The 57,671-nt window shown below is 35.9% G+C and carries 55 protein-coding genes (2 of these 55 cut by a window edge); 26 read left to right on the plus strand and 29 right to left on the minus strand.

What is annotated here, in order from left to right; genetic code table 11:
- On the minus strand, window positions 1-599 hold the 5' portion of the coding sequence (locus BXY58_RS11000; RefSeq protein ID WP_120213910.1) for a hypothetical protein. Its footprint begins 493 nt before the window's first position; 599 of the gene's 1,092 nt are visible here — the first part of the coding sequence; the start codon lies at window positions 597-599; its stop codon lies off the left edge, out of view.
- Window positions 600-766: 167 nt separating this feature from the next.
- Between BXY58_RS11000 and BXY58_RS11005 the strand changes: the two genes are divergently transcribed.
- Window positions 767-997: a PG1828 family lipoprotein gene (locus tag BXY58_RS11005; protein WP_120213911.1), complete on the plus strand. Its 231-nt coding sequence runs from the start codon at window positions 767-769 to the stop codon at window positions 995-997.
- A gap of 50 nt (window positions 998-1,047) precedes the next feature.
- Here the strand turns inward: BXY58_RS11005 and BXY58_RS11010 are convergent, their stop codons facing one another.
- Complete coding sequence (locus BXY58_RS11010; protein ID WP_120213912.1) at window positions 1,048-1,818, minus strand: TrmH family RNA methyltransferase; 771 nt, start codon at window positions 1,816-1,818, stop codon at window positions 1,048-1,050.
- 242 nt (window positions 1,819-2,060) lie between these two features.
- On the opposite strand from BXY58_RS11010, the gene lptB reads away from it, so the two are divergent.
- Complete coding sequence (lptB, locus tag BXY58_RS11015) at window positions 2,061-2,789, plus strand: LPS export ABC transporter ATP-binding protein (RefSeq protein WP_120213913.1); 729 nt, start codon at window positions 2,061-2,063, stop codon at window positions 2,787-2,789.
- 195 nt (window positions 2,790-2,984) lie between these two features.
- Window positions 2,985-3,464, plus strand: a complete 480-nt coding sequence (locus BXY58_RS11020) for a DinB family protein (protein WP_120213914.1) — start codon at window positions 2,985-2,987, stop codon at window positions 3,462-3,464.
- 41 nt (window positions 3,465-3,505) lie between these two features.
- On the opposite strand, the gene BXY58_RS11025 is transcribed toward BXY58_RS11020, so the two are convergent.
- Both BXY58_RS11025 and BXY58_RS11030 read right to left on the minus strand, forming a co-directional pair.
- On the minus strand, window positions 3,506-4,468 hold the full coding sequence (locus BXY58_RS11025) for a helix-turn-helix transcriptional regulator (protein ID WP_120213915.1): 963 nt from the start codon (window positions 4,466-4,468) through the stop codon (window positions 3,506-3,508).
- 135 nt (window positions 4,469-4,603) lie between these two features.
- A complete protein-coding gene (locus BXY58_RS11030; RefSeq protein WP_120214006.1) occupies window positions 4,604-6,331 on the minus strand; it encodes an ABC transporter ATP-binding protein in 1,728 nt (575 codons plus the stop codon).
- 306 nt (window positions 6,332-6,637) lie between these two features.
- Here BXY58_RS11030 and BXY58_RS11035 point away from each other — a divergent pair, with 306 nt between their 5' ends.
- From BXY58_RS11035 to BXY58_RS11045, 4 genes are all read left to right on the plus strand, one after another.
- The gene (locus tag BXY58_RS11035; protein WP_120213916.1) at window positions 6,638-7,210 is read left to right on the plus strand and encodes a cob(I)yrinic acid a,c-diamide adenosyltransferase; all 573 of its coding nucleotides are present in this window, start codon (window positions 6,638-6,640) and stop codon (window positions 7,208-7,210) included.
- A gap of 210 nt (window positions 7,211-7,420) precedes the next feature.
- Window positions 7,421-7,549 (plus strand): hypothetical protein, encoded by a 129-nt coding sequence (locus tag BXY58_RS17150; RefSeq protein ID WP_262891354.1) that lies wholly within the window; start codon window positions 7,421-7,423, stop codon window positions 7,547-7,549.
- Complete coding sequence (locus BXY58_RS11040) at window positions 7,539-8,174, plus strand: thiamine diphosphokinase (protein WP_120213917.1); 636 nt, start codon at window positions 7,539-7,541, stop codon at window positions 8,172-8,174. The genes BXY58_RS17150 and BXY58_RS11040 overlap by 11 nt, the downstream gene beginning before the upstream one ends.
- A gap of 90 nt (window positions 8,175-8,264) precedes the next feature.
- Window positions 8,265-9,656 (plus strand): type III PLP-dependent enzyme domain-containing protein, encoded by a 1,392-nt coding sequence (locus BXY58_RS11045; protein WP_120213918.1) that lies wholly within the window; start codon window positions 8,265-8,267, stop codon window positions 9,654-9,656.
- Window positions 9,657-9,806: 150 nt separating this feature from the next.
- Here BXY58_RS11045 and BXY58_RS11050 read toward each other — a convergent pair whose 3' ends face one another.
- Window positions 9,807-10,439, minus strand: a complete 633-nt coding sequence (locus BXY58_RS11050; RefSeq protein WP_120213919.1) for a nitroreductase family protein — start codon at window positions 10,437-10,439, stop codon at window positions 9,807-9,809.
- 171 nt (window positions 10,440-10,610) lie between these two features.
- On the opposite strand from BXY58_RS11050, the gene BXY58_RS11055 reads away from it, so the two are divergent.
- From BXY58_RS11055 to BXY58_RS11080, 6 genes are all read left to right on the plus strand, one after another.
- Window positions 10,611-10,958, plus strand: coding sequence for a winged helix-turn-helix transcriptional regulator (locus BXY58_RS11055; RefSeq protein ID WP_120213920.1), 348 nt, complete (start codon window positions 10,611-10,613; stop codon window positions 10,956-10,958).
- Window positions 10,959-11,045: 87 nt separating this feature from the next.
- Window positions 11,046-12,527, plus strand: coding sequence for a helix-turn-helix domain-containing protein (locus tag BXY58_RS11060; protein ID WP_147366839.1), 1,482 nt, complete (start codon window positions 11,046-11,048; stop codon window positions 12,525-12,527).
- A gap of 2 nt (window positions 12,528-12,529) precedes the next feature.
- Window positions 12,530-13,615, plus strand: a complete 1,086-nt coding sequence (locus tag BXY58_RS11065; RefSeq protein ID WP_120213922.1) for a tetratricopeptide repeat protein — start codon at window positions 12,530-12,532, stop codon at window positions 13,613-13,615.
- A 157-nt stretch (window positions 13,616-13,772) separates the two neighbouring features.
- A complete protein-coding gene (locus BXY58_RS11070) occupies window positions 13,773-15,203 on the plus strand; it encodes a GEVED domain-containing protein (RefSeq protein WP_120213923.1) in 1,431 nt (476 codons plus the stop codon).
- A 109-nt stretch (window positions 15,204-15,312) separates the two neighbouring features.
- A complete protein-coding gene (locus BXY58_RS11075; protein ID WP_120213924.1) occupies window positions 15,313-17,292 on the plus strand; it encodes a T9SS type A sorting domain-containing protein in 1,980 nt (659 codons plus the stop codon).
- 101 nt (window positions 17,293-17,393) lie between these two features.
- The gene (locus BXY58_RS11080; protein WP_120213925.1) at window positions 17,394-20,297 is read left to right on the plus strand and encodes a reprolysin-like metallopeptidase; all 2,904 of its coding nucleotides are present in this window, start codon (window positions 17,394-17,396) and stop codon (window positions 20,295-20,297) included.
- Window positions 20,298-20,495: 198 nt separating this feature from the next.
- Here BXY58_RS11080 and BXY58_RS11085 read toward each other — a convergent pair whose 3' ends face one another.
- From BXY58_RS11085 to BXY58_RS11105, 5 genes are all read right to left on the minus strand, one after another.
- The gene (locus BXY58_RS11085) at window positions 20,496-22,142 is read right to left on the minus strand and encodes a serine hydrolase domain-containing protein (protein WP_120213926.1); all 1,647 of its coding nucleotides are present in this window, start codon (window positions 22,140-22,142) and stop codon (window positions 20,496-20,498) included.
- Between the two features lie 13 nt (window positions 22,143-22,155).
- A complete protein-coding gene (locus tag BXY58_RS11090; protein ID WP_170144223.1) occupies window positions 22,156-22,725 on the minus strand; it encodes a YIP1 family protein in 570 nt (189 codons plus the stop codon).
- 4 nt (window positions 22,726-22,729) lie between these two features.
- Window positions 22,730-22,996 carry a DUF2089 family protein gene (locus tag BXY58_RS11095; protein ID WP_074236890.1) on the minus strand — a complete coding sequence of 89 codons (267 nt, stop codon included), beginning with the start codon at window positions 22,994-22,996 and terminating at the stop codon, window positions 22,730-22,732.
- Window positions 22,997-23,139: 143 nt separating this feature from the next.
- The gene (locus tag BXY58_RS11100; RefSeq protein ID WP_120213928.1) at window positions 23,140-23,844 is read right to left on the minus strand and encodes a hypothetical protein; all 705 of its coding nucleotides are present in this window, start codon (window positions 23,842-23,844) and stop codon (window positions 23,140-23,142) included.
- A 35-nt stretch (window positions 23,845-23,879) separates the two neighbouring features.
- Window positions 23,880-25,508: an acyl-CoA carboxylase subunit beta gene (locus tag BXY58_RS11105; RefSeq protein WP_120213929.1), complete on the minus strand. Its 1,629-nt coding sequence runs from the start codon at window positions 25,506-25,508 to the stop codon at window positions 23,880-23,882.
- 304 nt (window positions 25,509-25,812) lie between these two features.
- Between BXY58_RS11105 and BXY58_RS11110 the strand changes: the two genes are divergently transcribed.
- Genes BXY58_RS11110 through BXY58_RS11120 form a run of 3 tightly spaced genes read left to right on the plus strand, consistent with a single transcriptional unit; the run spans window position 25,813 to window position 28,578 of the window.
- Window positions 25,813-26,712, plus strand: a complete 900-nt coding sequence (locus BXY58_RS11110) for a DMT family transporter (protein ID WP_120213930.1) — start codon at window positions 25,813-25,815, stop codon at window positions 26,710-26,712.
- Between the two features lie 10 nt (window positions 26,713-26,722).
- Complete coding sequence (locus tag BXY58_RS11115; protein ID WP_185140472.1) at window positions 26,723-27,805, plus strand: putative type IX sorting system protein PorV2; 1,083 nt, start codon at window positions 26,723-26,725, stop codon at window positions 27,803-27,805.
- 14 nt (window positions 27,806-27,819) lie between these two features.
- Window positions 27,820-28,578 (plus strand): hypothetical protein, encoded by a 759-nt coding sequence (locus BXY58_RS11120; RefSeq protein ID WP_120213931.1) that lies wholly within the window; start codon window positions 27,820-27,822, stop codon window positions 28,576-28,578.
- Window positions 28,579-28,646: 68 nt separating this feature from the next.
- Here BXY58_RS11120 and BXY58_RS11125 read toward each other — a convergent pair whose 3' ends face one another.
- Together BXY58_RS11125 and BXY58_RS11130 are read right to left on the minus strand one after the other, a co-directional pair.
- Complete coding sequence (locus BXY58_RS11125) at window positions 28,647-29,282, minus strand: peroxiredoxin (RefSeq protein WP_120213932.1); 636 nt, start codon at window positions 29,280-29,282, stop codon at window positions 28,647-28,649.
- Window positions 29,283-29,418: 136 nt separating this feature from the next.
- Window positions 29,419-29,922 (minus strand): hypothetical protein, encoded by a 504-nt coding sequence (locus BXY58_RS11130; protein ID WP_147366840.1) that lies wholly within the window; start codon window positions 29,920-29,922, stop codon window positions 29,419-29,421.
- A gap of 127 nt (window positions 29,923-30,049) precedes the next feature.
- Between BXY58_RS11130 and BXY58_RS11135 the strand changes: the two genes are divergently transcribed.
- The 6 genes from BXY58_RS11135 (at window position 30,050) to BXY58_RS11160 (ending at window position 36,264) form a co-directional block, all read left to right on the plus strand.
- Window positions 30,050-31,798 (plus strand): glycoside hydrolase family 3 protein, encoded by a 1,749-nt coding sequence (locus BXY58_RS11135; protein ID WP_120213934.1) that lies wholly within the window; start codon window positions 30,050-30,052, stop codon window positions 31,796-31,798.
- A 68-nt stretch (window positions 31,799-31,866) separates the two neighbouring features.
- On the plus strand, window positions 31,867-32,274 hold the full coding sequence (locus BXY58_RS11140) for a GxxExxY protein (RefSeq protein WP_120213935.1): 408 nt from the start codon (window positions 31,867-31,869) through the stop codon (window positions 32,272-32,274).
- 89 nt (window positions 32,275-32,363) lie between these two features.
- On the plus strand, window positions 32,364-33,518 hold the full coding sequence (gene bshA, locus BXY58_RS11145) for an N-acetyl-alpha-D-glucosaminyl L-malate synthase BshA (protein WP_120213936.1): 1,155 nt from the start codon (window positions 32,364-32,366) through the stop codon (window positions 33,516-33,518).
- 228 nt (window positions 33,519-33,746) lie between these two features.
- Window positions 33,747-34,547 carry a hypothetical protein gene (locus BXY58_RS11150; protein WP_120213937.1) on the plus strand — a complete coding sequence of 267 codons (801 nt, stop codon included), beginning with the start codon at window positions 33,747-33,749 and terminating at the stop codon, window positions 34,545-34,547.
- A 206-nt stretch (window positions 34,548-34,753) separates the two neighbouring features.
- The gene (locus BXY58_RS11155; protein ID WP_120213938.1) at window positions 34,754-36,022 is read left to right on the plus strand and encodes a DUF2851 family protein; all 1,269 of its coding nucleotides are present in this window, start codon (window positions 34,754-34,756) and stop codon (window positions 36,020-36,022) included.
- Between the two features lie 5 nt (window positions 36,023-36,027).
- Window positions 36,028-36,264, plus strand: coding sequence for a PspC family transcriptional regulator (locus BXY58_RS11160; protein ID WP_120213939.1), 237 nt, complete (start codon window positions 36,028-36,030; stop codon window positions 36,262-36,264).
- A gap of 275 nt (window positions 36,265-36,539) precedes the next feature.
- Here the strand turns inward: BXY58_RS11160 and BXY58_RS11165 are convergent, their stop codons facing one another.
- From BXY58_RS11165 to BXY58_RS11210, 10 genes are all read right to left on the minus strand, one after another.
- Window positions 36,540-37,313 (minus strand): succinate dehydrogenase/fumarate reductase iron-sulfur subunit, encoded by a 774-nt coding sequence (locus BXY58_RS11165; RefSeq protein WP_120213940.1) that lies wholly within the window; start codon window positions 37,311-37,313, stop codon window positions 36,540-36,542.
- 23 nt (window positions 37,314-37,336) lie between these two features.
- Window positions 37,337-39,349 carry a fumarate reductase/succinate dehydrogenase flavoprotein subunit gene (locus BXY58_RS11170; RefSeq protein ID WP_120213941.1) on the minus strand — a complete coding sequence of 671 codons (2,013 nt, stop codon included), beginning with the start codon at window positions 39,347-39,349 and terminating at the stop codon, window positions 37,337-37,339.
- A gap of 10 nt (window positions 39,350-39,359) precedes the next feature.
- A complete protein-coding gene (locus BXY58_RS11175; RefSeq protein WP_120213942.1) occupies window positions 39,360-40,019 on the minus strand; it encodes a succinate dehydrogenase cytochrome b subunit in 660 nt (219 codons plus the stop codon).
- Between the two features lie 189 nt (window positions 40,020-40,208).
- Window positions 40,209-41,672: an RNA polymerase factor sigma-54 gene (gene rpoN, locus BXY58_RS11180; RefSeq protein ID WP_120213943.1), complete on the minus strand. Its 1,464-nt coding sequence runs from the start codon at window positions 41,670-41,672 to the stop codon at window positions 40,209-40,211.
- 154 nt (window positions 41,673-41,826) lie between these two features.
- On the minus strand, window positions 41,827-43,899 hold the full coding sequence (locus tag BXY58_RS11185; RefSeq protein ID WP_120213944.1) for a M13 family metallopeptidase: 2,073 nt from the start codon (window positions 43,897-43,899) through the stop codon (window positions 41,827-41,829).
- 86 nt (window positions 43,900-43,985) lie between these two features.
- Window positions 43,986-44,279: a type II toxin-antitoxin system RelE/ParE family toxin gene (locus BXY58_RS11190; protein WP_120213945.1), complete on the minus strand. Its 294-nt coding sequence runs from the start codon at window positions 44,277-44,279 to the stop codon at window positions 43,986-43,988.
- A complete protein-coding gene (locus BXY58_RS11195) occupies window positions 44,267-44,485 on the minus strand; it encodes a DUF2683 family protein (protein WP_120213946.1) in 219 nt (72 codons plus the stop codon). The genes BXY58_RS11190 and BXY58_RS11195 overlap by 13 nt, the downstream gene beginning before the upstream one ends.
- Before the next feature lie 82 nt (window positions 44,486-44,567).
- Window positions 44,568-46,016, minus strand: coding sequence for an asparagine--tRNA ligase (gene asnS / locus BXY58_RS11200; protein ID WP_120213947.1), 1,449 nt, complete (start codon window positions 46,014-46,016; stop codon window positions 44,568-44,570).
- A gap of 110 nt (window positions 46,017-46,126) precedes the next feature.
- A complete protein-coding gene (locus tag BXY58_RS11205) occupies window positions 46,127-46,726 on the minus strand; it encodes a CDP-alcohol phosphatidyltransferase family protein (RefSeq protein WP_120213948.1) in 600 nt (199 codons plus the stop codon).
- A complete protein-coding gene (locus BXY58_RS11210; protein ID WP_120213949.1) occupies window positions 46,723-47,409 on the minus strand; it encodes an LA_2272 family surface repeat-containing protein in 687 nt (228 codons plus the stop codon). The genes BXY58_RS11205 and BXY58_RS11210 overlap by 4 nt, the downstream gene beginning before the upstream one ends.
- Window positions 47,410-47,514: 105 nt before the next feature.
- Here BXY58_RS11210 and BXY58_RS11215 point away from each other — a divergent pair, with 105 nt between their 5' ends.
- The 4 genes from BXY58_RS11215 (at window position 47,515) to BXY58_RS11230 (ending at window position 52,024) form a co-directional block, all read left to right on the plus strand.
- Window positions 47,515-48,450 carry an XRE family transcriptional regulator gene (locus BXY58_RS11215; protein ID WP_120213950.1) on the plus strand — a complete coding sequence of 312 codons (936 nt, stop codon included), beginning with the start codon at window positions 47,515-47,517 and terminating at the stop codon, window positions 48,448-48,450.
- 23 nt (window positions 48,451-48,473) lie between these two features.
- A complete protein-coding gene (locus BXY58_RS11220) occupies window positions 48,474-49,172 on the plus strand; it encodes a hypothetical protein (protein ID WP_147366841.1) in 699 nt (232 codons plus the stop codon).
- A gap of 237 nt (window positions 49,173-49,409) precedes the next feature.
- Window positions 49,410-50,210 carry a helix-turn-helix domain-containing protein gene (locus tag BXY58_RS11225; protein ID WP_120213952.1) on the plus strand — a complete coding sequence of 267 codons (801 nt, stop codon included), beginning with the start codon at window positions 49,410-49,412 and terminating at the stop codon, window positions 50,208-50,210.
- A 170-nt stretch (window positions 50,211-50,380) separates the two neighbouring features.
- Complete coding sequence (locus tag BXY58_RS11230) at window positions 50,381-52,024, plus strand: serine hydrolase domain-containing protein (protein ID WP_120213953.1); 1,644 nt, start codon at window positions 50,381-50,383, stop codon at window positions 52,022-52,024.
- A gap of 7 nt (window positions 52,025-52,031) precedes the next feature.
- On the opposite strand, the gene rimM is transcribed toward BXY58_RS11230, so the two are convergent.
- The 7 genes from rimM to BXY58_RS11265 all read right to left on the minus strand — a co-directional run.
- Window positions 52,032-52,574 (minus strand): ribosome maturation factor RimM, encoded by a 543-nt coding sequence (rimM, locus tag BXY58_RS11235; protein ID WP_120213954.1) that lies wholly within the window; start codon window positions 52,572-52,574, stop codon window positions 52,032-52,034.
- 78 nt (window positions 52,575-52,652) lie between these two features.
- Window positions 52,653-53,225, minus strand: a complete 573-nt coding sequence (locus BXY58_RS11240; protein WP_120213955.1) for a 30S ribosomal protein S16 — start codon at window positions 53,223-53,225, stop codon at window positions 52,653-52,655.
- 408 nt (window positions 53,226-53,633) lie between these two features.
- On the minus strand, window positions 53,634-54,926 hold the full coding sequence (locus BXY58_RS11245; RefSeq protein WP_120213956.1) for a cryptochrome/photolyase family protein: 1,293 nt from the start codon (window positions 54,924-54,926) through the stop codon (window positions 53,634-53,636).
- Window positions 54,927-54,955: 29 nt separating this feature from the next.
- A complete protein-coding gene (locus BXY58_RS11250) occupies window positions 54,956-55,468 on the minus strand; it encodes a nitroreductase family protein (RefSeq protein ID WP_120213957.1) in 513 nt (170 codons plus the stop codon).
- 112 nt (window positions 55,469-55,580) lie between these two features.
- Entirely contained in the window at window positions 55,581-56,030 is a 450-nt protein-coding gene (locus BXY58_RS11255; protein ID WP_120213958.1) for a GreA/GreB family elongation factor, read from the minus strand.
- A 90-nt stretch (window positions 56,031-56,120) separates the two neighbouring features.
- Entirely contained in the window at window positions 56,121-56,795 is a 675-nt protein-coding gene (trmD, locus tag BXY58_RS11260; protein ID WP_120213959.1) for a tRNA (guanosine(37)-N1)-methyltransferase TrmD, read from the minus strand.
- A 76-nt stretch (window positions 56,796-56,871) separates the two neighbouring features.
- Window positions 56,872-57,671, minus strand: the 3' portion of a protein-coding gene (locus BXY58_RS11265) for an NAD(P)/FAD-dependent oxidoreductase (protein WP_120213960.1). The gene runs 460 nt beyond the window's last position; only the last 800 of its 1,260 coding nucleotides appear in the window; its start codon lies off the right edge, out of view — the gene reads right to left on this strand; its stop codon occupies window positions 56,872-56,874.

Genomic DNA, 57,671 nt, shown 5'->3' on the forward strand with positions numbered 1-57,671 from the left:
CTGTCCGCATCTGTAAAAGCATAAGTGTATTTTTTATAAAAAAGATTATCATAAAACACCAGAACCAAAACCACGGCAAATAAAAATGCTGAAATTCCTAACCATAGATAGGTTTTCAAGAAGTTTTGTTTAGGAGTTTTGAAATTGATATTCTGATTAATTTCGTCAAATGCCTGGTTGTCTATAGAAACCGGAGGTTTTTCGTTAATAACCGTAGGAAGCTGTTTAGTTTGAACTATCTCAGGAATCTTTCCCGTAGTAGTTTCTATAGGTAGCGAACTCTGAGCTTCTTCATTAATTACAGCAATTGGATTCTTCTTTTTATATTCAAACCAGGAATTATAACCAGCGTAGACAGAAAGGATATTCAGCATATCAATTCTTGGGATCTTTTCCTGAGCATTATTTTTAAAGTAAGTGTAAAAAGTTTTCTCGCTGATATTCCCTTTTGCTTTTTGTCTTAGATCTTCCTGAAAATATATAATATCAATGCCTTTCCATTTGGAAATGTCATCGTAAGACGGGGAATGCGTCTCAAGATATTTTTCCTGAACGGCCTTTTTTAAGGATTGAAAATATGCAAATTCTATATCGCTCAAAATTATATTTTATTCTTAATTTATTGATTTACAGTTGTTCTTATTTGTAAATCTTGTTTTACAAATATATTACAATTAATTTTCAAAAACAAAAATTATTTCTCGTCATAATTTTGTCCCGTTCAAATAAGAACAAATCTATTAACTAACAATTTAATTTAATTATTATGAAAAAGTCATTATTCGTAGCTGCTATCGCTGCTGTTGCTCTTGTAGCTTGTAAAAAAACTGAAACTGTTGATACTGCTGCTGCTGATTCTGCTGTAGTTGATTCTTCTGCTGCAACCCTTGATTCTGCTGCTGCTCACGTTGATTCTGCTGCTGTTAAAGTTGATTCTGCTGCTGCTAAAGTAGAAGGAGCTGCTGCTAAAGTTGATTCTGCAGCTGCTAAAAAATAATCTTAACCAAGTTAAGAATTTGAAACCGTTTCTTTCGAGAAACGGTTTTTTTATTGATCTAATTTTTGTCTCAGGATTTCGTAGCAAGTAATGGCAGCGGCATTACTCAGGTTAAGAGAATCAATAGTTCCGGACATTGGAATCAAAACATTTTCTCCTCTGTCTTTCCAGAAATCACTCAAACCAGAATGTTCTGTTCCGAACAAAACAGCAGATTTCTCTTTTAAATTTTTTGTCTGAATATGTTTTGCATCACCACTCATAAAGGTTGTGAAAATAGAATATTCGTAAGTATTTAAAAATGCTAAAGTTTCTTCGTTCGAAGCTTGAAAAATATTCATCCCGAAAAGGCAACCAACACTTGAGCGAATAACATTAGGATTATAAAAGTCCGTTCTTGGGTCGGTAACGATCAACGCATTGATGCCAAAAGCTTCACAACTTCTTAAGATTGCGCCAAGATTTCCAGGTTTTTCTACACTTTCTAAGATGATAATGGCTGAATTTTTTTTTGGACTAAAATCTTCTAATGTTCTTTCTTCTAATTTATAAATCCCGATGATTCCTTCGGTAGTACCTCGGTAAGCAATTTTTTCATAAAGCTTTTCTGAAACGTAATGGATTTTGGAATCTGGTAATTTCCCCTTGAAAATAGATTCGCAGATATAAAACTCTTCGGGTTGATTGCCGAAGTGCATTGCTCTTTCGTTTTCCTGCTGACCTTCTACGATGAAAATACCAGCTTTTCTTCTGTCCTGATTTTTGGTCAAAAGTCGGGTTAATCTTTTTATTTTTTCGTTTTGAAGGCTTTCTATGAGCATTTTGGAAATTTTTGCAAATGTACAAAGTAAAATGTACAAAGTAAAATGTACAAAGTAAAATGTGGAAACATAGATGATGGCGCAGCGCGTGAGGGATAGTAACGGAAATCCTTTTATGTTTTTTGCTAAAAACATGAAAGATTGCAGTGGATAGCCCGACCCAGGCGATGGATTTAGCTTTGGCGAGGGGCACGCCCAAATTTGTTGTAATGTGAAGATGAAAAATTGTATATCTTTGTTTTATGATTTTACGAGGAGAAAATTTGATCAAAGAATACGGACCGAAAAAGGTAGTAAAAGGTGTGTCACTGGAGGTTCAGCAAGGCGAAATTGTAGGACTTTTGGGACCAAACGGAGCAGGAAAAACAACGTCTTTTTATATGATTGTTGGATTGGTAAAGCCGACTTTGGGAAACGTATTCCTGGATAACCAAAATATCACGAAAGATGCGATGTATAAACGTGCGCAGAACGGCATTGGTTATCTGGCTCAGGAAGCTTCGGTTTTCAGAAAACTTTCTGTGGAGGATAATATTTTGGGCGTTTTGCAGCTGACGAAATTATCCAAAAAAGAGCAGCAAAAAAAATGCGATGAACTGATTGAAGAATTCCACCTGGAGCACGTTCGTAAAAATCGTGGCGATTTGCTTTCCGGAGGTGAAAGACGTAGAACGGAAATTGCACGTTGTCTGGCGACAAGCCCCAATTTTATCCTTTTGGATGAGCCTTTTGCCGGAGTTGACCCAATTGCGGTAGAAGATATCCAAAAAATCGTGAGGTCTCTCGTAGAGAAAAATATCGGAATTCTGATTACCGACCACAACGTTCAGCAGACTTTGGCGATTACCAACAAAACTTATATTATGTTTGAAGGGAAAATCCTGAAAGAAGGTTTGCCGGAAGATCTTGCCAATGATCCGGAAGTGAGACAGGCTTATCTTGGAGAGAACTTTAGGTTTGAGAAGTTTTAGATTGTATCGCAAAGGCGGACATTTTAAATTTGTTATAAATATATAAAGTCGCAAAGGAAAACTTGGCGACTTTTTTATTGCTCTGATCTAATATTTCTGCGCCTTTGCGAAAAAAAAAAAAATTATTCAAAAATCCTACTGACAAACTATTGTCACAACAGCGTTATAAATTTGTATCAAATAAAACAAACTATTATGAACGCAAACGCAAAAGTCTTAGACTCACAACAACTTTTAATCCATTGGCAAGGCCACAGAAATCTGACCAGAAGAGTGATTGAAGCTTTTCCGGAGAAAGATCTATTCGAATTCTCGATTGGCGGAATGAGACCTTTCGCAAAATTGGCTTTAGAATTATTGGCAATTGGCGGACCAGCTTTGAAATCAATTGTTGACGGAACAATTAATGCATTCGATGAATCTTTCAATCCAACAACTAAAGCAGAAATTCTTGCCAAATGGGATGAAGAAACGGAAACGATTAATGAATACTTTAGCCAAATTACAGAGGAAAGATTTCAGGAGACATTCAATTTATTTGGGCAATATGAATTTCCTGTTTATCAGAACATTCTTTATTTTGTGGACAACGAGATTCATCACCGCGGTCAGGGTTACGTTTACCTTAGAGCTTTGGGGATTGAACCGCCATTTTTCTGGGAAAGACAAAGATAATTTTCTACGCTTGATTTGATAAAGTCTGCTTTTAGCAGGCTTTATTTTTTATTCAATTGGTTAGAAATCTGAGCAATTAAATCATTCATCGTATCTTTGAGATATTCAGGTTCAAGGATTTCCGCAAAATCTGCAAACGTAATTAGCCAGCGCGGAAAACCTTCATCGATCCACTCAGTTTCAAAGGTCATCAGCATCCGGTTACCGTTTTCTTCTTCAGAAATCAATCCATAATATTTTTTAGAATTAACCAGAAAAGGCAGGATTTTTTTCTCAACCAAAAGTTTAACATTCACTTTTTGATTCTTTGATTTTTTTCGGTAATCTCCAACATTTCCATATTCTTGATGAAAGGAATTCTGAGTTTTCTCGATTTTCAAAATCCTATCAATCCGGAATTGTCTGAAATCCTTTCGCATTGTGCAAAACGCCATCATATACCAGTAATTGACTTCGTAGAAAATTCCAACCGCTTCGATAATTCTTTCGCTATTCTCGTCTTTTACATTTTTATAACTGATTTTTAACTGGTTCTTTTCGGCAATGCTTTCCAGAATTATTGGAATAATATTTTTGACATTGTCAGAATTTTTCGGGCGATAGGAATAGATGTCAATTTGATTCTCAATAGTCGTAACCAGATGTTTCTCCGAGTTTCTGATGACCGCTTTCACTTTTTCCATTGCAGAATTGTAATGAGCATCGATACTTTCGTGAGAAAATTTCTGCATCAGTTTTTCAGCCGTAATGAAGCTCAAAACCTCTTCTTTCGTAAACATCACAGGCGGAAGTTTGTAGCCATCCACCAAAGAATATCCGGAACCAGCTTCCCCAAAAATCGGAATCCCGGCATTTTCCAAAGTCTTAATATCTCTGTAAATCGTTCTGATACTGACATCAAATTTCTCCGCCAAATCCTGAGCACGAACAATCGATTTAGTTTGTAGTTGTGTCAGAATCGATGTGACTCGGTCTATTTTTTTAATGTAATGGTCTTCATTCATCTTTTGGGCTTTCAATGACTCATTAATAGTAACTGATTTTAGTAATTTTTTTGAATTTAATTTTCTCGCAGATTAATTAGATTTTGCTGATTTACAAAATAATCTGCTTAATTTGCTAAATCAGCGAGACTTTAATCATTCATCTTTGTAAGTTTTCACGAGTCTATCAAGATTTAAACTTCTTGCCGATGCATCAAAAATTTCTCGGTAAGTTCCATCTTTTTCGTATAACTCTTCGTGCGTTCCGTTTTCCACAACTTCGCCTTTTTTCATCACATAAATCATATCAGAATCCAAAATTTGCGACAACGAATGCGAAATAATAATCACAGTTCTGTCTTTTTTAATCGCATCCAGAGAGTTTTTGATTTGTTCCGTTGCAATCGCGTCCAGACTTGCGGTGGGTTCATCCAGAAAAATAATCGGTGGGTTTTTCAGGAATAATCTTGCAATGGCAATCCGTTGTTGCTGACCGCCGGAAAGTTGCGTAGCGTCGTGATTATAACCATCCGGCAAATCCAAAATCTGCTCGTGAAGATAAGCTTTTGTCGCTGCTTCTTTGATTTCGTCCAAAGTGGCTTCCAGATTTCCATAACGGATATTATCTTCAATACTTCCTTTGAAAATATGATTTTTCTGAAGCACCAGACCAAGGTCATCACGCAAATAATCATTGTCAAAATCATTCAGATTATTGCCGTCTAAAAGAATCTCTCCCGAATCCGGTTCATAAAACTTACAGAGCAAATTGATAACGGTTGATTTTCCAGCGCCACTCAATCCAACCAAAGCTGTTGTTTTTCCATTTTCGATTTTGAGAGAAACATTTTTCAAAGCTTTCATCCCGTTTGGATAAGTGAAATCCACGTTTTTAATTTCAAAGTTACCTTGAATTGGAATATTATCAATCGTTCCGTTAGGTTCGGTTTCGTCGTCGTCATTTAGGATTTCAAAATAACCTTCGGCATAGATAAAAGCATCATTCATATCATCATAAATCCTGTGAAGCTGACGAATCGGTGCAGAAACGTTATTGAACAACATAATGTGAAGCATAATCGCACCAATCGTCATTTGCTGATCAAGCACCAGATAAACCGTCAAAAGGATAATCAAAACGACACCAAATTGCTCGATAAAAGTTTTCAAACCATCGAAAATAAAACTCGTTCGGCGCGTGTACAACTGGCTTTCCATCAAATGCATCTGGAGATTGTACTGTTTTCTGCCTTCGAATTTTTCACGGACAAAACTCTTAATCACCATTATGGAATTGATGAGATTGAGAAGTCCGGAAGTTTTTTGTTCCCGTTGATTTCTTAAAGTCCGTCTTACATTTCCTAATTTTTTAGCTTGCCTCGAGGTTACATAAAAGTAAATCGGAATTACAAAAGTTGAAACCAAACCAACGTAAAGATTCTGCATATACATTACAATCAAAGCGATAATGGCAGTTGAAAATAACGGCAAAATATCAATGAAAAAATTCTGCACCAATTTTGTCAAGCTTTCAATTCCTCTGTCGATGCGGATTTGAAGTTTTCCTGACTCGTGCCGGTCATCATTATAATAAGCAATCCGGTAAGTCAAGATTTTGTCAATCGCTGCTTGCGCCAACTCTGAACTGACATTAATTCTGATTTTTTCACCATAAAATTTCTGTCCAAACTGAATGAAAATATTCGCTAATTCTTTTCCTAAAAGTATAACTGAAATCAGAATCAAAACGTGGATCCCTTCTGACATCGGATGAGGAAGTTGGGTTAACTTTGTTACTTCATCAACCGTATATTTCAAAACAATCGGGTTGACTTGAGCAAACAAAGCACCAATAAAAGTCAGGGCCAAAGTCCCGAAAACCATCCATTTGTAAGGTTTTATGAAACTTTTCAGTTGGGTGAAGATGTGGATAAGGTTGGTTGTTTTCTGAAAAGGTTTTTTCATCTAAGCAAGTTAAGAATTATTAGAGTTTAAACACAAAGGCACAAAAGTTTTTATTGTCATTGATTAGTTTTTAAGGCACAATGAAAATCAAAGATTTTTTGTTGACAAAGTCAAAGCTTGTACCTTAAAAAAATTCGAATATTTCAAATAATTCTTTGTGCCTTTGTGTTTAACCTCTTAATTCAAATAAAATAAGTTAATTTTAAACTTTCGTAAAAAATACCAATGAAAATATATACAAAAACCGGCGACAAAGGTGAAACCGGACTTTACGGCGGAAGCAGAATTTCCAAAGCCAGTGCAAGAGTAGAATCTTACGGAAACATTGATGAGCTTAATGCTTCGATTGGTGTTGCTAAATCTCATATTGATGATGAAGCTGCCATTGATCAACTCAAAAAAATCCAGTTTGATTTGTTTACAGTTGGTTCAGAAGCCTCGACGCCGATTGACAAATTGTTTTTAGCTAATGGAAAACCAAGACTTCCTCTCGTGATTTCCGATAAAGAAATTGAGGAGTTGGAAAACTGGATGGATGAGATGGAAACGAAAGTGGAACCTTTACAATACTTCATTTTGCCCGGCGGCGGAAAAGCGGCGACTTTTCTTCATGTGGCGAGAACGGTTTGCAGACGTGCGGAAAGAAGTTTGGTCTTCCTCAATCAATCCGAAGAAGTGCGGGCAGAATTAATAAAATATCTGAATCGGTTGTCGGATTATCTTTTTGTTTTGGCAAGATATGTTTCAAAACTTCACGGTGAGCCAGAGGAATATTGGAACCCGAATGACAGAAAGTGAGTTTAAAACAACAAAAGTCACAAAAGAAAGATTGATGTTTCAAATTATGAAATCAGTAGGAATGGGCTTTAGCCCATTTACAAAAAAAATAATTAGTTTGGCTTTAGCCAAAATTTCAACAAGATTTGGCTAAAGCCAATTTGAAATTTTGATTTTAACATCGGGCTAAAGCCCGACGCAATTGATAATCAGAGATTGAGAAATATTTAGATGAAGAAAATAATTTTAATAATATTAGCGGCAATTTTTACAAATTCTTGTACAGTTTCAAAACCAACAAACGAAACAGAGAAAGGCTTTTTCTTTAAAATGAAGCATAAAAAATCAGATGAAAAATAAAGCTCTTCTTTTCATCAACGGAGATTCTCCAAAAACAATTCCTGATTTGTCAGATTATGATTTGATAGCTTGTACAGACGGCGCATTTCATTATTTGAAACAGCTGAAATTTCCATTGGACAAACTGGATTTTATTTCCGGCGATTTCGATTCACATAAAATTGAAGAAGAAATTATTCAGCAAGGTCAGAATCATCAATTCGAAATCATAGAAACGCCTGACCAGAACAAAACGGATTTTCATAAAGCCTTAGAAATCATTATCGAAAAAGGATTTGATAAAATTGATGTTTACGGCGGAAGTGGAGGAGAACAGGACCATTTTCTTGGGAATCTGAGTGTAGCTTATGCTTTTAAGGATAAAGTGAATCTTCGTTTTTTTGATGAATATTCTTCATATTACTTTATTCCGAAAAAATTCGCAATTTCTGATGTTAAAGGGAAGATGATTTCTTTGATGCCTTTTCCTATAGCAAAAAATATCGAAACAAAAGGGTTGAAATGGCCTTTGTATAAAGAAGATTTGATTCTCGGAGAAAGAATCGGAACACGGAATATTGCTGAAAATAAAGATATTATAATTAATTATAAACAAGGTGACCTGCTGATTTTTGTTGGGAATTAATTCATTAATTTTTATGGAATTATTAACGTGAATATTCAGTTTATTTCATCATTTTTGCATCGTAAAACCAATTAACTTTTTTAGCCAGAAATGAAAATAAAATATTCTGAACTAATTGACCAAACGCTTTATTTTCCGACTGAGGAATTCAGTGTAGAAGAAAATAATCTGAAGTTCCACGACATCAATCTGATGGAAGTTGTGGAAAAATTCGGGACTCCTTTGAAGTTCAATTATTTACCAAAAATATCTCAGAATATAGAAAGGGCAAAATTCTGGTTCAAAGAAGCTTTTGAAAAGAACGATTATCAGAAAAATTACAGATATTGCTACTGCACAAAGTCCAGTCATTTTGCGTTTGTTGTAGAAGAAGCGTTGAAAAATGACATCAGTCTGGAGACGTCTTCGGCCTATGATATGGATATCGTGAAGTCGCTTTACGACAAAGGAAAAGTGACCAAAGATATCGAAGTCATTTGCAATGGTTTCAAAACTGATGATTATTTGGCGAAAATTTCGGAGCTGATTAATAATGGTTTCGAAAATATCACACCGATTCTTGACAACTACAGAGAGCTGGATAAATTGACGGAAAGTATCGACAGAACTTTTGACATCGGAATTAGAATTGCTTCTGAGGAAGAGCCGAAATTCGAATTTTATACCTCAAGATTAGGAATCGGATACAAAGACATTATTCCTTATTACAGTCAAAAAATTGCTGAACATCCGAATGCTAGGCTGAAAATGCTTCACTTTTTCATTAATACAGGAATCAAAGACACGGCTTATTATTGGAACGAATTGTACAAATGTCTTCGCGTTTATGCAAGACTGAAAAAAATCGCGCCGGAAGTTGATTCATTGAATATCGGTGGTGGTTTCCCAATCAAAACATCCTTGAATTTTGATTACGATTACGCTTATATGGTGAACGAGATCGTGTCTCAAATCAAAAAATTCTGCGAAGAAGAAGGTGTTGAAGAGCCAAATATCTATACAGAATTTGGAAGCTTTACAGTTGGAGAAAGTGGCGGTCATCTTTATAAAATTATTTCTCAGAAACGTCAGAACGACAGAGAAAAATGGAACATGATTGACTCGTCTTTTATGACAACTTTACCAGATACTTGGGCCATTTCCCGTCACTTCATTATGTTGCCATTGAACCGTTGGGATGATTCTTATGAGAGAGTTTTTCTTGGTGGATTGACTTGTGATTCAGATGATTATTATAATTCTGAGCAACACACGAATGCGATCTATCTTCCTGTTTTCAATGAAACAAAACCTTTGTACATTGGTTTTTTCCATACAGGCGCTTATCAGGAGACTATTGGTGGTTACGGCGGTGTTCATCACTGTCTGATGCCTCAGCCAAAACATATTCTGATTGATAAGGATGAAGACGGAAACTTCACGTACGAGTTATTCCGAGAAGAACAAAAACCGGAAGATGTCTTGAAACTTTTGGGATATTAATTAGAAAATAGACTTTTAGATAAAAGGTAATATACGAAAAAGCGTCACGATAATTTCGAGACGCTTTTTTATTAATTTTTCTCGCAGATTTGGATTAAGCCGATTTTTTACAATCAGCACAATCTGTCTAATCAGCGAGAGAAATAATTTTTATTTGATTTCAGTAACGAACTCGTCTTTTGGAGTTCTGTATTTTTTAAGATTCAAAAGCCAATCTCCGCTTTCTTCTCTGTAGCCCAAAGGCAGAATCACAACACTTTTCAATCCTTTCTCAGCGAAACCTAATAATTCATCCAGAGCTTGATTGTTAAATCCTTCCATCGGCGTTGCATCTACTTTTTGCTCAGCAGCTGCAGCAATTGCCAATCCGAAAGAGATATAGGCTTGTTTTGCTGCATGTGTAGCGTGCCATTCGTTCCCAAGCGGTTCGTACATTCCCCAAAGTCTGGTTTTGTAATCGTCCATCGTTTCTTTAGGAATTCCTCTTTCAGATGTTGTTTTTTCGAAAACCTCGGAGATGCTGTTGTGAGAATAGCCGTCCCAAGCAGCCCAAACCAAAAGATGAGAACCGTCCGTAATCTGCGCCTGGTCAAAAGCAATCGGTTGGATTTTTTCTAATAATTCTTTGTTCGAGATAACAAATAATCTGTAAGGTTGTAAACCAGATGAAGAAGGTGCTAATCTTGCCGCTTCTACAATATAATCTACTTTATCTTGAGGAACGGCTTGTCCGTTCATTTTTTTGGTTGCGTAACGCCAATTTAAGTCTTCTAATAAACTCATTTTTAGATGATTTTTGATTTGAAGTAGCAAAGTTATAAAAGAAAAGTTTATTTTTGTAATCAGGTTACAAAAAGTTACCGTTACTAAAAAGTAATTTATTTGATAATTAGTTAGTTATAAAATAATATTAATGATAATTTAATATTACAAATTTGAAAATAAAACATCAATATGAAAATTAAATGTTGTAAAACCAATCTTCTCGCCGTTCAGGATACGATGGATATTTTGAAAGGAAGATGGAAAGTCCAAATCATTGCGGCGCTTTGTTATGATAAAATGCGCTTCTCGGATTTGCAAAAGGAGATTGTAGGTGTTTCCGCAAAAATGCTAAGCAGTGAACTGAAGGATTTAGAAATCAATCAATTGGTAACGAGAACAGTTCTCAATACGCAACCGATAAGTGTAGAATACGCATTGACAGACTATGGAAGAACGTTGAAAAAAATCATTGAGAATCTTGCAGAATGGGGAGTTGAGCATAGAAAAAAGATTATCGGAAAAGTATTAGAGCATTAGTCAGATTTCTATCTTATTTTAAATTTAAAATTGATTTGAGCTTAGATTTTTTTATCTTTATTGTTTGGTTTTGGGATTAAACAGAATATGCTGAAAAAGGTCTTTTCATTGGTGTTTTTTTTGATGTTGGCAGTCAATGCGAACTCGCAGATTACTGATGCGCAGAACCTGACCAAAGATGTAGAAGCATTAATGTATTCTGACCCTGAAAAAGCGCTGAAAACGGCACACTATATTGTTGCCAATCAAAGTTTTGGAAGTGTAGATGATGTTTATAATGCTTGTCTTTTACAGGCAGAGATTTACATTAACCTTGAAAGATATAATGATGCTGTCGTAAAATTGATTTCTGCCGACAGACTTTCTCTCAATGTCAATAGCGATTTTTTCAAAGCTAAAAACGAGTATCTTATTGCCAAAATTTATCAGATAATAGGGTTTCAGAAATCTGTTTCTCATTCTATTTTGGAGCTTGATGATTTGTCAAAATCATTGAAAGATGAAGAGAAAAAAGTAGTGGAACTTTGGAAAACTGAGTTGGAGATTCGGACTCTAGTTTCAGCAAAAAATTATAAAGTAGCTCTGGCTTTGATTCAGAAAAATCAAAATCAGCAATCTGAATTGTATCCAACCTTTGCGATGCAAATTCATCAGATTCAGTCAGAAATAGAAAATCAGCCAAACAAAATTGATTTTAAAGACAATTCTTATTTTAAGTTTTTATCTGATATCAATCTCCTGAAATCAAAAATTAAAACTAAAGATTTTCAGGAATCAGATTTGCTGGCACTCAAAAAACAAAATCCCCAATACGGTGATGTTTTCTACAAAGATTTGTACAAATATTGGTCTCAGGAAGTTTGTAATGGAGCTAAAGCAGAAGACTGTTTTCGTGTAAGAAAGGAATATATCAAGCTGTTGAAACTATCGATTTCTGATTTGCAGAATGCGCGTGTCAATATCATCAACCTCATCGACCAAAAGGAAAAACAAATCAATAATTCTGAAAAAGATTTCCAAAACAAAATTCTATTTGCCTTATTTGTTATCGGATTTTTATCGGCTATTGGCTATTTAATCTACTTTTTAATTTTAAAAAATAGAATTAAAATGGTTAATTCTGAAATAGAAAAACGAAATATTTCTGATCAATATGAGCAGAAGTTGAGCGATCAACTGAAAGATTTTCAGGCAAGTAACGTATTTGTAATTCCGGAAAAAACAGAAAATCTCATTCTTTCCAAATTAGATGTTTTTGAAAAATCTAAGGAAGTGACCAATCCACAATTGTCTTTGGCAGTTTTGGCAAAACGCTTGGATACGAACTCAAAATATCTTTCGGAAATTATCAATAAACATAAACAGAAAAACTTTAGTAATTATCTTAATGAGTTGAGAGTTAAATATATAGTTGATAAGTTAGAAAATAATCCGGAATATCTTCAATATAAAACAAGCTATTTGGCGGAGGAAGCTGGTTTCGCATCCAGAACTACTTTTACGACGATTTTCAAAAATGTGATAGGAACGAGTCCGTCGCAGTTTATCGACCAACTGAAAAATAAATAGTTATGAAAACGTTATTATTTATTTTCTTTTTGATGAGTTCTCAGGTTGTTTTTGGACAATCGGAAAATAATGTGAAGCTGGAAGAGCAAATAACATCGGCAGACAGGATGGCTTTTGTAAACCCTGATTCTGCATTGATTACGTTGAAAAAGTTAGAGCCAAAAATCGATGGCGGAAGACTGAAAAGCAAATTGTTGTTGGCAAAAGGAAGTGCTTATTCGGTAAAACACCTTTCCTCGGATGCGCTCAAATGTGGCTTCGAATCTCTCAATAATTCACAGAAAGGAAAAGACTCTTTGATGATGATTAATGCGCTGGGATTTATTGGAAATCAGTATTATATCCTTAAGCTCAACAAAAAAGCGATTAATTACCTCAACAAAGCGGAAACGATTATCGATTACCTCAATGATGACTCTTTGCAGCAGGTTACAGCGAATATCTATTTTGTTAAAGCATTGATTTATAAAGATAATCTGGATTCTGAGTTTGCAATTCGGTATTTTGATAAAGCGATTAACGAATATAAGAAGAGCAAAGATAAAAGCACTTTGCTGAATGTCAATATCACTAAAATGCAAAAAGGCTATTCTCTGATTGATATTGGAAGAGCTGACGAGGCGGAAAGTATTTATTTGGAAGTAGTTAAAGAAACTGAATTTCACAAAATTTCAGAACTTTATCCATATGCTAAGATTGGGCTCGCTGCTGTTTACGAAAGTAAAAAGCAATTTGAGAAAGCTAATAAAATTTTGTTAGAAGCTGAAAAACAAATAAGGAATACTTCTAACATAGGAATGTTGACAGAAGTTTATGATGCATTGAGTCAAAATTATCTCGGGCAAAATGATAAAGAGAAGTATTTCTATTACAGCCAGAAACTAGAAAATCATCTGCTTCAAAATGATGAGATAGAAAAAAAATCTTTCTCAGATCTGTTAAATAAAAATATAGAATCTCGGGATTTGGAATTAGAAAATAATCAAAGATTATTCGGTATGTTTATTATTTTGATATTTTTAATTGTATTAGGAAGTTTATTTTACATCAAAAAAAGAATAAATCAACTGAAATCGGTAAATAATTGATTTTAATTGCTTCTTTGTTTTAATTGTTTGTTTTTCAATGCTTTGTGTTCCTGAAATATTGTCGTAATTCTTGTAAATTCTACGATTCTAAACAGTAAATATTTTCTTTTGTTCAATTTCACAACTACATTTGAAACATAATTTAAAATTGAATGATATGAAATTGAAAAACGCTTTTTTTGCTTCTTTACTTTTATCGGGAATGTTATCTGCACAAACAATCTCAATTAATACAGAAGTTCCGGGTTATCCTACTGCAGCAAATAGTATATATGAATATTGGTATTGGGCATATGGTATCCAAGTTACCGGAAGTGGTTTTGCTGCTAATTCTGCAATCAAATTTACATCGGTTGATCCGCAAGGTGGTTTAAGAAGTTTATCTTCTACAACAGATGCTAGCGGAAATGTGACGTTCCAGTTCAATGGATGGACTAATACTTCTCCATTAGGATATTATACTCTTAATGTTGAAGATGCATCCGGAAAAACAGCTTCTGGAAATTATACCGTTATCAAAGATCCTAAGCACGTTATTACTGGCGAAGTTGCTCCTGCAGAATTCAAAATGGGAGATTTTGTTTCGGGAACTAAAATTAAAGTGAAAAATTTGGTTCCTTATGGTCAGGTTAAAATTAACGTTGGTGATCCTGCATCTAATGGCTGGGAACTGAATAAAGATGAAGAAATGTATGCGGATGAAAATGGAGAATTGAGTATTGATTTCAATTCCAATTCCAGACTTTTCGCTCCTGCTGGAATGGTTCCGCTTCAGCCTGTAGAAGGAAACTGGATATTGAGCTACAATGACTGGTCCGGAGAAGGTTTAAAAGGAAGCACGAAGATAAGAGTATTGCCAAACAACCCAAGCACATCATCTTATTGCTCAGTTTCGGCAACTGTTTCTGAGCCGATAACTTCTGTTACTTTTGCGGATATCTCTAACGTTTCTGATCCTAATGCCAGTAGTTCTTACGAAAATTTCCTTTCTAAAGTTGGAAACCTTGAACGAGGTAAAGAATATAAAATCACAGTTAAAGGAAATACAGCTGGATCTTGGAAAGTAAGCACTTTTACTGCCTTTATCGATTGGAATCAGAATGGAACACTTGATAATGCAAACGAAATCTACAGAATCGGTTTTGTAAAAGGAAGCACTGGTATGGATGATGTGTCTGCTGAGCTGACTATCAAAGTTCCGGAAGATGCAGTAGTTGGAAATACAAGGTTGAGACTTCTAAAAGTCAATTCACCTTCCACTTTTGCAATGTTTTGGCCAACCGGCGCTTGCGGCAACTATAACAATGGACAAGTTGAAGATTATGCACTTAAAGTAACGGAAGCATTAGCAACCGGAGAAACTTCTTTCAACAAAGTTCAGTTGTATCCCAATCCGGTGAAAGATGTACTGACAGTTTCATCAAACAAAAAAGTGAATTCGATTTCAGTTTACAATACTGCAGGACAATTGGTAAAAACAGTTCAGAACGCCAACACGGTTAATATGAACAATCTATCTGCTGGCGTTTATGTTGTTAAAACTGATGTAGAAGGAAAAACAGAGACTTCTAAAGTCATCAAGAAATAATCAAATTTCTTTCAAATAATCTAAAATCTTCTCGGCTATTGTAAAACTATCTTTTATTGATAGTTGGGATTTTTTTTGCCAAAATTTAACCGAAATTCAAGAAATCTATATGAAAAAAACTATACTTTTTTTATCCAGTTTCATAGGAACTGTAGCAATGGCACAAGTAGACGTGGTTGCCTCTTCCGGAACTGAAACTGCTACTTATACCACAGTGAAAGGTGCTTTTGATGCTATCAATGCCGGAACACATCAAGGTGCAATCAATATCACGCTTACAGCAAACACTTCCGAAACTGCAACAGCGGTTTTGAACAGAAGTACAGGAACAACTTCAAACTTCACTTCGGTTTCATTGAAACCTGCGACTGGAACTACTGCTACAATTACCAACTCAACAACGGCTGGTCCGGTTCTGAGAATCTTGGGAAGTAATGTGACAATTGATGGAAGCAATAATGGTTCAAATTCCAGAGATCTTAGTATCATTAATGGCTTTGCAACAGGATCTGTTGTAATTGGAATGGGATCTTCTGATGCCGCTAATCCATTGAGTAATGTTACTATAAAAAATACCACAATCATTAACGGTGCAAAAACGACGGGAAGCGGAATCATCGTAAGTAATGCAGCAGGCGCTCAAACAGCAGGGTATTTCAATAATATCAGATTAGAAAACAATTCCATTCAAAAATCTTATCAAGGGATTTATATGATTGCAGTTTCTGCGGTTGGAAATGGCTCTGGCTCTGTGATTACAAAAAATGATCTTTCTACAAGCGGAGAGAATTGTAATCGATATATGGGAATTTATCTCGGTGGTACAGATGGTGTGGTTGTTTCTGAGAATAAAATCGGAAACTTCGAAAATACATCCAACGAAGGGAAAAGAGGAATTTGGTTGGCGGTTTCTACAATGAACTCCACCGTTTCTGATAATATCATTGATAACATCACTGTAAATAATGCAGGAGGAGGAAGTGCAACAGGAATCCAAATTTTTAACAATGCAGGAGCTGGTGGTGTACCTACAGCAAACAAGATTCTAAGAAACAAAATTTCCAATTTGTCCAGTAATGGATTCAACAGTTCTGTCGTGGGAATCAGCTTGGGAGGTTCCACGGTTGGTACGGTTATAAGTCAAAATGAAATCAAAAATCTGACAGGTTTAAGAACGGCAACTACGGTAGGTTATGGAGCAGAGGCAATTATCTTGTCTGCAGGAACCGCATCAAACACGTTAGTAAGTAACAATTTCATTTCAAAAATCTCTAGTTTTGCGGCTAATACTTCATCAGCAAATTATACTGGAGGCATCTTAATTAATGCAGGAACCGGCTACAAAGTTTATAATAATTCTGTTTACTTGACCGAAACTCAGAATGACGGAACCAATAAAGGTGTCCCGATCGCTTTCAGTGTGATTTCTAGTGTTTCTGGCGCTGGTGCAATTGATCTTAGAAATAATATTTTCGCTGTTAATCTGGCGGATACAACAATTCCTGCTTTTGCAATGTCAACACCGCCAGTTGCTTCGATTTATTCTAATATCGATAATAATATTGCCTACAGTTCTGGTCCGGCATTAGGTCAAACACTGGGCGGGCCGCCTGCTTATACGGATATTGCTGGTATGAAAGGTATCTTAGGAGGAAATGATAATTCTATCAAAGCTCTTCCAAAATTCGTTTCTGATTCAGATCTTCACATTGCGCTTAATACAGAGAATTCGCCAATCGATAACAAAGGGGTTGTTCTGGCAGATGTGACAACTGATTTTGATGGAGCTGCAAGAAGCGCAACAACGCCAGATATTGGAGCGGACGAATTTACAATCGAGACAATGGCTGTGAATGATGTGGCTAATAAGGCGAAAGTTCAGGTTTATCCTAATCCTGTGAATGATGTTCTGACCGTTTCATCAGACCAAAAGGTGAATCAAATCTCGGTTTACAATGTTAGCGGACAATTGATTCAGGAAATCAATAATTCTAATGTCATTAATCTTACTAAATTATCTTCCGGAGTTTACTTTGTGAAAACAGTTGTAGAAGGTAAAACTGAAATGACAAAAGTGATTAAAAAGTAAATCTAATTCATCATAATTATTAATTCAATACGAGGTTGATCTTATCAGAAAGGCCTCGTTTTCTTATTAGTTATTCATAATAATTTCATTAAATATATTTTATGAAGAAAATATTTACAGTTCTTTCTCTTTGTAATGGGATAATCTGGTCTTTTGCCCAATGGAGTCCAACAACAATGAAAGGGACAAAATCAAAAGAAACAAAAACTGCCAATTTCTATTCTCTTGATCTTAATTCTATCCGAGCAAAGCTGACGTCAGCACAACCAACAGGAAAAAATAACAAACCGATTATTGTTGATTTGCCAACCTTAGGTGGAAAGATTGAGCAATTTGAAGTTTACAGTTTACCGGTTGTAGAAAAATCTCTGGCAGATCGTTATCAACTTGGGTCATATGTGGGTGCCAAAGTAGGCGATCCTACCGTCTGGGTAAGATTCAGCGTGTCACCTTATGATTTACAATCGATGATGTTCAGAGATGGAAAATATGAATTCATTGAACCATTGAATGCAGAAAAAACAGTTTATGGTGTTTTCCCAAAAACCGAAAAACAAAACGGAGAACTTGCATTTTCTTGTTCTACTAATGAATCGCCAATCAGTAAAAATCAAATTAATCAATTAACAAAAAGTTCAGATTTTTCAAATTCGGTAACAGATTTTAGTAAAGCAAGCGATAAGAAATACAGAACTTACCGATTGGCAATCTCTGTGATTGGAGAGTATACACAATATTTCGGTGGCGTTCCACAGGCTTTTGCTGCGATTAATGCTACAGTAACAAGAGTCAATGGTGTCTTCGAGAAAGATTTTGCCATTCATCTGGACGTACAGGATTTTCCTCAGTTGATTTATACCAATCCTTCTACCGATCCTTATTCCAGCGCCAACGTCGGAATCGGAGGTGCTTGGAACCTGGAATTGCAACAGACTTTGACATCCGTTATTGGAAATGATGCTTATGACATCGGGCATCTTTTTGGAAGAGCTGGAGGTTCCGGCTCTGCGGGAGATGTTGGTAATGTTTGCCGAAACCCATCCAGCAGTACAGATGCCAAATCCAAAGGCGCCGCTTTCAGTACGCCAAGATCAGGCGGTCCGGAAGGTGAAAGCTTTGATATTGATTTGGTAGCGCACGAGATGGGACATCAGTTTGGAGCAGATCATACTTATTCTTTCGATATCCAGTCGGCGCCCAATGAGACTGCACACATGGAACCAGGTTCTGGATCAACTATTATGGGATATGCAGGGATTAGCAGCGGGACTTCGAATGTCCAGAATTACACGGATTCTTATTTCCATTCCAGAAGTGTAGAGCAGGTTCAGATTTATATTAATTCTCAAACTTGTGGAACGAGTAATTCAATTGATAATAATCCACCAGTTGTTACTGCGCTGGCAAATAAAACCATTCCAAAAGGAACTGCTTTTGTGCTGACAGCCGATGCAACAGATGCAGAAAATAATCCATTAACTTACAGTTGGGAAGAATATGACTTGGCAAAAACTCCGGTCACGACTGTTATCGGAAATAACACAACAGGTGCAAAGTTCAGATCTTTTCCTGCTTCTAATTTGCCATACAGATTTTTCCCCAAATTAAATACAGTAATCGGTGGTAGCTTATCCAATGCTGCGGACTGGGAATCGGTTTCCGATGTTGAAAGAACGATGGATTTCCGTGTTTTGGTTAGAGATAACAATCCTGATGTCACACAGCAACAGACAGCAGTCGGGTCTCAAACCATCACAGTTGGGAATGATGGACCTTTTAAAATGACAACGGCAAAAGTTTACAATAATGTTGCAAGTCCAGTTACTTGGGATGTGGTAAATACTAATGCTGCGCCTTACAATGTGTCGAATGTTAAGATTGATTATTCAACAGATCAGGGTCTAACCTGGAATGTTTTGACTAATTCGACACCAAACGATGGATCCGAATTATTTGATTTCTCAGCGGTCACCTCGAATTCGCAAATTGTCGTGAGAGTTTCTGCTGTTGATAATGTATTTTATGCTTTAGGGAAAGTGGCTGTGTCTCATGTAGCTGCTTGTGATGGCTCTGCACCGACTAATTTATTAGCTGTAAATGTTACACAAACTACGGCAACTATTGATTGGGATTTGGTTGCTGGAGCATCTTACACTTTAAGATACAAAAAAACTTCAGAAAATAATTGGACAGTTGTTAATAATATTAATACCAATCATTACGACCTATCTCAATTAGAAATCAATAAATCTTATGATGTGAATGTAGCAGCAGTTTGTAGTGGAACAACGGGAGAATTTGCTCAAAAAACATTCTTTACCAGCGCCTATAATTATTGTGCTGCAGCTTCAACGTACCTGTTTTCTGAGAAGATTTCTAATGTGAATTTTGCAGATATCAACAACAGTTCTACATCCAATGTGGGTTACGAAGATTTCTCGAACGTTGTTGGAAATGTAACACCAGGCAAAAGTTATAGTTTTACGGCGTCTTCATCTACCGGTTCCTCGGATTATGATCAGGTTCTTGTTTGGATAGATCTTAATCAGGATGGCGATTTTGATGATGCTGGCGAGAAGGTTTTAACTTCCAGTTACAAAACATCGCCTTGGACAGGTGTTATTACAATTCCTGCATCTGCATTAGCTGGCAGAACCAAAATGAGAGTCCGTCTTTACGGCGCAATCTCTAATCCGAATACTACACCGTGCGGAGATTCTTATTACGGGCAAGTCGAGGATTACACTTTGAATATCGGACAGTTAAGCGCTTCTGATGTTGATAAAATTGCTATCCAATATTACCCGAATCCGGTTGATGAGGTTTTAACCGTCTCATCTGATAGAAAGATTAATCAGATTTCAGTTTACAATGTAACAGGGCAATTGCTGCAGGAAGTTAATGATACTAATGTCATTAATTTGAGCAAATTATCTTCAGGCGTTTACTTTGTGAAAGCAATTGTGGAGGGTAAAACAGAGACGACAAAAATTATAAAGAAGTAAAGTTTATCATAATTGTGTTTTTATTAAACGAGGCTGATCCATTAAGGAAAAGCCTCGTTTTTTTATGATTCAAAGATATCATAGAATAAAGCTTCGCATCGGTCGAGTCTTCTCTGCGCAGAGACGAAGCGATGGGTGCGCAGTCATCGAGTGAAACCTGCGCAGTGATTGGTCAGTCTCTGCGCAGGTTTTTATGTATTACTTTTTGGTGTAGTTGTAAGTTTTTCCGTTTTGGATTAATTGTAACTGATTCGGTAAGAAAACTACTTCAATTTTTGCAGGAGCAAATTTGAACTGATCTTTATCAACATATTCTAATGGAAATGCAGATTGTCCTTTTCCCTGCGCCAATAATTGGTCACCTTCCGAATAGATTTTCAAATCCATAGCGATATCAGGCGAAGTGTAATCGCCAATATATTTTTGGAGTTTTTCAGGTATTTTAGTTTGAGTTCCAAATTTCGGATATTCATAATCTAAATCATAAATCAAGCTCAGGATACCGATCGCCAGATTATTATGTGGAAATTCTTCTCCATTAATAATCATCGAAACCGAATAATCGTCTTTCGTATTATAAGATGTAATCGAGTGGCTTCCGGCTGTATCGCCGCCGTGCCCAAAAGAAACCTGATTGTAAAACGGGACAGGCATTATTCCTAATCCGAATTTTAGATCTGAACTTGGTTTCGGCAGCATCTTTTCCAGCGTTTCTTTTTTCACAAATTTATTATCGAACAAGGCATTAATAAAAAGATTGAGGTCGTAAGATGTAGAAACAAGATCGCCCAAACCGATACAGTTATGGAAATCGAAATCCTCAATTTCTATCCAATCGCCATCTTTGTTTTCATAAGATTTGAAAACGTTTTTCGGATTATCAAGAACCGAAAAAGTATTCTTCATATTCGCTTTGCTTGTGATATTTTCTTTCAGAAGAACATTGTAAGGCTTCTTCGCCACTTTTTCCAAAATTCTGCTCAACAGATAATAGCCCGAATTGGAATATCTTGTCTTTTCTCCCGGCTCAAACTCAACACCTTGTGCTTTGATGGTGTCAAGAATTGCTTTGTCTCCCACAGGTTTTTTGAAAAGCCATTGGTAATGTTCTCCAGCATAATCGCCTAAACCGCTGGTGTGATTCATTAGTTTTTCGATGGTGATTTTGTCTGCATTTGGGATTTCAGGATAATATTTGGACAGCTTGTCGTTGATGTTTAGTTTTCCTTTTTCTACCTGTTGCATCAGCATCACAGCAGTAAACAATTTGCTGATAGATCCAACCTGATATTGTGTGTTGGGATTCCATTTGACATTTGGTAATTGATCTTGCCCAAAATTTCTTTGGTAAATTTCTTTCCCTTTCCTGAAAATCGAAATACTTCCAACAGACTGTTTGTTCGCTGTTAAGTAGTTTAAGAAATCATCAATTTTCTTTGTATTGATTTCCCTATTGCCGATGTCTTTAATCTTTTCATCATTTGTACTTGGTTTTTCCGTTCCGTCATTTCGATAAAGATTTAATGGAAACGATCTTGAATTCTGTTCGAATATTCCTTCAAAATGGTTGGTTTTGTATTGGCCTTTGTAAGACGCTTTCAGCTCATTCATTTCAAAAATCAATTCATTATTACTGAATTCGGTTTTATCAACCTTGATAATTTTGTCTCCCTGTTTTGGGCTTCTAGCAGTAGAAACGTAAGTGTTATTTTCTTTTTTAATATCAAGAATCAGTGGCAGTTTCATTGCTCCTAAATCGATTTCTCCTCTCCAGGAACCTGTTAATTCTTGGGCGTAAAAAGTCTGTGCTAATAAAATCAGCACCAATAAAAATTTGGTTTTCATAGAATTATTTTGTTTAAAGAATGGTTTGACTAACGATTATTACGATTAATGAGACAACTGCGAAGAAGACAATGTGTTGCCACTTTTTAAGATTGGTAGCCGTCTTGAATCCGTTATAATACAATACTAAGCTGTAAATCATAAATGGTAAAGTTGCTAATGCAAAAGCTGTAACCATGATCAAATTGATGGTTTCTACTTGATTCGGATCGCCAGCACTTTTTGTAATACTTTCGGTTGCGTTTTTCAAAAATGACATTCCCGAGATGGGCATTATTAAGATCAATGGAATGGCGGATATCAGAACAGTATTGATGATATCGATGATTCTTGTTTTATTATTAAAGAATTTGGCAATAATAAAGAGAACAATGATTGCGAAAATATAACTTAAAGAATTGATTTTCAAAACATCCCAAATCGTTTGAGTGCCTTCCAGCCGGGAAAGGTGAAAAATACTGTCATTCACATTTCCAGCATAGTAGCAGGCAAAAATATTGAGGATAAAAAATACAATTCCTACGATGAGAAGTTGGATATCATTAAATTTTCCAAAAGGATTAAAGATCGTTTTCCAGGTCATGGTTTTAGTTTTGAAGTTTTTTGACTTTTTCGATGAGGTCATCCATTTTATTTCTCATAGTAGGGTAAGACAATTCGGCTTGCTTTGCCATTTCCTTGATGCTTCCGCTGGAGAGGAAAAAGTTGAGAATAAAGTCCTGATCATCCCTGCTCAGTTTCAAAAGTGTAGGAAGTTCATAATCGCCATTGACTTGTGTAGCGCAAGAAGGACATTTCATCTGACTTACATTCAGAGTATGATCACAACTTGGACAGATAATGGGAAGTTTCATTTAGTTTAATTTTGTTTTACAAATGTAATAATAATTTTAATAAAGTTAAAAAATATTTTAATTTTATTAAAAATTAATTTGAAATAGAAAATAAAAAAACTTCCAGCAATGGAAGTTTAAGTGATTATAATCAAGTGTTATGTTTAATTTGATATTTTAGATTGGTCTTTAGGTTTCACATAATCGCTATAGCTTATTGGAGAATATACTTTCTGCTCCACGATATTCTTAGAAGCTTTCCAGTAATTGGCGTCAAATTTTTTGGATAATGTAATAGAGCACAAAAGTACTTTGTTACTAATTTTAAGTTTTACAGTAGTAATGTAATTATTTTCAGAATAAGTGAATTGCGGAATCTTCTCTGTGGATTCGCTGGTTTCACCATTGGCATAAGTTACAGTCCATTTGTAAAGATAATCTCCGGAATTAGCGTTTGGAAAGAACGAAATAATGGATTCGCTTACTTTCACATCTTTGAAATCATCGATATTGATGCCACAGCTATTATCGAGAAGATTCTGCTGAAGGCTTTGCTTCGGATCTACAATTTCAATATTTTTTTCGCATAGCACAACGCCATTATCCGTTAAGATAGAAACCGAGATGGTGCTTTTACCATAGCTTTTCCCCGCCAGATTTACACTTTTCAGTTTGTTATTGCCTTCAATCTTTACAACCTGTTCGTTGGACGATTTCCAGGAATAGCATTCATCACATTGTGCATTGGCACCAACCGTAATGGTTGTGATCTCGTTAAGCGTTGGAATTTTACTTGGAGTAATGGCACATTGACCGTGCAAGTTGGTGATTGCCAGGAAACCGGCAATCGGGATAAATAAATTTTTCATCTTTATAAGTGTGTCTTGCAAAGATAAAATAAATTTTATACTTGAATCACACCTAGATTAAATTTTTCTGTAATTGGAGAATGATTAGCCGCTTCTATTCCCATACTGATCCATTTTCTGGTATCGAGAGGGTTAATGATAGCATCTGTCCAAAGCCTTGCTGCGGCGTAAGTCGGCTGGATTTGTTTGTTGTAATCTTTCAGAATTTTGTCAAGAATTTCTTTTCGTTCTTCTTCCGAGATTTCCTTTCCTTGTTTTTTAAGTGAAGATTCCTGGATTTGTAATAAAACATTTCCTGCCTGCGAACCTCCCATCACGGCTAATTCTGCCCACGGCCAAGCAACAATCAATCTTGGGTCATAAGCTTTTCCGCACATCGCGTAATTTCCTGCGCCATAAGAATTTCCTGTAATCACAGTGAATTTCGGAACCACAGAATTAGAAACTGCGTTTACCATTTTGGCACCGTCTTTTATGATGCCGCCTTGTTCGGATTTTGATCCCACCATAAAGCCTGTAACATCCTGAAGAAAAACCAACGGAATTTTTCTTTGATTACAATTAGCAATAAAACGTGTTGCTTTATCAGCAGAATCAGAATAGATCACACCGCCGAATTGCATTTCACCTTTTCCGCTTTTTACGAGTTTTCTTTGGTTGGCAACAATTCCAACGCTCCAGCCATCGATTCTGGCAGTTGCACAAATGATGCTTTTACCATAATCTGGTTTATATTCTTCATATTCAGAATTATCTACAAGACATTTGATGATTTCAAAAGTGTCATATTGCTCAGATCTCACAGCTGGCATTATTCCAAAGATATTCTCCGGATTTTCTTTTGGAGGAAAACTTTCGGTTCTGTCAAAACCTGCTTTCTCAAAATCTCCAACAGATTTCATTATATTTTTAATTCGATCCAAAGCATCTTTGTCATCTTTGGCTTTATAATCTGTAACACCGGAAATTTCACAATGTGTTGTGGCGCCTCCAAGAGTTTCATTATCGATATTTTCGCCGATTGCTGCTTTTACGAGATAACTTCCTGCTAAGAAAATACTTCCGGTTTTGTCCACAATCATTGCTTCATCACTCATAATCGGGAGATAAGCGCCGCCAGCAACACAGCTTCCCATAATCGCAGAAATCTGAATAATCCCTGCAGAACTCATTTTCGCATTATTTCTGAAAATCCTGCCAAACATCTCTTTGTCTGGGAAAATTTCATCTTGCATTGGCAAATAAACACCGGCAGAATCCACCAAATAAATGATTGGTAAACGGTTTTCCATCGCAATTTCCTGAGCTCTTAGATTTTTCTTCCCTGTAATTGGGAACCAAGCTCCAGCTTTCACAGTCGCATCGTTGGCAACAACAATACACTGTTTGCCAGCAATGTATCCGATTTTTACAACCACGCCGCCAGCTGGACATCCGCCTTCTTTCTCATACATCTCGTAACCTGCAAATGCACCGATTTCTATGGTGTCAGAATTCTTATCAAAAAGATATTCTAAACGTTCTCTAGCCGTCATTTTTCCTTGATCACGTTGTTTTTGAAGCGCTTTTTCGCCGCCTCCCAATTTGATTTTGGACAAAATTTTCTTGGTATCAGAAAGTTTCAGTTTGTTGATATCTTCTCTTTTATTGAATTCTAAATCCATAGGGTTTTCTTTGGGTCTAAAGATAAAATTTTTTGATTGATGGCAAAACGAAAGAGTTTATTAATTGTATAATTGTATCGTGCTACTTTTAAAATTTAATATTACTTTTTGTAATATATCGCTGGATTTTCCGTTTGATTGATAAATGAAATAAATTTTTAGTTAGTTTATGTTTATTTTAATAAGTTTTCTTATTAGAGATCCGTATGATTTTTGTACGGATTTTTCATTCAGACATTCCAGATTATTGGCTTCAAAACAAGAAAATTATCCTAATTTTGCAAATTGAAAATCAATATTCCTAATGAAGAATTCTTATCTGCTGAGGTTACACTTTATCGTTTTTTTATGGGGCTTCACAGCTATTTTAGGAAAGTTGATTTCTACTGATGCACCGTTATTGGTTTTTTATAGAATGTCATTTGCTGCGGTTTTTCTTTATTTATATCTACGTATTGTAAAAAAAGAAAGTATTAAAGTTACAAAAGGCTTATTACTAAAATTGGTAGGAATAGGTAGTGTAATGGCTTTTCACTGGTTGTTCTTTTTTCAATCGATTAAGGTTTCCAATGTTTCAATCGCACTTTCCTGTTTGTCATTATCAACCTTATTTGCCTCTTTAATAGAACCATTAGTTTTTAAAAGAAAACCAGATTGGGTCGAGGTTATTATAGGAATCATTATTGTGATTTGTATTTCTTTGATTTTCAATGCGGAACTGAAATATAAGGAAGGTATATTTTATGGAATTCTGTGCGCACTTTTCGGAACTATTTTTTCGGTTTTCAACGGTAAAATTTTTGGAAAAACCAGTTCCGGAAATATTATTTTCTACGAGATTGCAGGTGGATGGTTGATCATTAGTTTGTTTTTTATTTTCACAGGACAAATTTCTTCTCTCAGCGAAATAAGTTATACCGATATTGCGTTAATAGTATTGTTGGCTTCTGTTTTTACGGCTTATCCAATGTTCGAAAGTGTAAGGCTTATGAAGTTTATTTCACCTTTCACATTGATTTTAACGGTAAATCTTGAGCCTGTTTATGGGATTATTCTGGCTTTTTTTATCTTTGGAGCTTCAGAGCATATGAGTCCCATTTTTTATATTGCTTCTTTGGTGATGATTATAGCAATTGTTATCAATGGAATTATAAAATCAAAACGAAAAAAAGAAGATACAATTGCAGAACACAACCATCTGTAAACAGCTTTTGATGAAAAGAATTTTATTTTTTTTACTGATTATTTTTTCACAAATCTTTGATGCCCAAATCATCAGAAAATATTCTAATGAATTTTTGAATATTGGAGCAGGAGCAAGAGGGCTTGCCATGGGTGGTGCTGTTATTTCTAATCAGGATGATGTTTATTCTCCGATGTGGAATCCGGCAGGATTGATGAAAATTGAAAGCGACTGGCAAGTGGCAGCAATGCACGCAGAATATTTTGAATCTATTGCTAAGTATGATTATATAGCCTATGCAAAACCTTTGGATTATGGAAATGGGGTTTTCGCCATTTCATTAGTAAGGTTAGGGGTTGATAATATACTTAATACAACGCAATTAATTGATTCTGAAGGCAATATTGATTATGATAAAATCAGCTCTTTCTCAACCTCAGATTATGCTGCATTATTTTCTTACGCTTTTCATCCCAACGGAAATCAAAAATTAGACGTAGGAGCAACAGCAAAAGTCGTTTACAGGAATGTGGGGAAGTTTGCCAGCGGTTATGGTTTTGGATTTGATATTGGCGCTGTTTATCGTACAGATACCGATTGGAATTATGGCGTCATGTTGAGAGATGCCACCACGACGGTGAATTTTTGGACCATTAATCAAAAAGAATTATCAACAGTTGTGAATGGTGAGGAATTCAACCCTGCTCCAACCGACAAAATGGAAATCACAATGCCCAAGTTGAACTTCGGAGTCAGTAAAACTTACGAATTCAATAGAGATTTAAAGTTATTGCCGGAAGCCGGCGTTAATATCGATTTTGCAAAAACCGCAGCTTTGATTTCGACAGATTTTGCAAGTATTACGCCTTATGTCGGCGGAGAATTGATTTTTCAGGATATGATTTTTGTGAGATTAGGATTGAATCGATTTCAGTCTATTACTGATATAGAAGACTTAAAAAGAAAAGTATCTTTCCAGCCAAGCGCAGGTATTGGAATTAAATATAAAGGCTTAACATTGGATTATGCCATTACCAACTCAGGAATTGGTGGTTCCAATTTTTATTCTAATTTCTTTTCTTTGAAATTGGATATGCAAGGTTTTAGAAATTAATTATACTAATCATTATGAGAAATATTTCAATTTTTTTATTTGTTTTCGTGATCGCAGTAATCAAGGCTCAAGTTGTTTCAGATTACAGATATGTTGTGATTCCTGCAGAGTTTAATGATTTCAAAGAAAACAGAACTTATGGCTTGAGCAATCAATTAGAAAAAACCTTGAAAGCCAAAAAATATACCGTTCTGCCAGCCACTAAGAATGATTGGCCATCTGATGCGTTGATGAATCCTTGCAGTATTTTGAATGCCGAGCTTCTGGATGATAAAAGCATGTTTCGTAATAAACTGATTCTACAGTTCAAAGATTGTAGCAACAAAATCGTTTTTACAGAAAAAGGAAGCAGCACGATCAAAGAGTTTGAACCGGGCTATCAAGATGCTTTGAAGCAGATATTAACTAAAATTCCTGCTTCTAATCCAACTGTAACTGTCAATAAACTTGCTGAAACAACAGCTTCGGAACCTGTTAAAAAAGAATTACAAGGCTCAAAAGAAACCATTTTACAAACATCAAATGCCGTGCGATATAGCAACGGAACATTGGCTTTACAAAAGATCCAAATTGATAACAGTCAGTTTATTTTGGTTGATAGCAATAGTTCTGTTCCTTTTGCAACCTTCAAATCGACTGCAAAGAAAGATGTTTACAGAGTAAAATTAGGTTCTGGCGAATCGACAATCGGGTATTATGAAAACGGAAATATCGTTATAGAAATGCCAAAAAGCAATGGAGAATTTGCAAATGAAATCTTTACTGCGAACTAATTAACAATTAATCTTAAGAAAATCAAAAAGCTCAGATCACTCTGAGCTTTTTCTATGAAAATCTAAAATTATTTATTCGGTTGTGGTGTGTAGCGCAAATAAGGTTTTACAACTTTTACACCTTTGGTAAATTTTTTCTCTGCGTCTTCCTGGGAAACTGCTGGCGGAATAATCACATCTTCGCCATCTTTCCAATCAACAGGTGTTGCAACACCATAACCATCTACCAATTGCAAGGAGTCTAAAACTCTAAGTATTTCCGTAAAATTTCTTCCAGTAGAAGCCGGGTAAGTAATGATTAATCTTACCTTTTTATTAGGATCAATAATCAGTAAAGATCTCACGGTTAAAGTGGCGCTTGCGTTCGGATGAATGAAATCATATAATTCTGAAACTTTCTTGTCCTGATCGGCAATGATAGGGAATTCTACTTCCGTATTTTGGGTTTCGTTGATGTCAGAAATCCAACCTTTATGATTGTCAATTCCATCGACGCTTAAGGCCAGAACTTTTGTGTTTCTTTTATCAAATTCTGGTTTCAGTTGTGATGTTTTACCCAATTCTGTTGTACAAACGGGAGTGTAATCTGCAGGGTGAGAAAATAATATTCCCCAAGAATCTCCGAGGTATTCGTAAAAATTAAGTTTTCCTAAACTGCTTTCTGCATCAAAATTGGGAGCGGTATCGCCAAGTTTTATAGACATATTTTTAATATTTTATGATTAATGGAAAACAAATTTAGCAATAAATATTTCAATTCATACTAATTTAGTATTATTTATTTTCGATCATAAAAAAACCACAGATCCTGTGGTTTTAAATTTATTTGTGAAGCTGGGATTATAATGTTCCAACTTTGCTGTCATCGATTTTATATTTTGCAATAATTTCTTCGTAAGACATTTTCTTCAAATCTTCGGAATTTGCATTTTTTCCATAAACTGCTGGGACTAACACTACTCTGAATGTTTGATTATTCAAATATTGTGGAGTTGTACTGATATCATATGTTCCTCCGGCATAAATCATAAAATCATTTTTAGAAAAATCAAAATCGTAATCTAGTTCTCCCTCATTCAAGTAAAGGGTTCTAGGTATTTGTTGCCATACAGGAGAGTTACCAGTTGTTCCCGCTTGTCTGAAGATGATAACATAGTCTTGATCTAACATAGGGTTATTGAAACTTTGTCCATAATGCCAACCATCCGTTGCATTATATGAAAAATTAACATTTCTCAAATCATATACAGCAGGATAATCCACATCAACTTGTACATAATCATCATCGTCATCCTTACAGCTGAAGATGAATAAGCTACCAACGAGCAATAATAAAAGGGGCAAAAACTTTTTCATAGGTATAAATATTTACGTTAAATTTTTAATTACAAATTACAGACCATAAAAATAGCTAATTTCCGTGGAATTAATATCTTTATGGAAACTTTCTAAAATTTTAGATTTTCAAAATATGAAAAGGTTAAGTCTTCTTGTAATAACTTTTATTTCTCAATTTTATTTTGCTCAGTATCAGCCTAAAAATATTTCCAATTCGGATATCAAAAAAGCCAATGATTGGGTAGATAAAACTTATAACTCGCTTTCCCAGGATGAAAAATTGGGACAGCTTTTTATTGTTGCACTTTATACTAACAAAGGTGAGGATTTTATTAATCAGATCAGGAATATCGTTGTCAATGATAAAATAGGCGGATTGATTCTGATGCAGGATGACGCTGCAAGAGAAATTAATCTGGTTAATGAATTCCAGTCCAAATCAAAAGTGCCGCTGATGATTGGTATGGATGCGGAATGGGGACTATTTCAAAGAATAGCAAAAGCTCACAAATATCCTTGGGCCATTGCACTTGGTGCGATTCAGGATAAAAATCTGATTTATGAGATGTCTGCAAAGATTGCTGAAGATTGCAAGAGAATGGGCATCAATTGGGACTTTGCACCTGTTGTGGATGTCAACACCAATCCCAATAATCCGATTATCGGAAACCGTAGTTTCGGTTCGGATGTTAACAATGTGGTGAATTCTGCTTTGGCCTACTCCAATGGTTTGCAGGATAACAGAATTCTTGCGGCGATAAAACATTTCCCGGGTCATGGCGATACAGATACAGATTCGCATCTGGATTTGCCAGTTGTTTCTCATAACCTGGAAAGATTAGAAAAAACGGAAATTGCACCTTTCAAGGCATTAATGAATAAAGGTGTTGGTGGCGTTATGGTCGCGCATCTCTATGTTCCGGCTTTGGAAAATGAAAAGGGAATTCCGGCTTCGGTTTCCAAAAAAATAATAACAGGACTTTTAAAGGAAAAGCTTGGTTACAAAGGTCTAATTATTACGGATGCATTGAATATGGGTGCAGTTGCAAACAAGTTCAAGGCTGGAGAGTTAGATGCATTAGCTTTCAAAGCAGGAAATGATATTATGTTATTTTCGCAGGATGTTGCAACTGGAAAGAAACTGATTCAAAAAGCGATTGATAATGGCGAAATCCAACAAACCAGAGTAGAAGAGAGTGTTAAGAAAATTCTTTTGACCAAATATTATCTTGGTTTGAACCAATACAACAGCATCAATCCTGAAAACGTTAACGAAGATTTGAATAATGCATCACATTCGGCTTTGGTTCAGAAAATGTACGCCAATGCTTTGACATTAATCAAAGATGATAAAAAGTTATTGCCATTGGATTGTAAAGAAACTTATTATTACGTTCCGTTAGAAGAAGCGCCCTATGATACTTTCCTGAATCAAATCAATACAGGTACAACTGTAATTCTTAAAAAAGCTAATGAAATCAATATAATTCCAGCCAATTCGAAAGTGATTGTTGGCTTTCATAAAGATAATTCTACAGCTTATAGACCTTACAAAATTTCTGACGCAAGCAAGAAGGTTTTATCAGATTTAAGTAAAAATCAAAGTGTAATTCTGGATGTTTTCGGAAGTCCTTATGCTTTGAAAGATATTGATATTTCTAAAATTTCCACGGTTTTGGTCTCTTATGAAAATAACGACGACTCAATGAAAGCCACAGCTAGCGGAATTCTCGGACAAACCAAAATTTCAGGAAGACTTCCGGTTTTGGTGAATGACACTTTGAAATTCGGAATAGGAATAGATGTTGAGGCTAAAATTCAAAATCAAACTGATAGAAAAAATAGTTCAGAAACCAAAAATTCTAAGGCTGTAATTGAGTAAATTTATAACCACAAAAGTCACAAAAGTTTTTTAGATTTTATAAAGTTAAAATAGAAAACTAAAAAGAAATGATAACACAATCTTATTTAACAGATTTGACTTATAAAATTAATGGAGCTTGTATAGAAGTTCATAAACATTTAGGTCCGGGATTATTGGAAAGTATTTATTGTGAAGCATTGAAGGAAGAATTTGCATTAAGAAATATTAATTTCAAATCAGAATTTAGAATTGATGTTATTTATAAAGAGAAAGTTTTAAATTGTGATTTCAGATGTGATTTTCTAATTGAAGAAATAATCGTTTTGGAAATAAAATCTGTCAAAAGAATTGAAGATATTCATAAAGCACAACTTTTGAATTATATGGGATTATTAAAAATCCCGAAAGGTATTCTTATTAATTTCAATGTAAAAAATATTTTTCATGAAGGACAAGAAACATTTGTTTATAAGCATTATGAACAATTAATGTAACTCGAGAATTTATTTTTACTTTAAATATTTACAATAATCTTTAAAAACAAATCTTTTGTGACTTTTGTGGTTTAAAAAAATAATAAAAAATGAAAATAGGAATACTTTGCTATCCAACTTACGGCGGAAGCGGAATTGTGGCAACAGAATTGGGAATGTCTTTGGCCGACAAAGGTTATGAAGTCCATTTCATAAGTTCGGCATTGCCGGCACGTTTAGATGTTACCAATCCGAATATTTTTTTCCATAAAGTCAACGTGCAGACTTATCCGTTGTTCCAATATCAGCCTTACGATATCGCCTTGTCTTCAATGATTTATCGTGTCGTGAATCTTTATAAATTGGATATTTTGCACGCCCATTATGCGATTCCTTATGCTTACGCAGCTTTTACAGCCAAACAAATGTTGAAAGCTGAACACAAAGATGTGCCTTTGGTGACAACACTTCACGGGACGGATATTACGCTTGTTGGTCAGCATCCAAGCTACAAGCACGCTGTGGAATTTTCTATTAATCAGAGCGATACAATCACTTCGGTTTCCGAAAGTCTTAAAAAAGACACTTTGCAATTTTTCAATATTCAGAAGGAAATTCAAGTCATAACCAACTTTATTGACAATTCTGTTTTTGACGAAGATTGCAAAACCTGTCAGCGTGAGCAGTTTGCAAGTGATGATGAGAAGATTCTGATTCACGTTTCCAATCTTCGTCCGGTTAAGAGAATTCAGGATGTTCTGGAGATTTTCAAAAATGTCAACAAGAAAATTAAATCCAAACTGATAATCATTGGCGAAGGGCCTGATATGGAGAAGATTTCCGAATTTATGGAAAATAATCCGGACTTGATTGGTAAAATCAAATTGCTTGGAAAAGTCAACGATTTGTACAGGATTCTGCAACTATCAGACGTCTTTCTTTTACCTTCCGAACAGGAGAGTTTTGGTTTGGCAGCTTTGGAAGCAATGGCAGCCAGAACGCCGGTTATCAGCAGTAATGCAGGGGGAATTCCGGAAGTTAATATCCAAGGCGAAACTGGATTTTTGGCAGAAACCGGAAATGTGGAAGCGATGTCCAATTACTGTATCAAATTGTTGAGTGATGAGAATCTTCTCGAAGAAATGAAAAAGAATGCAAAAGCCCAAGCCATTCATTTTGATTTGAAAAATATTCTTCCGATTTATATTGATATGTACGAAACGACCATTGCAAAATTCGAAGAAGCGAAGTATAAGCAAGTTTGATAGGATATTAAGTTTTCTACTTTTACAAAGTCTTTGACTCCGTTCAGACTGACACTTTAAAATTAAATATTTAGTATTAGAGTTGTCACGCTGAGCGGAGTCGAACTGTTTTTAAGGGAAGTATTTTAATATATAATTATTTGAACATAAGTGTTTTGTTGAAAATAATTTTATAAATTAGAGAAAAATATTTCTAATAAATTATTGAATCATCAAAAGCACAACATTATGAGTATCAAAAAACACTTTCTTGCGATCTTCTTTTTGTTAATTGGCTTCTTAGCTTATTCCCAAACCGATACCATTACAATGACCGACGGTAGCGAGCTCCGCGGAAAAGTCGTTAAGTATAATCCGAATGATATTACGTTTGTCCATCAGAATGAAACCTTGGAATACACGCTCAACAAAAAAGACATTTCCAAAATCACATTTTCTTCCGGCCGCATAGAGTATCTTAATGCGACTGCTATTACGCCGAACACTTCACAGTCCGTAGATTACAAGAATAAAGTAGCGATTTTGCCTTTCAGATATGTAAGAGATCAGGAAAAAAGCAACGAGACAATGACGAAGAAAATCCAACAGGAAACGTACACGATTTTCAATTCCAAGAAACAGAATCTTAAGTTCCAGGACCCTACGGAAACCAACGCACTATTGTACAAAGCCGGAATCAATGAAAGTAATATGCAAGGCTTCACGATGGGCGAGATTGCCCATATCCTGAATGTGGAATACGTTGTCAGCGGAATGGTTTCTGTGGAGAAAACCAATACTTACACATCCAACTACGGTAGCTCCAATACCAATGTTTCGCAAAAAAATAACGGTGCCAAGGTCAATTCTACAGGTTCGTCTTCTTCTACAACGTATCAGAATTACAACACCAGCATCACAATGAACATCTTTTCTGTGAATGGTGACAATCTCTTTACGCAGAATCACAATTCGTTCTGGCCATACGAAGATGCGTATAAAACCACTTTGGATTATCTGGCGAAACGCACGCCGCTTTATAAAAGATAAATTTAAGAATATAAAAGTCTTCGACTCCGCTCAGACTGGACAATTTTCAATATAAAGTTTGCTATTAGAGATGTCACACCGAGCGGAGTCCAAGTGTTTTGAATTATTAATTAAAATTTCAAAATGTACTTTTAAAATATTTCTGTAACTTAACCTTCCGGAGTTTTTCTTCGGAAGGTTTTTGTTTAACGGAAATCACAACACAAATGAATGAAGAAATATTGCAATATATCTGGAATTATAAAAAATTCCGGAACTTCGATTTCATCTCGACGGATGGACGGGTTATCGAAGTTTTAGAATTCGGTGAGCGGAATAATAACTCCGGGCCTGATTTTCTCTTTGCTAAGATTAAGATTGACAACATCATTTTCGCTGGCAACATCGAGATTCATACCAAAGCTTCCGATTGGTTTTTCCACAATCACTCGGGCAATCCAGAGTTTGGAAACCTGATTCTCCACGCCGTCTATATCAACGATTGTGAAATTCCGGAATTGGAGAAACAGAATATTCCAACGCTTGAACTTAAAAATTATATTGATGAAGAACTGATTCAGAAACATCAGAATCTGAAAGCAGAGCATTCTTTCATTGCTTGCGAAGAGCTGTTTGATGTGAGCAAAATTCCACTCTTTTTCGAGGAAACAGTTTTATTAAAAAAGCTGGAATTCAAATCGCAGGCTTTTCAGGAGTCGCTTACCAACAATCAAAATAATTACGAAGCAGTTTTATTTCAAAATCTGGTTTACTCATTTGGTTTGAAAGTGAATGCCGATATCTTTCTCCAAATGGCGCAAAGTCTGGACTTTGCTGTCATTCAAAAAATAAAGCAGAATGATATCCATCTGGAAGCTTTGTTCTTCGGTATCTGTGGCTTTCTGGATGCGCCGCAGGATGAGGTAATGAAAATCTGGAAACGCGAATTTGAGTTTCTTAAAGTGAAATTTAATTTACCTGGCGTTCGAATTCATCCTAAATTTTCAAAACTTCGTCCTCCAAACTTTCCAACCATCCGACTGTCGCAATTGGCCAATCTTTATCATTCTCAACCCAATCTTTTCTCAAAACTGATTGATGCAAAATCGATTGATGATTTGTACAGAATTTTTAGAGATGTCAAAGCTTCGGAGTACTGGGACAACCGGTTTAATTTTGGAAAAATTTCAAGTATTGAAGGAAAAAAATATCTGAGTCAGGATTTTGTTGATTTGATTATCATCAATACGATTTTGCCTTTGAAATATTTCTATCATAAAAATCACAATCCGGAGATAGTTGATGATATCTTTGATTTCTACAAACAGATGAAACCAGAGAAAAATTCAGTTTTAGACGAATGGAAAGAGTTGGGAATGAAATTTGAAAATGCGCTGCAGACACAGGCTTTTCTTTATCAGTACAAATTATTTTGCACTCCGAAAAAATGCTTAAATTGCAGTATTGGTTTTCAGCTTCTGAAAACTGAAAATTAATCACAATGGAAGAACCAAAAGCAATCAGCAGAATACGCCACAAGATGGAACGGGAATGGTTTGGCGTGCTCACGAGGTACGGTACCAAGCTGGGGATCCCGGTTTCCAAACTGCGCGTTTTCTTTATCTATTCTACATTTGCGACGGCAGGGATTTTCTTTCTGTTTTACCTTGGTTTGGCTTTTATGCTTTGGGTGAAGGATTGCATTATTACGAAAAGACCAAGCGTTTTTGATTTATAATTGCTTTCTGGCTAATTCATCTGGTTTTGTCGATTTCTGTCTACACTGATATTATCATTGTGTATAATGCAATTCTTATAGTATGACTCCATCTCTATTTTATGGAGGTAAGCTGATAGGATGACAAACTGCAGCCCGACTTGAGTGGAGCTCATTTTTGCAATGGGAAAGCTTTGGCAAAAAATAGCGGGAACGGAAGGCGGAATAGCTGCCCTAATAAAAAAATCCGATTGAAAATTCAACCGGATTGATATTTAAAGAAATTCAATTTCTAATTAAGAATTAGCTGTAGTCAGATTTGCAACTGCATATTCTCTGTTCATTCTTGCGATGTTTTCCAAAGAAATTCCTTTTGGACATTCAACCTCACAAGCTCCGGTATTGGAACAGTTTCCAAAACCTTCTTCGTCCATGGCTTTTACCATATTCAGAACTCTTCTTTTTGCTTCTACACGGCCTTGTGGCAACAATGCGAACTGAGATACTTTTGCACCTACGAATAACATTGCTGAACCGTTTTTACAAGAAGCCACACAAGCACCGCAACCAATACATGCTGCAGCATCCATAGCCTTGTCAGCATCTTCTTTCGGAACTGGAATTGCATTGGCGTCCAAAGTATTTCCGGAAGTATTCACGGATACAAATCCACCAGCTGCCATCACTCTGTCGAAAGCGCTTCTGTCCACTACCAAGTCTTTGATTACCGGAAAAGCAGCACTTCTCCAAGGCTCGATATGAATGGTTTCGCCGTCACGGAAATGACGCATATGTAACTGACAAGTCGTAATGCCTGTATCCGGGCCATGCGCTCTACCATTGATGTAAAGGGAACACATTCCGCAGATGCCCTCACGGCAATCGTGGTCAAATGCCACAGGGTCTTTACCTTCGTTGATTAACTGCTCGTTCAGGATATCCAACATTTCCAGGAATGAGGAATCTGTAGAAACATCAGAAATTTTATAAGTATCGAATTGTCCCTTCGATTTATTATTTTTTTGTCTCCAAATTTTCAGCGTAAGATTTAAGCCTTTTTTTGCACTCATTTTTATATATTTTTGAATGGAGATTATTTGTAACTTCTTGCTTTAACTTCGATGTTTTCGTACACCAGTTCTTCCTTATGAAGGACTTCCTGATTGATGTCTGCACCTTTGTATTCCCACGCAGCAACGTACTTGTAGTTTACGTCATCACGTTCTGCTTCACCGTCCGGCGTAGAGTGGTCTTCACGGAAGTGTCCACCGCAAGATTCATTTCTGTTAAGCGCATCGATAGCCATTAACTGTCCTAATTCCAGAAAGTCAGCCACTCTGAATGCTTTTTCCAATTCAGGATTCAGGTTATCAGCATCACCAGGCACTTTTACATTTTGCCAGAAGTCTTTTCTAACCTCTTCGATTTCTCTGATAGCCTCTCTCAAGCCTTCAGGCGTTCTTCCCATTCCAACTTTGTTCCACATAATGTGTCCCAGTTGTTTGTGGAAATGATCTACTGAATGTGTTCCTTTGTTGGTCAGGAAAAAATTGATTTTATCTTTGATTTCTTTTTCAGCTTCGTCGAATGCCGCAGAATCCGTTGGAATCTTGCCGGTTCTAATGTCTGCAGAAAGATAATCCGCAATAGTGTAAGGAAGAACGAAGTAACCGTCTGCCAAACCTTGCATCAAGGCCGAAGCGCCCAATCTATTGGCACCGTGGTCAGAGAAATTAGCTTCCCCAATTACGAAACATCCGGGGATGGTAGATTGCAAGTTATAATCAACCCAAACACCACCCATTGTGTAGTGAACTGCAGGATAAATCTTCATCGGTGTTTTGTAAGGATCATCAGCAGTAATTTTCTCATACATTACGAATAAGTTACCGTATTTCTCTTCAATCCACTTTTTACCAAGGTCATAAATCTGCTGTTCCGTTGGATTATGTATATGTTTTTCGATAGCGGCTTCTTTACCCTTTTTCATAATTTCTGTTGAGAAATCCAGGTAAACGCCTTCTTTTGTATCATTATTTTCAATTCCGAAACCAGCATCACATCTTTCTTTTCCAGCTCTGGAAGCCACGTCTCTAGGAACCAGGTTTCCGAAAGCAGGATATCTTCTTTCAAGATAATAATCTCTGTCTTCTTCTTTGATGTTTTCCGGTCTCAGTTTTCCTTCACGGATGGCTACAGAATCTTCAATTTTCTTAGGAACCCAGATTCTTCCTGAGTTTCTGAGAGATTCTGACATTAGAGTCAATTTAGACTGCTGCGTTCCGTGCACCGGAATACAAGTAGGGTGAATCTGTACATAACAAGGATTGGCAAAATAGGCTCCTTTTTTGTGGATTTTCCATGCTGCAGAAACGTTGGAACCCATTGCATTGGTAGAAAGGAAATAAACATTTCCGTAACCACCAGAAGCAATTACGACTGCGTGAGCAGAATGTCTTTCGATTTCTCCGGTTACAAGGTTTCTTGCGATAATCCCTCTTGCTTTTCCGTCAACAATTACAAGGTCAAGCATCTCGTGGCGGTTGAACATCTGGATTCTACCTTTACCGATTTGACGGCTCATTGCAGAATATGCGCCTAATAATAACTGTTGTCCGGTTTGTCCTTTGGCATAAAACGTTCTTTTTACCTGAACACCACCAAATGAACGGTTATCCAATTGTCCGCCATATTCTCTACCGAAAGGAACACCTTGTGCCACACATTGATCAATGATGTTAGCAGAAACTTCTGCTAATCTGTAAACGTTAGCTTCTCTTGCACGGTAATCGCCGCCTTTGATAGTGTCGTAGAACAGCCTGTAAGTAGAATCGCCATCGCCTTGATAATTCTTAGCTGCGTTGATACCCCCTTGAGCAGCAATAGAGTGCGCTCTTCTTGGAGAATCCTGGTAGCAGAAAGCTTTTACGTTATAACCTTGTTCAGCAAGAGTCGCAGCAGCAGAGCCTCCGGCTAATCCTGTCCCAACAATGATAATATCTATTTTGTCCCGGTTGTTTGGCGCAACCAGGTTCATATGATCTTTATGATTTTTCCATTTGTCCTTAAGCGGACCGTGAGGAATTTTTGAATCTAAACTCATAATTTACTTTTTATTATTGAGTAACGAAGTGATAAATTGCGATGATGATGAATCCCAATGGAATCAATACAGAATACCAGTTTCCAAAAGCCTTGATAAAAGGCGTGTACTTTGGATGTCTCGCACCGATAGACTGGAAAGAAGACTGGAAGCCGTGAGCCAGGTGAAGGCCTAAAAGCACAAATGAAATGATGTAAAGAATCACTCTCCAGATGCTTCCAAACTTATTGTGCAAGTCGCCCCAAAAGCGGTTTTCCTCCACGGGAAGACCTTCGATGTACTTATAATTCATCTCGTGGTACCAGAAGTCGTACATATGAAGCCCCAAAAAGGCCAAAATCACCAAGCCGGTAATGATCATATTTCTGGACATCCAAGTAGAGTTGGCTTCGCCTTTATTCATCGCATACTTGACGGGACGCGCTTTGTTGTTTCTAATTTCCAGGACAAATCCCATTACGAAGTGGAAGATGACGGCTACCATCAGAATAGGCTGCATCAAAAATTGAATCAAGGGATTGTATCCCATAAACTGAGAGGCATTGTTGTAAGCGGTCTGTCCGAACAATGATAATAAGTTAACGGAAAGGTGCATCACCAAAAAAATCAGCAAAAATATTGCTGAAAGTGCCATAGCATATTTTCTCCCGATAGAAGACGTAATACCTGCCATAATTCTGTTGTTGTTTGAATTTTCACAAATTTAGAAAATAGTTGAGTGATATAACATTGAGAAATGTCAGAAAAATATAGTTTGTAATCTTTCTAAATAACGTTAAAATAATGTTAATAAATATTTCAAAATTTATAATATTCTGTTTTTAAAATCAATAAAAAACCTCGAAATAATTCGAGGTTGGATTTATAATTCTTTTCTTAATCTTGCTACCGGGATATTCAGTTGTTCGCGGTATTTTGCAATGGTTCTTCTTGCGATGTTGTAGCCTTTTTCTTTCAGGATTCCCACAAGAGCATCATCCGTATAAGGTTTTCTCTTGTTTTCCTTGTCAATAGCTTCTTGCAAGTGTTGCTTGATTTCTTTTGTAGAAACCTCTTCGCCATCATCATTGGTTAATGAATCAGAAAACAGGTTTTTAAGATAAACAATTCCGTTAGGTGTGTCTGCATATTTGCTTTTTACGACTCTGGAAATGGTCGAGATATCGAAGCCTGTAATGTCGGCAACATCTTTCAGAATCATCGGTTTGATATTTTTCTCGTCGCCGGTCAGGAAATAATCTTTCTGAAGTTTCACAATCGCAGTAATAGTTTGCAGTAGTGTATTTTGTCTTTGGTTGATTGCATCAATATACCATTTTGCAGCATCCAGTTTTTGTTTGATGAAAAGTGCTGCCTGCTTATGTTCTGCAGAATTTTTATCGTGAGAATAAGTTGATAGGATCTCTTTATACTCTTCAGAAACCCTTAGAGTTGGCGCATTTTTATTATTCAAAGAAGGAATAACCTGGTTGTCTTTGATTTGAATCACAAAGTCCGGGATGATCTCTTGGTTAATAGTGATCGTTTGTGTATCAAAGTTTCCTCCAACTTTTGGCGATAATCTTGAGATTTCGTCCAAAGCTTCTTTCAGATCCTCTTCTTCGATGTCATACTTCTGAAGGATTTTATTGTAATGCTTATTTGCTAATGCATCAAACTGATTTCGCAGGATGTTTCCTGCTAAAATTACCGCGGAGTCAGAGCTTACTTTTTTCTCGATCTGCAAAAGAAGGCATTCTCTCAGATCTCTTGCGCCAACACCTGGCGGATCCAGTTTTTGAACATAATTTTCAAGAATATCGGTTACTTTTTCGATAGTTGTATATATACCTTGTGAGAATGCTAGGTCATCAACGATGGATTTGATTTCTCTTCTAAGGTAGCCATCTGTATCAAGGTTTCCGATAATATATTCTGCAATTTTCAAATCTTCTTCATCAATGTTAGAAAGCCGAATTTGCTCCAAGAGATAATCGTAAAGTGTCTGACCTTCTGTTAAAAGGGACTGATTGTCAAATTCTTCATCATCGGCGGAATAATTACTGCTTGCGGTTTTATAGCTTGGTTCGTCATCGTAAAGATACTCATCAACATCAAAATCTGTTTCGATACTTTCATTGCCCTCACTTTCGTATTCTTCGTCTGCTTTGGAATAGTCTTCTTCCGCATTTTCATCCGCTACTTTTTCTAAAGCGGGGTTTTCTTCCAGTTCTCTTTCCAATTCCTCTTCAAACTCCAAAGTATGAAGTTGTATCAGCTTCATCAATTGGATCTGTTGAGGCGCTAGTTTTTGACCGAGTTTAAGTTGTAGATTTTGCTTTAGCATAATTTTTCAATTGTCAATTTAATGATCAACTTTACGAAGTTAGAAAAATATTTTTTAAAAACAACAAGTTTAGCACGATTTTTGATGTATTGTTTTCAAGTTAAATAGTTAGTAAAATAAAAAACCTTCAGATTGCGGTCTGAAGGTTTTTTATTTACCAGATTTTGATTCGGTTTTCCGGAGCTACGTACAATTTGTCCCCAGGCTTGATGTCAAATGCTTTTTGAAATGCATCCATATTCACCAGTGGTCCAAAACTTCTGTAATATCCCGGCGAATGCGGATCGGTTTTAACCTGGTTGGTCATATACTTGTCTGTAGATTTGGTCCTCCAAACGGTTGCCCAGCTCATAAAGAATCTTTGATCTTGTGTCAAACCGCTAATTTTTCCAGGATTTCCGTGGTCTTTCAGATACATTTGTAAAGCTGTGTAAGCGACATTAATTCCGCCTAGATCTCCAATGTTTTCTCCACTAGTGAATTTTCCATTCACGAAACTTCCTTTCACTGGTTCGTATTTATCATACTGCGCTGCCAGCTTTCCCACTTTTTCATCAAAGTTTTTTCTGTCGCTGTCTGTCCACCAATTGTTCAGGTTTCCATCGCCGTCGAAACGGGAACCGCTGTCATCGAATCCGTGAGAAATCTCGTGTCCTATAACACCACCGATTCCGCCAAAGTTAACAGCAGGATCGGCTTTGAAATTAAAAAACGGCGGTTGCAATATCGCTGCCGGAAAGACAATTTCGTTATTCGAAGAGCTATAATAGGCATTTACGGTTTGTGGCGACATTCCCCATTCCGTCTTATCTACAGGTTTTCCTACTTTGTCCAGATTCTTTGCATACATCCATTCTGTGATTTTCTCGAGATTATCAAAATAGGTTCCGCCATTGGATGCGAGTTTAAGATTTAATTTTGAATAATCTTTCCACTTATCCGGATAAGCGATTTTCACTTTGAATTTGTTCAGTTTTTCTAATGCCTTTTCCTTGGTTACTGGCGACATCCATTCAAGATTTTCGATGTGGAGTTTGAATGATTTTTTGATGTAATCTACATACGTTTCCATTTTTTGCTTGGCTTCCGCTGGGAAATTTTTCTCAACGTAAAGTTTTCCAAAAGCTTCTCCTAAAACGCCGTTGATTACTCCAAGTCCACGTTTTTCCATAGAACGCTGCTCCTGCTGACCTTGCAGATATTTGGAATAGAAATCAAAGCGGATATTGTCCAGATTCTGGTCCAGATTGCTTGCATTGTTGTTAAGAAGATCATACTTCATATATTCTTTGATGAGTCCAATATTATTGTCTGTCATCCAAGAATCCATATTTTGATAATATTTCAATTCGCCAATAATCACTTTGTCTGTGTTAACGCCAACCGTTTTAAGATAATCCGGAAGGTTGATGTTTTTCACCAAAGGTTTTAATTCTTCAACGGTTTTCGGATTGTAGCGCAAATTCGCATCACGACCTTGTTCCAGAGTCAAAAGGTCTTGTGCCAGTTTTTTCTCGAAATCAACAATTTGCTGAGCTGTTGCATCAGGATTTTTGTTGCCCAAAACCGTCTCAAGTTTGGCAACGTAGTTTTTATATTCAGCTAAAGTTTTGGTATTGGCATCATTTACTTTTTGATAGTAATCTTTGCCTAAACCTAAACTTGGTCCACCCAGATAAACCGCATTCATTACGGAATTTTTCATATCTGCACTAACTCGCCATCCATAAAAAGGATTATCTCCTGAGGGTGTAGCTTCGATAAGATATTTTTGTAAATCCTTGACGTTTTTAATGGCGTCAATTTTCGTTAACTGAGATTTGATAGGCTTGATGCCTTCTGCATTTCGTTTTTTCCAGTCTATGAAAGTGCCGTACAATGCCTGGATTTTTTCGCCTTCAGAATTGGGTGCAAATTTCTCTGAAAGCACCTTGTTCAGAATATCCAAAGATGCCACATCCACATCCTCTCTCAAAGCGTTGAAAGAACCCCAACTTGGCTTGTCAGAAGGAATCACTGCGGTTTTCATCCAGCCACCATTCACATAATTATAGAAGTCATCCTGAGGTCTCACACTAGTGTCCATATAGGAAAGGTTGATGCCTTCATCTTTTGACATGTTGGTTTGTACGGATTTCTGGTTTGCGGTTCTGTTCTGTGCCGTGACAGTGCTGCCAACATAAAAGGTGGCGCCGACTGTCATCAGGTAAATGCTTAACTTTTTCATTAAAGATTTATTTTTATATTTTCAAATCTAGTAATTTTAAATTTTATCGGTATTCAAAAAAATCCCATTCAAGAATGAAAGGGATTTTATAGTTCGAGGTTGTCGGGATTTCTTCGGTTGTCCCAGAAAGCTATTATTTCTATGTTTTGTTCTGATATTTTATAATAAAGAGAAAAATATTTTAGAATAGGAACTTTATAAGTATTGTGAAAATTTGTTGTAATTCCTGAATTTGGATTTTGTATCAGATAATTTATTTTTCTTTCCACATCTGCAATCAATTTTTTCGAATATGAATTTGATTTATTATGTTTTGTCCAAAAAATAAGTGTGCTATAATAATCTGATTCTGCATCATCTGACCAAATTACTTTATACATTCTCTTGCTTTTTGACTCACTTCATCATTAGAAGAAAATCTTCCTTCTTTAATGTCTAAGATTCCCTTTAATATTTTTTCTTTTTGCCAATCCAGAAGTTCTTCAGCTTGTTCTTCACTTTTAAATTTGATTTTCATTTCTTCTAAAAGAGATTTCAGAATCTGAAGTTGTTTTTGGTTTTCAGGATAAATGATTAAATTTTCCATCAGTTCAATTTTTATCAAAGTTAATAAAAAATTCCTTCAATTAAAACTGAAGGAATTTTACTTTTTATATTCAAGTTAATGCTTAAAACTCTGCGTTTTTCGGTGTTCTTGGGAAAGGAATCACGTCTCTGATGTTGGTCATTCCTGTTACAAAAAGCACCAATCTTTCCAATCCTAATCCAAAGCCAGCGTGCGGCACAGAACCGAATCTTCTCGTATCCATATACCACCAAAGTTCTTCTTCATCAACGTGCATTTCTGCCATTTTCGTTTTCAGAACATCCAGTCTTGCTTCTCTTTCAGAACCGCCGATGATTTCTCCAATTCCTGGGAAAAGAACGTCCATTGCTGCAACGGTTTTGTTATCATCATTCAGTTTCATGTAGAAAGCCTTGATTTCTTTCGGGTAATCAAACAAAACAACTGGGCTTTCAAAATGTTTTTCAACTAAGAATCTCTCGTGCTCAGACTGTAAATCGGTTCCCCATTTCTCAACAGGGTATTGAAATTTTCCTTTTTTGTTTTCTTTAGAATTCAATAAGATTTCAATTGCTTCTGTGTAAGAAACTCTCTTGAATCTTTTTGCAATCACATTTTCCAGCTTTTCGATAAGACCTTCTTTTGCTCTTTCTTTTTCTGGTTTTGATTTTTGCTCTTCCTCAAAACGTTTGTCAAGGAATTCCAAATCGTCTTTGCAATTGTCCAAAACATATTTAATCACATATTTTAAGAAGTCTTCTGCCAAATCAATATTGTCTTCCAAATTGTTGAAAGCAACTTCCGGCTCAATCATCCAGAACTCAGCTAAGTGACGTGTTGTGTTAGAATTCTCTGCACGGAACGTTGGTCCGAAAGTATAAATTCTTCCCAATCCCATTGCCGCGGTTTCACCTTCCAATTGTCCGGAAACCGTCAGGCTGGTTTTCTTACCAAAGAAATCCTGGGAAAAATCGATATCGCCTTCTTCTGTTTTTGGAATATTATCAAGGTCAAAATTCGTAACGCCGAACATTTCTCCGGCACCTTCTGCATCAGCTCCCGTAATTACTGGTGTGTTGATATAGAAAAACTGATTTTGGTTGAAGAATTGATGAACCGCAAAACTCACAGCGTGACGTACTCTGAAAACGGCACCAAACAAATTGGTTCTGAATCTCAAATGGGCCTGCTCACGCAATTTCTCCAAACTGTGTTTCTTCGGTTGAAGAATGGTTGCCTGTAATTCGTCAAAGAAATTATCTCCAAGAACCGTAATTTTCTTAGCGATGATTTCCACCGTTTGACCAGCACCTTGACTTTCCACAACTTCACCTACAACTTTCAAAGACGAAGCAGTATTGATTTTCTTGATAGTTTCTTCGTCGAAATTTTCAAAATCTACTACAATTTGCAAATTATTAATCGTAGAACCGTCATTCAATGCGATAAAGCGATTGGAACGAAACGCACGAACCCAACCCTGAACGGTGATGTCGTGATGCAATACTTTTTTGTAATCTGCCAAAAGGTCTTTAATAGTCTGTCTTTTCATTTTAGTAAAACTTTTGTGAAGTTTCTGTTTTAAAATTAAGTGAGTGCAAATTTAGGAAAAATCGCTGTAAGTCCTTAATTACATTTAGAGTTTCTATCTTTTATATCAAATCAATTCAATAAAACTGATTTTCTAATACTTTTTCCCTGACGGATTTTCCACGCGTGATAAGAACTCGGAACATCGAATTGCCATATCGGTAAAATCAAAATGATTAAAATGACATCAATGTGAGAAATTAATCCGAGAATCAGACATAAATAAAATGCCCAATTTGCCGTGCTGAAACCTATCAAAAATGTGAAAGCTAATAATAAACTCAGTCCCCAAAATTTGGAAAGCCAAGCGTGCGTGCAGGTCTCTTTCCCGAATTTCCAAAAACTGATAATGTAACACAACGCTTCCATTCCGAAAATCAAAGAAATGCTTTTCCAGTGATCTTTGATGATTTCGGAATTTAGCCAATAAGTCGAAAATCCGATTGCCAGCCAGAAGACTAAATCCGTTTGACTATCCAACCTTCTTAATTTTTCGGATGAAACACCAACTTTTCGGGCGATAATTCCATCAAAAATATCAGTCAGTAATCCAAAATACATTAGAAATAAAATTATAGTCCTTGATTTTTCTCCAACAAAATATCCTAAATATAGAATGGCAATTGCTGAGAGAAATCTTAGTAGAATTAATAAATAAGGAATTGTTTTCATAATTTTTTAGTTTTAAAGTTCCAGTTGATGATTGGTAATTGTCGCTTTTCGTTTTTGTTCCAAAGTCCTATCTGGATATTTTTTCCGGTTTTACTTTTATTGATTAATCCAAATTGAACACCTTCTAGTTTATCTGAATCATTAACTAATCCAACTTGAAAACCTTTAAAATCATTGATTTCATTAAGTCCAGAAATTGAAATTCCTCTTCCTACTTTTGCTGAATTACCGAAGCAGGAGAAATAGAAACCGTTCAGGCTTTCTACATAAGTTCCGAAAAATGTGAAGGATATTCCATTCATTTTTCTTCCATTATTATAGACCGAAAAATTTATTCCGTTGTGACTTGTGTTTTTTAAGAAACCGCCAAAAGATATATTGACGCCATTAACAATCGATGTTTCGTTCCCGGGAAATCTATCCGGTTTATAAAAGCAAATCCAGACAATTGCCAATGGATTGATTTCTAAATTTAGTCCATTAATGATTTTAGGTTTTTTAATGTTTTGATTACCAAGTGATTCGTAGGCTTCATCCAAACCTAATCCAATTGCCAATCCATTTACATTGTTAATTTTTTGAGAAATTGGTGTGAACCTTATTATACTAATGCTATCAGATTTACTTTGTCCATAAGACATTGTACTTATATAAATGAACAGTAATAATAATTTCGTTTTCATAGCAATTAATTTAAAATTGATGAGACAAAATTATTTCCGAATCCCAACTTTATAAATGCGGAAATGAATTAATATTTTTTTCTAAATTTGTGAAAATCGCAAAAGGTGTATCAGGAACTTTTATTGAAAGAGATCAGAAACAAAATCGGAGACAAATCTCTGAATGATGAGTTGGCGAATGTCCTCAACATCAGCTACGACGCAGCGCACAGAAGAACCTCGATGAAATCCAAATTTTCGTTGGAAGAAAGTTTACAGCTTGCGAAGTTTTACAACATTTCGTTGGATAGATTTCTAGAAAATACGGATAATCTTTTGGTTAAGAAGACGAAAGCAGTCAATAAAATTGAGGATTTACATTCGTTTTTTGATAATACTTTAGATATTTTGAATGCTATTCAGTTTTCGGAGAATTCTGTAATTTATTATTCTGCGAAGGATATTCCGTTTTTTTATACTGTTTCAGATACGTTATTGTCGAGATTCAAAATCTATGTTTGGATGAATTTGCTTAATTCCAAACAGGTTTTTATTCCGTTTCAGGATTTCCAGCCACAACAATTTAATTCAAAAACTAAAATTCTGAGAGAGATTTATGAAGGACAAAATGTAATAGAGCTTTGGAATGATATGACAATTTCAAGTATTTTACTTCAGGTTTCCTTTTATTTTGAAATTGGACTTCTCAAAAAAGAAGATGCTGTAAACATACTTTCAGAACTGGATGATTTGATTCATTACATAGAAAACAAAACGGAAACTAATCCTCGTTTTCAGATTTATCAGAACGAGTTGGTTCATCTTTCCAATGATATTTTTATCTCGAATGGTTCGCAGTCCACAATGGCGATTCCTTGTAATATGTTTGGATATCTATTGACAAACGATACAAAAACCTGTAAGGAAACTTTGAATTATTTTGAACATCAAATTAAAAACTGTAAATCTCTGAACACAGCTGGAAATAGAGACAGAAAGCTGTTTTTCAATAGAATGCAAACTCAAATAGAAAATTTGAAAACGAAATTACAATTTCTTTAAATGCTATTAAAAAAACACTTATTTTGAAAAAAACAACATCACAATCTTCTAACTCCATACTCGAAACCATAGAGCCAAGCTTGCTTTTTGCCGATTTTCTGATGATGGGATTTATGGCATTCAAATATTATATGCTTTGGAGTAATCCGCAAATTGGCGATGCTACAAGTATTTTCCAAATGGCAGGATTGATGGGGTTCGAGTTCGTTATGATCCACTCTGGTGTATTAATGGCTATAATGCCAAAATGGCTTTCGTTGATAGTTTTTGCTCCCTTTTATGGATTATTTGCTTGGGCTTTCAACAAAATAATTGGTGGAGATAATTTGGTAACATACATTTATATGATTGCGGTATTCAACAGGATGCGTTTTGCTTTTTTCAATGTAAATGAAGATATGAAACAAAAGCAAGTTGGGCGATCTGTTTTTGCGGCAATGTTTTATTTTTTCCTTGTATTTGGAGTTGTGCTTGGCTCATCGCTCATCCCAGAATTAGGATTAAATGAAGCTAATCTTGAAAGAATCGGCTATGCTGAAGCCAAAACACACGGCGGACTTTTCCTGGATGAACCCAAAACAGCCATTTGCTTGGGAACCATTTATTATTTAGGTTTATGTTTATTTTCCTTACCAGGTAAATGGTTTTGGGATGAACAGAAATGGGAGGCGAGAACAAAAAAATGGACTAATTCGATAGAAAATTACAAAAAAAATAAATGAATAAATAAACAATCGCTTTATCAAAAAAACGTTATTTACTTATTCTTTTTAGAAGGCGCCAAAAAAAACATTCATCAAACCTTGTGACAAAACATTTTTGATAAATTACTCCTAGACAGTTCACTTCCAAACCCTAATCTGAATGGAATGGTGATTTCCTTGCTAGAAAGATTGTGATACAAGATTGTTTTTTAATAAAATGTATGAACAAATTGATAATCTAAAACAAAAACTATAATGAAAAACCTTCGTAATGGCGAATTTTTTGGACAGACCAATGAAAAGCTCAACTTTGATGGATTGACCATTACGGATACCGAATACACGCATCCTTACGTCGATTGGCATTATCACGAGAATCCTTATTTTACGTTTTTGCTTCAGGGAAATATGACGGAAGGGAATAAGAAAGAAATATACGATTGCTCTGTCGGAACTTTGCTTTACCATCATTGGGAAGACGCGCATTACAACATCAAACCGGACATTTTCACCAGAGGTTTTCATATCGAAATTACGGAAGAATGGTTTAGAAAGTTTCAGGTTTCAAAGGATAATTTGGAAGGCAGTTTCAATATCAAAAATCCAGTTTTCAAATTATTGATTTACCAGATTTTCAAAGAATCAAAATTGAATGATAATTCTTTTGAATTGAGTATTAATCAAACTTTATTGAATCTTTTTAGCCAATTGTCCAATCAGAAAAGCTCTTCTGAAAAGAAACCGATTTGGGTTAATCAGATCGATGAAATTCTTCACGAAAGTTTTACGGATAAATTAAATCTAACAGAACTTTCCCAAACTCTGAATATTCATCCGATGCATCTCAGTCGGGATTTTCAGAAATATTTCCATTGTAATTTGGGCGAATATATCAGAAAACTGAAAGTCGAAAAATCATTGATTTTATTAAATCAAAATGATTCTTTGTCTGAAGTTGCTTTGGAATGCGGATTTGCAGACCAAAGTCATTTTATCCGATGTTTCAAAGAAAATATCGGAATTACACCGTTGAAATTTAAAAATATTCTGAAATAAATTTTTCGTTTTCCTGCAAAAGTCACAAAAGTTTTAGTGATTTCTTCAACTATCAAAATGCTTGTGCTCTTTGTGAAAATCTTTGTGCCTTTGTGGTTAATTTCATCGATGTTAATTTCATTCTATTTTTTCCGGAATTCAAAGTCTAATTTTGTCAGATAAAATTTACAATGAAATCAACTTTTTTATTTCTCCTGATTTTCGTCTTCGGATTTTCTCAAAGTCAAACTAAAAATATCGTTGAGCCTGAAAAAATCGAAAATCCCATTCAGAAAAAGCATTTGAACCAGATTCTGTTTTTAGATAAAGTAGTTTCAATTGAAAATCTCCAGGAGTCTGATTTTCTTAAAACAATGACTTTTCAGGAAGATAAAGATTTTGATGTTCGTGTTTTTTTGGATAATTCTTTGGTCAATTATCTTCATCAGCTTGATAATTCTTTGACCATTGATGAATTAGTTAAAAAAGGAAATTACCAATTCAGTTTCTATGTTGACGGAAAATTGATTTATACCGAAAATCTAAATTCCGGAGCGGGAAAAATGGAAGATAAAAAAATTAAAACCAATTTTAGGATTCCGTTTCTGAATACGAAAAATGAAGATTCTTGGGGAAGATATCTTTGGATGAGGTTTTTCTTTGCAAATGGCGGAATGGACGCTTTGGATGCTGGAAACCATACTTTGAAAATCGAAATCAAACCATATCTGAAAACTTCAACTCTGAAAGTTGGAAATGTGATTGCATCAGGAGAAATCCAATTAATTGTTCCGAAAAAGAATGTTCCTGAAGAACAAATCGCAGTTCAAAAAATCAAACCAAACAGCGGTTGGAAAGTTTCTGATGAGAAAATCAACCAAGAAAAAATCAGACTTCTCAATCAAAAAATTGCTGAAAATAGATTCAGAGAAATTACGGGAATTGTTATGATTAAAGATGATAAATTATTGCTGGAAGAATATTTCAACGGTTACGGAAGAGATAGTCTGAATGACACACGTTCGGTTGGGAAATCTTTTTCTTCAGCTTTGATGGGAATTGCAATCAAGGATGGTTACATTAAAAATGAAAATCAAACTCTGAAAGATTTCTATGATTTGAAACAATTCAAAAATTATTCTTTGAAAAAAGATAGTGTCACGCTTAAAAGTCTATTGACAATGAGTTCTGCTTTTGACGGAAACGACGAAGATTATGATTCTGCTGGAAATGAGGAGAATATGTATCCAACAGATAATTGGGTGAAATTTACTTTGGATTTGCCAATGACTGAGAATAAGATTGGAAAAATTTGGCATTATTTCACGGCCGGCGTTGTTGTTACCGGAGATATTCTGGACAAATCTGTTCCGAACGGTTTAAAGGATTATGCAGAGAAAAAACTATTTCAACCACTTGGAATCACAAATTACAAATGGCAATTCACGCCTCAACAAAAACCTTCTCTAGCAGGCGGATTACGAATGCGGGCTTTGGATTTTGCTAAGTTTGGACAGCTTTACAAAAATAATGGAACTTGGAACGGAAAGAAGATTTTAGACAAAAATTGGATTCAGAAATCTTTCACCAATTATTTTGCTGATAACAAAGAATCAGAAAGTTACGGTTACTTGTTTTGGCGAAAAGTCTATAAAGTCGGAAACAAAAGTTTTGAATCTTACCAATCCAGCGGAAATGGTGGAAACAAAATTATCATTTTTAAAGATCTTCCCATTGTAATAGTTATCACAGCAAAAGCTTATAACAGACCTTACGCTCATTCTCAAGCTGATAAAATTGTTCAGGAATATCTGTTGCCTGCTATTTTGAATTAGTGATTTCTTACTCGTCTTTTTTAGAAGGAATCAAGAACACATCCATCAAACCTTCCGGTAAAAACATCTTGATGAATTTTTCTTCACGATTCACTTCCAGAATCCAGTCTCTGATAATCGGAATGATGATTTCTTTTCCGGCAAGGTCAAGGATGAAATAATTCTGAGCAGTCTGGTCATTGATAGAAACAATATTGCCGCAAGTTTTTCCATCCGCTTCTCGGATTTCGAAACCAATGACTTCGTGATAATAGAATTTTTTTCCCGTCAATGGAGGGAGTGTAGAAAGCGGAAGATAGACACCTTTTCCAAGCGATTGATTCACCAAGGCTTCGGAAGAATTCTTGAAAGAAATAATTTTGGTGTCCGCTTTGGACCAGGATTGTTTTTCCACAAAAAAAGGAACCAATAGACCATTGACTTCCACAAAAATCGATTCCAATTTGTTGTACATCTCAGGTTGGTCTGTGTCCAGTTTCAGAATCACATTCCCTTGCAAACCGTGTGTTCTGGTAATCGTTCCTAAAAAATAGCAATCTTCTTTTCTCATTATTTCCGATGATGAATTTTATTAAACAACAAAGACACGAAAACTTCGTGTCTTTGTTTTGTATCTTTTGTTAAAGAATTAAGCCTGAGTTTCTTCAGTTCCTTCTGCCTCAGCAGTTGGCTCTTCAGTAGCAGCTTCTTCTGTTGCAACTTCCTCAGCAGGAGCGTTAGCAGCCTCTTCAGCAGCTTTTGCATCAGCCTCAGCTTTCGCAGCAGCATCAATTCTTGCCTGGTTTACTTTTGCTTCAGCTTCCAGAGCTGCTTTTTTAGCATCAGCTTTAGCAGTTGATAAACCTTCAACTTTTCCTTGTACTTTAGCATCTTTTGCCTCAACCCAAGCAGCGAATCTCTTCTCAGCTTCAGCCTCGTCAAAAGCACCTTTAGCAACACCACCTTGAAGGTGTTTTTTGTACAAAGCACCTTTGTAAGAAAGGATAGCTCTTGCAGTATCAGTTGGTTGAGCTCCGTTGTTTAACCACTTTACAGCAGAATCAACGTTCAAGTCGATAGTTGCAGGGTTTGTAATTGGGTTGTAAGTACCTAATTTTTCGATGAATCTACCATCTCTTCTAGCTCTTGCATCCGCAACTACGATGTGGAAGAAAGGTTTCCCTTTCGAACCGTGTCTTTGTAATCTGATTTTTACTGACATAAATTTTAAATTTGTGGGAACACGTCCCGGTTAAATGTTTGAGTTTGCAAAGATATAAAAAAAGTTTGATGTTCAATAGCCTGAATTAAAAAATCTAAAAACCTTAAACATAGAACTTAAACTTTCAATATTCAGGAGCCGGGAACCTGCTTTCAGATGCAATCTTTTTTGCATCACGCTTTGTCAGACTGAGATTCTCGAAGTCCACGCAAAAAAGGATTTCCACTGCAATCAGGGCTATGGATTTTGTTTTTCAATCCAAGATTTATCAAACCATAGAAATTAATAAAACTCAAAATCGAAATTCCAAAAATTGAAGTGCTTTTATGTGAACTAAATTAAAAATCAAATAATTCACTTAAGTGCTTATAAAAAAAACTATTGTGTCTTTTGTGGTTGAGAAAAACATCAGCTCAAAGCTTTTTTATAAGTCTCTAAAGCCCGTTCTCTTGCAAATTTATGCTCAACGATTCTGTCATCCAAAACACTTTTATCAAAATCAGGATTCCACTTTCGGATGTATTTCAAATCTTTATCGAATTTCTTTGTCTGTTCATCCGGATTGAAAACCCGGAAGTATGGCGCGGCATCGCAACCACAACCTGCCGCCCATTGCCAGTTGCCATTGTTGGCGGACAAATCATAATCCAATAATTTCTTCGCAAAATAAGCTTCGCCCCAACGCCAGTCAATCAAAAGATGTTTAGTAAGAAAGCTGGCAACTACCATTCGGATTCTGTTGTGCATTCTTCCGGTTTGGTTCAGTTGTCGCATTCCGGCATCCACAATAGCATAACCAGTTTCTCCGTTGCACCATTTCTCAAATTCAGATTCCTTGTTGCGCCATTGGATATCTTCATATTTTTCCTTGAAACAATGCTTCACCACTTTCGGAAAATGAAAAAGGATCTGCATAAAAAATTCCCTCCAAATCAATTCATTGAGCCAAGTTTCGTTATGACTCAAAGCAAATTTCACACACTTCCTAATCGAAGTTGTTCCAAATCTCAACGCAATTCCCAAATGTGTCGTGGCGTCCAAAGCAGGGAAATCTCGTTTTTCATCATAAGTATCGATAATTTTAGATTCCAGTTTTGGTTCTTCAAATTCCAAATCTGTTTTTTCAAATCCGATCTCCTTTAAGCTTAAGATTTTCTTCTTTGGTAGTTTTTGAAATTGATCTTTCTTCAGTTTGTTTGTATTGTAATCCTTTTCCGAAAGTAGTTTCTTCCACTTTTTAGAATAAGGCGTGTAAACGGTGTAAGGTTCGCCATTATCTTTTGCAACTTCATTTTTTTCAAAAATAACCTGGTCTTTGAAATCGAAAAACTCAATATTTTTTGATTGGAGAAAATTCTTTATTTCATCATCTCTTTTGATTGCCGAAGGTTCATAATCTCTGTTGCAATAAACCGATTGGATATCATATTCCTTCTGTAATTGTTTGAAAATCTCCAAAGGTTTTCCATAAAAAGTGAGAAGAGAACTTCCAGTCTCGTTCAGCTCTGTATTGATTTTTTCCAGTGACTGATGAATGTAATCGACTCGCCGGTCGTTTTTATCTTCTAAAAGGTCAAGAATGCCTTTGTCAAAAATAAAAATTGGAATTACTTTTTCATCAGATTTCAAAGCTTCGGACAAGCCTTTGTTGTCATCCAATCTGAGGTCTCGCCGAAACCAGAATATTGAGATTTTTTGCATTGATAATTTTATAATCAATCAATAAAAAATTATTCCAAACTTCCCAGATAAAACAATCCCAAACATTGTTGATTCTCTTCAATTTTCAAAGAATCTTTCAAGTTGTTTACGATTTTTGGAGAACTCCAATAGCAGCCAATTCTGTGAGCAGTGCACGTGAGATACATATTCTGTACGGCCATAGACGTTGCTGCAATCTCTTCCCAGTCTGGAACTAATCCGCTGAATTCAACCACAATCGAAATCACAGCACTAGCTTTTGAAATTTTAAAACCAATATCATCGTATTTTTTTTGTAAAAACTGAAATTCTGGTGTCACTTCTTTGTAAATATTTTGAAGCTCCCATCCTAGATTTTGTTTTTCTTCTCCTTTGAAAACTTTGAAGCGCCAAGGTTTTGTACGTTTGTGATTTGGAGCGAGAACGGCATTGCTGAGAATTTCGTCAATGATATGTTGTGGGATTTCTTTGTCCGAGTAATCTTTTGGGAAGATGCTTCTGCGCTCTTCTATAATATGTTTTAGAATTGTTGCGTTTTCCATAGTTCAAAGATACGGGAAGAAAGGCGAAAGGTAAAAGTTTTAAGAAAAAAGAATAAAGTAAAAAGATTCGAGTTGGGGAAAACTTCCATCATCCAACTTCAAGCTTCCATCTCTAAAATATTTCTACGATTTCCTGACTGATTCTATTGAGGATAAAAGAATCACCGGGTTTCATTCCCATCATTGTTTGGGCCATTGGACTTTCTGGAGAGATGGCGTAAAAACGGTCGCCCTGAAAGAAAAACTCTCCCAAAGAAACAGAAATATAAAAACGTGCTTTGTTGGTAATGACAAGCGAACCCAGCTTTACGACATCAGACTCCGAGTTCAGGACTTTTCGCATTTGAGTTTGCATACTTTTCAGAGAAACCATTTGCTTGTCCAAATGATAAATCTCTTCTTGAATCTCTTCTCTTATCGAATCATATTTTGATGTCTTTTTGATGTCCCGGCTGGCTTCCAAAGAAAAATTAAGATAAAACTCCAAAGTTTTAACTTTCCCCGAGAGAGAGTCGTTCACAAAATTCCGTAATTCACTTTTATCATAAACTGTCTTCTGCATACATCCAATTTTAAATAAAGATAATGATTTTAAAAACAAATAAAAACCTCTCTAGAAATTAGAAAGGTCATATTTTGATTGTATCATTAATTATTCCAAAAGGTCTGGTCTACGTTCTTTTGTGATTCTTACTGCCTCATCGTGTTGCCATTCTTCGATGGCGCCGAAGTTACCGCTCAATAAAATTTTAGGAACCGATAAACCTTTGTAAGTTTCTGGTCTGGTATAGATGGGGTAAGATAAAAGGTCGTCTTGAAAACTGTCCGTCAAAGCACTTTGCTCGTCATTCAAAACACCGGGCAATAATCTGATAACAGAGTCTGCTAAAACACAAGCGGCTAATTCTCCGCCGGTTAAAACATAATCGCCAATAGAAATTTCTTTGGTAATGTGCAAATCACGAACTCTTTGGTCGATGCCTTTGTAATGGCCACAAAGAAAAATCAGATTCTTTTTGATGGAAAGCGTATTTGCGATTCTTTGATTGAGCGTTTCTCCGTCAGGCGTTAGATAGATGATTTCGTCATAGTCTCTTTGTGATTTCAGTTCGGAAATACATTTGTCCAATGGTTCCACCATCATAATCATTCCTGCGCCGCCGCCGTACGGTTCATCATCAATCTGGCGGTGTTTCCCAACGCTCCAGTCTCTGATGTTATGAAAATGAACTTCTGCCAGCCCCTTTTCCATCGCTCTTTTTAGGATTGACGTTTTGAAAGGACTTTCCATAAGTTCCGGAAGTACGCTGATGATATCGATTCGCATAGCTGTTATAATTGATAGATGATAAATGATAGGCGATGAATTGTAATCATTTATCATTCATCAAGAATCATTTATGTTATTGTTCTGTTGGGTTTTTTCTGGACGGTGCAATAATCAATCTTAGGGATGAATCTTTATTAAAATAGCTCCACATCCAGTTGAAGAAAATCGCGATTTTATTTCTGACGCTCAGAATCAGCATCAAATGTAAGAACATCCAGAAATACCAAGCAAGAAATCCTTGAAATTTAAATTTCGGAAGATCGACAACGGCTCTGTGCTTTCCTATGGTTGCCATAGAACCCCGGTCGATGTATTCGTATTCCTGCCAATCTTTTTCTGAATTTTTCTTGAAATTTTTAGCAAGATTTTTTCCTTGATTAATAGCAACATTCGCAACCTGAGGATGACCTTGCGGATATTTTGGCGTTTCCATATAGGCAATATCACCGATTGCGAAGATATTATCGTAACCTTTCACCTGGTTAAATCTGTTCACGATATATCTGTTTCTCACAAGATTTTCCTTATTGAAATCGTCAATGATATTTCCAGTAACGCCTGCTGCCCAAATCACATTGTTGGTCGGAATCGAGTTTCCGCTTTGCATATAGATTTTGTCACCGTCATAATCTGTTACACGTTCATTTTTCAGAAATTTCACACCTAACTGAATCAGATATTTTTCCGCAGCATCCTGAGATTCCTGGCTCATTGCTTCCAATGGTTTATCACCGGAACTGATGAGAATAATGTTGAGGTCAGAAAAATTCATTCTCGGATAATCTCGTGGCATTATGTAGGTTTTCATCTCGGAAAAAGCGCCCGCCAGTTCCACACCGGTTGGTCCGCTACCTACGATCACAAGATTCCAGT

The organism is Epilithonimonas arachidiradicis (assembly GCF_003610695.1).
Lineage (GTDB): Bacteria > Bacteroidota > Bacteroidia > Flavobacteriales > Weeksellaceae > Epilithonimonas > Epilithonimonas arachidiradicis.

What these genes read in the sequence shown, in the direction of transcription:
- BXY58_RS11150 (WP_120213937.1), top strand. Translation starts at nt 33,747, where the DNA reads ATGAGTATCAAAAAACACTTTCTTGCGATCTTCTTTTTGTTAATTGGC.
- trmD (WP_120213959.1), bottom strand. Translation starts at nt 56,795, where the DNA reads ATGCGAATCGATATCATCAGCGTACTTCCGGAACTTATGGAAAGTCCT.
- BXY58_RS11165 (WP_120213940.1), bottom strand. Translation starts at nt 37,313, where the DNA reads ATGAGTGCAAAAAAAGGCTTAAATCTTACGCTGAAAATTTGGAGACAA.
- asnS (WP_120213947.1), bottom strand. Translation starts at nt 46,016, where the DNA reads ATGAAAAGACAGACTATTAAAGACCTTTTGGCAGATTACAAAAAAGTA.
- BXY58_RS11065 (WP_120213922.1), top strand. Translation starts at nt 12,530, where the DNA reads ATGAAAACGTTATTATTTATTTTCTTTTTGATGAGTTCTCAGGTTGTT.
- BXY58_RS11205 (WP_120213948.1), bottom strand. Translation starts at nt 46,726, where the DNA reads ATGAAAACAATTCCTTATTTATTAATTCTACTAAGATTTCTCTCAGCA.
- rpoN (WP_120213943.1), bottom strand. Translation starts at nt 41,672, where the DNA reads ATGCTAAAGCAAAATCTACAACTTAAACTCGGTCAAAAACTAGCGCCT.
- BXY58_RS11080 (WP_120213925.1), top strand. Translation starts at nt 17,394, where the DNA reads ATGAAGAAAATATTTACAGTTCTTTCTCTTTGTAATGGGATAATCTGG.
- BXY58_RS11085 (WP_120213926.1), bottom strand. Translation starts at nt 22,142, where the DNA reads ATGAAAACCAAATTTTTATTGGTGCTGATTTTATTAGCACAGACTTTT.
- BXY58_RS11160 (WP_120213939.1), top strand. Translation starts at nt 36,028, where the DNA reads ATGGAAGAACCAAAAGCAATCAGCAGAATACGCCACAAGATGGAACGG.
- BXY58_RS11070 (WP_120213923.1), top strand. Translation starts at nt 13,773, where the DNA reads ATGAAATTGAAAAACGCTTTTTTTGCTTCTTTACTTTTATCGGGAATG.
- BXY58_RS11230 (WP_120213953.1), top strand. Translation starts at nt 50,381, where the DNA reads ATGAAATCAACTTTTTTATTTCTCCTGATTTTCGTCTTCGGATTTTCT.
- BXY58_RS11155 (WP_120213938.1), top strand. Translation starts at nt 34,754, where the DNA reads ATGAATGAAGAAATATTGCAATATATCTGGAATTATAAAAAATTCCGG.
- BXY58_RS11035 (WP_120213916.1), top strand. Translation starts at nt 6,638, where the DNA reads ATGAAAATATATACAAAAACCGGCGACAAAGGTGAAACCGGACTTTAC.
- BXY58_RS11020 (WP_120213914.1), top strand. Translation starts at nt 2,985, where the DNA reads ATGAACGCAAACGCAAAAGTCTTAGACTCACAACAACTTTTAATCCAT.
- BXY58_RS11190 (WP_120213945.1), bottom strand. Translation starts at nt 44,279, where the DNA reads ATGTATAAAGTAATTTGGTCAGATGATGCAGAATCAGATTATTATAGC.
- BXY58_RS11245 (WP_120213956.1), bottom strand. Translation starts at nt 54,926, where the DNA reads ATGCAAAAAATCTCAATATTCTGGTTTCGGCGAGACCTCAGATTGGAT.
- BXY58_RS11175 (WP_120213942.1), bottom strand. Translation starts at nt 40,019, where the DNA reads ATGGCAGGTATTACGTCTTCTATCGGGAGAAAATATGCTATGGCACTT.
- BXY58_RS11240 (WP_120213955.1), bottom strand. Translation starts at nt 53,225, where the DNA reads ATGTCAGTAAAAATCAGATTACAAAGACACGGTTCGAAAGGGAAACCT.
- BXY58_RS11195 (WP_120213946.1), bottom strand. Translation starts at nt 44,485, where the DNA reads ATGGAAAATTTAATCATTTATCCTGAAAACCAAAAACAACTTCAGATT.
- BXY58_RS11105 (WP_120213929.1), bottom strand. Translation starts at nt 25,508, where the DNA reads ATGGATTTAGAATTCAATAAAAGAGAAGATATCAACAAACTGAAACTT.
- BXY58_RS11100 (WP_120213928.1), bottom strand. Translation starts at nt 23,844, where the DNA reads ATGAAAAATTTATTTATCCCGATTGCCGGTTTCCTGGCAATCACCAAC.
- BXY58_RS11185 (WP_120213944.1), bottom strand. Translation starts at nt 43,899, where the DNA reads ATGAAAAAGTTAAGCATTTACCTGATGACAGTCGGCGCCACCTTTTAT.
- BXY58_RS11225 (WP_120213952.1), top strand. Translation starts at nt 49,410, where the DNA reads ATGAAAAACCTTCGTAATGGCGAATTTTTTGGACAGACCAATGAAAAG.
- rimM (WP_120213954.1), bottom strand. Translation starts at nt 52,574, where the DNA reads ATGAGAAAAGAAGATTGCTATTTTTTAGGAACGATTACCAGAACACAC.
- BXY58_RS11050 (WP_120213919.1), bottom strand. Translation starts at nt 10,439, where the DNA reads ATGAGTTTATTAGAAGACTTAAATTGGCGTTACGCAACCAAAAAAATG.
- BXY58_RS11030 (WP_120214006.1), bottom strand. Translation starts at nt 6,331, where the DNA reads ATGGTTTTCGGGACTTTGGCCCTGACTTTTATTGGTGCTTTGTTTGCT.
- BXY58_RS11075 (WP_120213924.1), top strand. Translation starts at nt 15,313, where the DNA reads ATGAAAAAAACTATACTTTTTTTATCCAGTTTCATAGGAACTGTAGCA.
- BXY58_RS11045 (WP_120213918.1), top strand. Translation starts at nt 8,265, where the DNA reads ATGAAAATAAAATATTCTGAACTAATTGACCAAACGCTTTATTTTCCG.
- BXY58_RS11010 (WP_120213912.1), bottom strand. Translation starts at nt 1,818, where the DNA reads ATGCTCATAGAAAGCCTTCAAAACGAAAAAATAAAAAGATTAACCCGA.
- BXY58_RS11090 (WP_170144223.1), bottom strand. Translation starts at nt 22,725, where the DNA reads ATGACCTGGAAAACGATCTTTAATCCTTTTGGAAAATTTAATGATATC.
- BXY58_RS11060 (WP_147366839.1), top strand. Translation starts at nt 11,046, where the DNA reads ATGCTGAAAAAGGTCTTTTCATTGGTGTTTTTTTTGATGTTGGCAGTC.
- bshA (WP_120213936.1), top strand. Translation starts at nt 32,364, where the DNA reads ATGAAAATAGGAATACTTTGCTATCCAACTTACGGCGGAAGCGGAATT.
- BXY58_RS11135 (WP_120213934.1), top strand. Translation starts at nt 30,050, where the DNA reads ATGAAAAGGTTAAGTCTTCTTGTAATAACTTTTATTTCTCAATTTTAT.
- BXY58_RS11025 (WP_120213915.1), bottom strand. Translation starts at nt 4,468, where the DNA reads ATGAATGAAGACCATTACATTAAAAAAATAGACCGAGTCACATCGATT.
- BXY58_RS11110 (WP_120213930.1), top strand. Translation starts at nt 25,813, where the DNA reads ATGAAGAATTCTTATCTGCTGAGGTTACACTTTATCGTTTTTTTATGG.
- BXY58_RS11250 (WP_120213957.1), bottom strand. Translation starts at nt 55,468, where the DNA reads ATGGAAAACGCAACAATTCTAAAACATATTATAGAAGAGCGCAGAAGC.
- BXY58_RS11005 (WP_120213911.1), top strand. Translation starts at nt 767, where the DNA reads ATGAAAAAGTCATTATTCGTAGCTGCTATCGCTGCTGTTGCTCTTGTA.
- BXY58_RS11255 (WP_120213958.1), bottom strand. Translation starts at nt 56,030, where the DNA reads ATGCAGAAGACAGTTTATGATAAAAGTGAATTACGGAATTTTGTGAAC.
- BXY58_RS11095 (WP_074236890.1), bottom strand. Translation starts at nt 22,996, where the DNA reads ATGAAACTTCCCATTATCTGTCCAAGTTGTGATCATACTCTGAATGTA.
- BXY58_RS11120 (WP_120213931.1), top strand. Translation starts at nt 27,820, where the DNA reads ATGAGAAATATTTCAATTTTTTTATTTGTTTTCGTGATCGCAGTAATC.
- BXY58_RS11140 (WP_120213935.1), top strand. Translation starts at nt 31,867, where the DNA reads ATGATAACACAATCTTATTTAACAGATTTGACTTATAAAATTAATGGA.
- BXY58_RS11115 (WP_185140472.1), top strand. Translation starts at nt 26,723, where the DNA reads ATGAAAAGAATTTTATTTTTTTTACTGATTATTTTTTCACAAATCTTT.
- BXY58_RS11125 (WP_120213932.1), bottom strand. Translation starts at nt 29,282, where the DNA reads ATGTCTATAAAACTTGGCGATACCGCTCCCAATTTTGATGCAGAAAGC.
- lptB (WP_120213913.1), top strand. Translation starts at nt 2,061, where the DNA reads ATGATTTTACGAGGAGAAAATTTGATCAAAGAATACGGACCGAAAAAG.
- BXY58_RS17150 (WP_262891354.1), top strand. Translation starts at nt 7,421, where the DNA reads ATGAAGAAAATAATTTTAATAATATTAGCGGCAATTTTTACAAATTCT.
- BXY58_RS11040 (WP_120213917.1), top strand. Translation starts at nt 7,539, where the DNA reads ATGAAAAATAAAGCTCTTCTTTTCATCAACGGAGATTCTCCAAAAACA.
- BXY58_RS11210 (WP_120213949.1), bottom strand. Translation starts at nt 47,409, where the DNA reads ATGAAAACGAAATTATTATTACTGTTCATTTATATAAGTACAATGTCT.
- BXY58_RS11055 (WP_120213920.1), top strand. Translation starts at nt 10,611, where the DNA reads ATGAAAATTAAATGTTGTAAAACCAATCTTCTCGCCGTTCAGGATACG.